This is a genomic window from Alistipes sp., assembly GCF_048465635.1.
In the GTDB taxonomy this organism is placed as follows: Bacteria; Bacteroidota; Bacteroidia; order Bacteroidales; family Rikenellaceae; genus Alistipes.
In genome coordinates, this window is record NZ_DBFWLF010000004.1 from 173,015 (window position 1) to 218,530 (window position 45,516).

Below are 45,516 nucleotides of genomic sequence, written 5' to 3' on the forward strand. Positions count from 1 at the left end.
GCCGCTACATCGGCCCGGTAGGCGAATGCACGATCTACGAAGAGGGCGCGCGGCGCTATTGGGGGGGGGTAAACCAGTAAAAACGAAACGAAATGGATTTGAATTCACAAAACAAAGTGCTGAAGGCCGGCTTCATGCTCATCCGAAAAGATGACCAGCCGACGCCCCGGATCAAGTACAAGCAGTTCGGATTTTCCGAATGGCGCACGTTCGAGAAATTCGACACAAAGGCGGCTCGGGATCGCCGATTCAAAGACCTGCTGCACGACAGTACCATAATCGAAGATTGACCTATGAATATCCAAAAAATCTACATCAGCGGCAAGATTACTGGCCTGCCGATCAGCGAGGTGATCGCCAAGTTCAGAGCCGCGGAAGCGAAAATCCGCCGCTTCGGGTTCTGTCCGGTCAGCCCGCTCGAGAATGGGCTGCCGTTCGAGGCCGAGTGGCCCGACCAGATGGGAAAGGATGTCGCCCTGCTGCTTCGCTGCGACGCGATCTACATGCTGCCGGACTGGCAGCAGAGCGAGGGGGCGATGATCGAATACCTTATCGCCCGCCAGCGGCGCATGCGCATCTTTCTGGCGGAAACTTTCGACGCCCACGCGGCGGTTGAATCCAATATCGAACAACGTCATGAAACGGAAGCGTAACTTCTCGCGGCTCTATGCCATTGCCCGGGCGAAGGGCATCGACCTCGAGGAGCACAAGGAGGTGCTGGTGTCGCAGTTCACCCACGGCCGCACCTCGTCGCTGCGCGAGATGACCCCGGCCGAGTACGAAGAGATGTGCGAGTGCCTGCAGACGGGCAAGCAGCTCGGCGAGAGCACCGCCGAATACAAGGAGCGCCTGCGCCGGGCACGCTCGGCGGCGCTGAACCGCATGCAGCGGCTGGGCGTCGATACGGCCGACCGCACGTTCGCCTCGGTGAACGAGTTCTGCCTCTCGCCGCGCATCGCCGGCAAGCCGTTCGGCCTTCTGACCGTCGAGGAGCTGCAAGCGCTCGTGCCGAAGCTGGAGGCCATCCTGCGCAAGCCTCGGCCCGTGAAGCCGAAGCGGGTCATTCAGATTCCACTCATCATTCGAGATAACCAACTGCCGAGCTGATATGGAAAAGCCGATTGTCAAAGTTGATTTGCAGGGGCCGGACGGCAATGTGTTCACCCTAATGCGTGCGGCACGGGCTGCGATGCTTGCGGCGGTTCCGCGCGGAGGGAATCCAACGGAACGTAGATGGAAAAGAGAGCATGCCGAAGGCGACGCGTCCGAAATGATGAAGGCGGTGATGCAATCGCACTCTTACGACGAAGCGCTCAAGATTATCGGACAGTATGTGACAATCAGACGAAAGGAGGTGGGCTATGAAGTAACCTGATACGGGCAGCGACAGGCAGACAGAATTTTGGGAAAGATTGGCTGTTTGAAAAGCAAACGAGGGGTTCGAGTCCCCGGCTGCCCGCAAACCCCTTTTAGAGATTGATCGAGCGCGAGTAGGGCGACGATGGCGCAAGGGTTTTCCGCCGAAAAGGTTGCGGCGGTGGCAAAGCGGAACAGGACGTTTGACTCCATCGGACAGATGACGCGAAAGACTCTGGCAGCCGGGAAAGACCGGCAAACGGGTCGGCAGGGCTTCCGGTTCCACCGGAGGCATAGCACAATGGCCAAAGCAATGAGGCTGTTATCCCGGTTCGAGTCCGGGCGACCTGCAGTCTTAACCAAAAAACGTATGATATGAGAAACGTAATTCATGTGAAAGACCTCGGATTTTCAGTTAAATCAGGATTGATTACTGTCGGTCATCATTTGGGATTGGGGAAGTGGGTTATCGAACTGCGCTGGCCTTGTCCGTTGGTTCATAGCTGGCTTTTCACGCTCTACAAGGGAAAAGATCGGCCTTCCAAGTCAATTATTCTCTTCTGCGCCACACTTGCTCCGCTAATGATGGTGTTTCATTGGCTATTCGTACTCCCTACTTTCGGGGTTGCTTTTGTAGTGGCTGTCGCCGGTCTTACTTTGACCTTATGCCTCGGCTGGTTGTTCAGTGGCCTCGGTGAATGGCTTCAAAAAATCGGTAAACTCGGTAATTTATGAAAAGGATAATTTTATGCCTATGCAGTATGTTGATAGTGATCGGCTGCTGCCCCTGCCGGAAAGCGACCGTCGTTGAACGGCGCATCTATATCGTACGCGATTCCGAAGCCAAACGTGTTCCCCGATGGATTCCTAAGACACATCGGGATTCGCTCCTCTGGGAAGCATCGCGGCAGGCCGTTCGATCTGCCAATGAATCCACGAGACACTTAAACCCTTTATATCGATAGCTGCTATGGAAAAGAAACAAGTAGGTGTGTGGCGACTGCCCGCCGATTTAACTGAATGCCGTCAAGGTGTGGAGATTGTATTGGTTTTCAACAACCGAGAACAGTATCAGGGTATCTTCCGAGGATTCAATATCGAGAAGGAGATTATATTGCAGGCGAATGGAAGCGGGTTGAAGATTGGACTTCCGTCCGCCAGCCTCTATGTATGGTGTATCGTCGATGAGGTGAAGCCTATCGACGCGAGGGTCTATCCGAGCGAAGAGCAGACGATCTCCGTTGTCGAGGACGAAACCTACGGCGGTGCGCATTGCTACATCATCCGGGAATGCCTCGGATTCGTCGACGGCAAAACGCAGTACACCGATACGGAACAGGTCGTGCAGTTCGTGCGGAAAAACGACGACGGTTCCATCGTACCGGGCCTTCAATCCGAGCAGCTCGTACTGGCGCTGCTCGACCGCCATGAGAAACTGAACGCGCGGTTTCCGTCGGAGCAGAACGCCAAGATGCTCGCCGGTTTGCGGATGTTCCTCGACGCGTGCGAGGAGCGGGTGAAGAACCGCATGGAGCGGGGTGTGATGGGTGAACTCAAAAAGTAGGGGCGATGGCAGAAGAATACAAATGGGGCGAACCGACATTGTCAATCGATGGGAAACCTCTCGGAACCGTCCGCACGGTCGATTACATCATCTGCGACGACCTTGTTGTTCCGAATCAAGCGTTTGAGCCTGCTCACGCGCATTGGAATAAACAAAATTCCAGAGTGACGGAAGCGCTCGAAGCGATGGTGAAAGCCGTAAGGGAAACCGAGCAAAGTTTCAGGTTTACATGGGGTGTGGTTGGCAACCTTGCAGCCATGATTCGACGTTTTCAACTACGGCTTCCGCCTATCAGATTTCAATCGACAGTACCGAGGAGACATTCGAGATCGCACCGGAAACAACGGTTGACCAGACTGCAACGACGAAAAAAACGACAAATCAAATAAAGCCATGAAAGTAAAAATCAAGGGAATCAGAGAACCGCAGGAGGCGACCTATGTTTTTAAAGCCGGTGAGCTCGTCGGAGTTATGCTGGCGGAAGATGCAGAGAACGGAGTGGCGAATGTCTTTCCGATGGAACTGGTCGAAGACATATGCGATGAATAGGGTTATGGACATTACCAAAATGACAGCAGCACAACGCGCCGAGTTGAAGGCGCAGCTTGAGGCCGAGGAGCGTGCCGAGAAACAGAAACGCGAAGAGGACATCGCAGCGTACAAGAACGGTGTCGATGAGTTTTGCCGGACGGGGTTCTCTCGGCTGGAGGAGTTGAGCCGTCAGATGCGTCAGGAGAAAGATCGCATTTTCGCCGAGGCTGAAGTATTGATCCAGATGAAGGACGATCTGTTCAAGACCAAAACAGACCGGCACAGCAACTCGTTCACTTCTTCGGACAGCAAGATCACCGTGACGCTCGGCAACCGCACGAACGACGGCTGGGACGACACGGTCAATGCCGGGGTCGACAAGGTCAAGACGTTCATCCGCTCGCTGGCACGGGATGCGGATTCCGCCGCGCTGACGGAGATGGTGATGAACCTGCTTTCGCGTGATAAGAAGGGGAACCTGAAGGCGAGCCGGGTGCTGCAGCTTCGGGAAATCGCCCGCAAGTCCGGCTACCCGGAGCTGATCGAGGCGACGGACATCATTCAGGCAGCCTACCGGCCCGTCGACACCTGCCAGTTCGTCTCGGTGCAATACAAGGACGAACAGGGCGTGAAACGGACGCTACCGCTCTCGCTGGCCGCAATGGAAAAGGAGGCGTAGCAATGTGCGATTGCATTAAGCGGATAGAGTCTCGTCTTAACGAGAATATGTCCAAGCTGGCAAATCTCCATCACGGCGAAATCATCGAGCCTGTCGAATTCGAGACCAAAGCCCTGATGATGGATAGCGGAAATTATGAGTTGTATGCTGAAGTTTCCGGCAAATACCTCGACCGAGGAAAGCGCCGTCGGTATGCACCTAATATGAGCTTCCGATATTGTCCGTTTTGCGGACAGCCGTTGCGGGATAAATAAACTCTCGGCAGCGCAAGAATGAGAATCCCGCTCATGATTGAGCGGGATTCTTGTTATCTGATCTTCTTTAGGGTGAGGTCTTGGTCGAATACACGGATGGAAAGCACATCGCCCTCTATACGCCCGGTGTAAGTGTTCGCGCCGGTTTCAATCGTGACGGTCGGGGCTTTGAACGAGTAACGGTACTCCTGCTTTACCGGGTCGAAATTGCCGATTTCCCATTCGTAGGTGCATTTATTATCGAGGGCAAAATAGAAGGTATCGGTGCGGTTCCCGTCGGTCTGACTCCAGACCGATCCGACCAGTTCATCGTGAGAGGGGGCGTCATCTTCGGAGCAAGAGACGGTGGTGAAGAGCAGGAGCACGGAAAGGATCGTCAGAAAGCGTTTCATATCGGGAAAGTTGATTTTCTGCAAATTTAGTATTCTTATCTTAAAAGTGTTAAGCAAATAAGGAGAAACCGCGTGTTTCTCCCTATTTTTGTGCTGAATCGTATCTGTTTCCCGCTTACATGCCGAAAGGAAGAAACAAACAACTCATAGCAAATCGCAACGAAGCGCTCTGCCGCCGGTGGTACTATTGGACGGAGATGGAGCGTCTGCGTTTCGACGATGCGCTGAAGATTCTTTCCGAGCGGGAATTCTTCATCTCCGAGCAGCGAGTGTTGGCCATCATCCGCGAGTACAGCCGGATGAATCCAGACAGCGACATCAAGCCCAAACCGAAAGTCAAGGTTCCACGGCTGACCTCCGCCCAGCTCCGTCTCTTCGCCGGGGAATGAGCGGGCTACTCCGTCATCATTTCGCTATACTGAAATGAGGTCATGTACACCTTCACGCCGCCGCCGAGGGGATATTCGGTGCTTTCGGTACGCGCCAGCGCGGAAGTTTCCCGGCGATGCTTGTAACCCTGCACGGCCCGGAACAGGTGGTCGTTCATCGCTTCCCGCTCCAGCACCTTCTCTTCCGTCGACGATCCGATATGCGTATCGTCGTAGCAGTCGATAGCCAGCTTCACGTTTAGCGTTGCCGTGCCGCGCTGGCGGATCGGGCGCACGGCGCTCTGCGTCGTCCACTCGGTCTTTGGGATGGAGACCAGCACGCAGGGAAAGACAACCGGGTACTGATCTTCGTCGGTTTCGAGCTGCCCGTAGTCTTCATCGACGAGGGCCAGTTCGGGCAGTTCTGCCCGGATGCGCTGCATCAGCGCGAGTTTCATGCTTTCCATTTAGGATTTAAGGATTTGTTCGAGTTGCCGTTCAATGTCTACTCGAAGGGCATCGTCCAGTTCGCGGCTTTGGCCAATGAACTGCCGCTGCGGAATCTTGATTGAGAGCCGTTTTTTCTTGGTAAGCGCCAACCCTCGCCACATCGCAGCTTCCGGGTCGACGCTTCCGCCCGGTTGCTCCTTTTTAGCCGATTTGCGGCCTTTTCCTGCCGCCTTCGACTTCCCGGATGCTTGGTAGTACATTGCCCACGCAAACCGCCTCATTTTGGGCGTTACGGTGGGTGTCAACGTTGCGCCCCAGTTGTGGACGGGGGCATAGGGAACCGGGTTGAACACCCTGACGCGATAGTCGCCGGTTTCGTAGCGCACCTCGCTGAAGAGGTGGTTGCGGGTGCTCAACAGCGGGCCGTGCTGACTGGCGGCCGATTTCCCGCCGCCTGTCTGCCGTTTAGTCTTCGGCCACGGCTTGAGTCCGTCGTTTACGAATCCTCCTTGACGAAAGTTCTCCTGATAATGCCGCTTTGCGAGGTTACCCACACGGATCGGCATCGCGCGTCGCATCAGGGTGTCGACCTCCTTACGTTTCGACCGGAGCAGGTCAGCGAATTGTTTAATGTCCATTCGAACGTTTTTTGAACGGGCTTCGGAGCCCTCGTTTGCCCGAAATTTGGTATATCGGAATAATTGTTGTATATTTGTCGTTGAGGACGGGCGAGGGGTTCGCTCCCCGCTTTTCAACGTCTTCACTCCCTTTCGTCCCGCAACGAGAGGGATTTTTTATGGGGTGAAGTCGATCACCTCGTCTTCAACGACGCACACCACCCGCTCGATCACTTGCTCGCGGCTGCGAAGGTCGCCCAGATAGAGCTGCCATCCTTCGCGCACCCGCTCTTTTGAATACATCGCCCGGTCGTGGAAATAGATCACGACGCACTTCGCCCGCTGGGCGCAGGCAGCGTCGAACTTGTTCTTGATCGTGTAACGCCCCGTGCCTTCCACGGCCTTGATGTCCATCACCACATCGTCCAGCAGCCCGTCCGGGCACTTCACACCGTCGGCGGCCTGCTCCGATGCAAGGACGACGCGGTGGCCTCCTTTTCGCAGCACCTCCACGGCAAGCCGTTCGTATTCTCCGCGGCGGATGCCGAACACCCCTTTCGTCGGATCGAAGCGGTGCTCCTTGTGAATGGCACTTATCCCGCCGCTTGGTTTGTCGTACTTCACCTCCCTGTAGTCGGGATCGGCTTTCAGACGCTTGTATTGCTCGATGACCGGGGCGGTCTTGGCTTGCAGGATCGTCCGCAGGATGTTGCGGCAACGGTAGCAATCCTTCGTCCGGTTGGTGAAGAGCGAGAGCTGCACGCCCTTGAACGGGCAGGTCTTGCAGTCCGAGGGAAAGTAGGGATGATCATCAGAGAAGACCTGCCCGGTGCGGGCCGGGTTCCCTCGCAGGCCGGGCGACGGCTCGATTCGCTCGCCGCCCAGACCGGAGTTGTCGGTAGGTTCCTCGGCCGTGGCTGCCCATCCGCACTGGCATCCCCACTCATCGCCGGGTTTGTGGTCTTCCCAGAAGGGATCGTCGACGGGCCAGATGCGGTGGTAGAACGGCATGTGCGACTCGCGGGGGTTTACCGCCGTCGAGGGCAGCCACTCGATGTTGGGCAGCACATCGGCTTCGGCCATGAACTGCCGCATTTCGGCAGCGCGGTGTGCCCGCTTGACCGCGGTGTCGTACTCCGTGCGGAGCCACGCATCGACATGGTGGCTGGCTATCGGCTCCACGTCGGCGCGGAACTTCTGGAACGGCTTCAGGTTCCCCTCGGCATCGAATAGCTGTGCCGCCATGTCCCGGCCCATGCGGTGGGTTTTGAATGCGGCGAACACCGCGTTGTTCGTCTTGATCTGTTGCAGGAAGTCCCCGTCCGCACCGCTCCCGGAGAAGGCGGCATCGGTCGCATCGTTCAGGACTTTGCCGATTTCCTCGAAGAGCCGGCCGTCTATCTCCGTGCGCGGGTCATAGCTGCGGCGGTAGATATTCTGCAGCGCTTCGGCCAGCACGTTGCTGTCGAAGGTGAATCCGTTCTCGGCCGACTCCGCCGCGTCGAGATAGAGCGCATCGACTACCAGTCTAAATCCGCCCCCGTGTCGCCGGGGGCGAGACCGAAAAAACCTCGCATCCGGTCAATCAGGTTGCCTTCCTTTCTTGCGGCTTTTCCGCCTTGCTGATCGGGTTTCTTCCCCGCGTCGTCCCTCGGTTCCGGCTCCGGCTCGACGGCGGGCCGTGCGGCCTGCTTTGCGGCTTTCAGCTCGTCGTAGTTGTCCGGCTTCGGGATGCCGAACTCTTCGTAGAGGTAGTCGTCGTCGATAGGCAGCCCGGCATCGCGTTTCAGGCGGCAGATGATGTCGATCTGTTTGGATGGGTCTTTCTTCTTCGGTGGGACGAAAGCGAACTTGCCACCTGTCGTGTCGATGCCCATCGATGCGAACACGTCAGATACCTCGTAATTCAGGATGTCGAGGATGCGGCGCTTGATGAAGAACGTGATGTCTACTTCACCCTCCTGCTGGACGGTTCCGAGAGCCTGCGTGCCCTTGTCCCCGGCTTCGGTAGTCAGCGTATTTCCGTTCACGGCCTTACTGATTTCGCTGTTGCAGACGGCATGCAGCCGGTCGTAGAGGTCGCTGCCGCCCGAGATGTTCGATGCCTGCAGCAGGTTGATCTTCGTGCCGTCCGGATGGACTATCACCCCCGCGCCTCCCATGTTGTAGATGTCTTCGATGAGTTTGTCTCGGGCCTGCGTATCCCATGCGTCGTATGTCCCTTCGCGGATGGGCCGACCGAAAATTTCTCCGAGTTCGGCCCAGTCGGCGACGTTGTTGCGCTTGAGGATGACCCAGAAGGCGGGAACGGCCAGCGAGCCGATTTGCCGAGGGTTGCCGATATAAAGCAGGTCGGAGAACTCATCCCAGCTCTCGCCGACAAGATCGGTCTGGTTGCGGAGGATGGTGCGGTTGATCGCGTCGACGTGCTTGCGCGGGATGAGTTCATAATTGATCCAGCCGTTCTTCTCCCGGTAGAACTGGAAGAGCGAACCGCCGACGCCCGCCCATTCGTCATCCACGAGGTCTTCGATGAAATGGCTGAACCACGGCGAGTCGATGTGCTCCTGCATGCGCTCGTCCACTTCGCCGTCCCGCATGAACTGGATCGGCGTCGATAGGATCGCGGCTTTCTGCTTGCGGCGTACCGAGAACAGGTGGCCGTCAATCATCACGTCTGCGTATAGGTCGATGAGCTTTGCGCGCCGCGGGTAGTCGATCAGTTCGGCCTTGCGGATGCTGTCCATGTAAACAGCCACATCGAGACCGCCCCGGCGCGATGGCTGGAGTACGATGGTCTGGGACGGCGTGCGTCCGATGTTGCCGCCGGCGGTTATGCGTTTGTTCTTTTTTCGTGCCATGTCAGAAATTGTTTGTGCGTTTGCGGTTGCTGCGAATTTGATACGGTGCGGCCGCCGCCTTCGCGTCCGGCTCGACCTCCGGCAGCCCGTCCACCGTGATGTCCCCCTTGCGTACACCCTTCAGCCATTCGACGGCGCGCTCGTAACGGTCGGTGCGGATCTGCGACATGTTGCGCGGGTTGTGGATGGAGAAGATGTGGTAGATGGCGATGTCGATGGCCATCATCAGCACGAGCTGGTTGCGGTCGTCGCCCTCGGCCGCGAAGACCCGGTCGCAGTCGTAGCGCGCCGAGAGGTATCCGCGCATCTCTGCGATAGCGCGGTCTTCGCAGATTTCGACGATCTGGCGGTCGGAGCGGATCAGCGCGTCGAGGATTTCCTGATGGATGGAGGCGTCATAGTCCTCCGGTTTGATGAACTTTGCCATATGTTACTGCCTGAATTTGTTTCGCCGGGCCATGACGCGCCGGGGAATTGTTACGGGCGGCTGCAGCTCGCCCATCTTGTCGTCGATAAAGCGGTTGCCGCCCTCGACGCAGTCCACGCCGTCGGCGTGGAACTTCAACGCCAGCGTGAAGAACTTGAACTCCTCATCCAGCGCTTTCATCTGCGGGTCGTCCCGCTCGTCTTCGTTGAGCACCAGCAGTCCCTCGCGGTGGAGCGGCTCGAGGTTGGCTTCGATACGCACGGCTTTATCGGTCTTCTTTTTCTCGTCCGGGAGGACCGAGAGGTTGATGCCCATTTCGCGGCTTTTCCGTGCGAATGCCGGCCGAAATACCTGTTGGAAAAAGGGGTCTTGTAGGGAGTTGTTTTCCTGCACGACAAAGATCGGAACCTGCGTCCGCATCCGTGCGTACAGGTAAAGTGTGAAGAAGTGGGTGGCATACTCGTCGGTGGTCATCTTTCCCAGAAAGCCCTTGATGACGTAGAGCGTGCGTTCGCTCTTGCCGAGCAGCCATACGGCTTTTAACGACCCTTTCTTATTCTTGGCCGTGCCCTTCGCCTCCGACTGTGTCGGGTCGGCATAGATACACAGAAACGGGAACTTGCGCCACGGAATCTTCCCCCACTTGCGGGGGCCGAAGGTCTTGCCTTCCACGATGGGGTTGTTGAAGTACTCGCCCTGCTGGGCTTTGGTGCTGACCTTTGCCAGCGCCCGGTCGATATGCTCCTCGGTATTCTTTTCCGGCCACGTACTGCGGCCGTTCCGATCTCGGATGTTTACGATGTCCCAATGGTCTGCGAACTTCCCGGCCCGGACGATGCAGCAGTCCTCGGCGATAATGTTGCCGCAGAAAATGATAAGCGTCGGTTCCGAGATGGAGCGCGTGGGATACAGGGCATGTTCCCACCAGTCCCACTTCTTGTCCAGCACATCGGGGTTCATGCACTCCTCGTCGGTGTCGAAGTCGTCAAGCAGCAGGATGTCCGGACGCACGGCTTCGTTGCGAGCCCCACGAGGCGCATCTCCAGCGCCCACGCCGAGAAACATTGCCCCCTGTTCGGTTTTGAACTCCAATTCGGCCCATTCGCCGACCGACATCTGCTCGCCGTAATACTGCTTGATGCGCCGGTTCGCTTCGAGGTTGGCCCGGTAAGGGGCGAGCAGGCGGGTAGCGGCTTTTTGCGTTGCGGCAGCCAGTATGACCGTGCTCTTCCTGCCCGTCAGGATAAGGTAGAGCACTACGAACATCACGAGGGTGCTTTTCGCCAACTCGCGGCTCCACGACAGCACCTCGAACCACTCCGGGTTGCGGATGAGCCGCTGGATAGCCTTGATATGGAACGGGGCGAACGACGCCTTTGCATACTTCGGAAAGAAGAACTGCATCCACTCGACGGGGTGCGCCTCCAGATACAGCCGGTGCTTCTCAATTTCGGCCGGAGACATCGACTCGTCAATGGGCGTATCGTTGTAGATGGACTCCTTAAGCTCCTCCCACTCCTTCAGGGCGTCGCGGTCGATCTGTTTCATCACATCAGGGATTTAATGAACTTGTCGAAGAGACGCGTGAAGGTCTTGGTCAGTTCCAGATCGACCGGACGCAGCCATGCAATGAAGCGCTGGGCCGTGCTGACGACTTCGTGGATGCCCAGTTCCGTCTCCAGCTTGTTGATGGCCGTCGTCAGTTTGGCGATGGTGTCGGCCTCTTTGGGCGTGGCGAACCGCTGGCCCTGCTCCCGGTCGAGGATGGTGTTGTTGATTTCGACGATCTGCCGCTGCAGGTTCTTGATCTGCTCCTCGCGGGTCATCGTCAGCGACGCCTTGTGTTCGTCCCAATGATCGGCTTTCGCCCAGCGAATGATGGTCTGCCGGGATACACCGCACGCCTCGGCGATTTCGGCCTGCGTGCGGGATTCGTTGAGGTACATCGAGAGCGCCCAGCGGCGCATCTGTTCGGAAGTCATTTTCGTCATTGCAGATGCATTCGTTATGCTGCAAAATTGACCTATAAAAGACTGATAGACAAATCAGAAAAACAGCATTAGACTTTATAATCACTTGCTGATATTATAAAGTTTTATGATAAAAAACCGATTTGCAGGAGGGGAAAATACCGTCCAAATTTGCGTCAAACAAGGAACGCAAATGAATCGCATTTTCAATATTATTCCCGGCCCGCAGGAGGACACCTGCTGCATCCTGCTTTATGGAGTGATCGGGGATGGCGAGTGGGCGGAAGTCAAGGCGCAAGACATCGTTGAACAGTTGCTCGCGGCCGAGCGTACCTACCGCAAGATCGACATCCGGATCAACTCCGTCGGCGGCGAGGTCAATACCGGTATCGCCATCTTTAACGTGCTGCACCAGTCCAAGGCCGACATCACCATCTATATCGACTGCATTGCAGCTTCGACGGCGTCGTTCATCGCCGGGTGCGGAAAACCGGTCAAGATGAGTCGCTACGCCCAGATGATGATTCACCAGCCGATGAGCTGCGTTTGCGGCAATGCAGCGGAATTGAAGAGTTGTATCGCCAAACTCGAATCAATCGAGAATACGCTGTGTCAGATTTACGCCGAGCGCACGGGAAAGAGCATCGAAGAGATACGCTCGACCTATATGGACGGCGCAGATCATTGGCTGGCGGCGGACGAAGCGTTAGCGCTCGGTTTCGTCGATGAGATATACGACGATCCGCACGCTGTCACCTTCAGCAACTCGCTGACACCACAGCAGCGCTGCGAGCGCTACACGGCCCGCTACCTCGAAACGACCAAAGATTCATTTAATACCGAAAATCAAATGATTGAAAAATTCAAGGCGATGCCGATCTTCTCCGACTGTGCGGACGAGGCGGCGATCATGGCCCGCATCACGGAGATCGAGGGCAAGGCTGCGGCGCACGACGCTGCGGTGAAAGAGCGCGACACCTACAAGGCCAAGGTGGAGCAGTACGAGACGCAGGCGCGGGAGGCCGCCGACGCCGCCATTGCCGACGAGGTGCAGGTTGCCGTCAACGACGGTCGCATCGGCGAGGATCAGCGCGAGCGTTACGTCGCCCTGCTCCACACGGAGAAAGCCGAGGATGCGCGGGCGATTCTCGCATCACTCAAGCCCAAGCGCCGTGCTACCTCCATCATAGGCAAGGCCGGAACGGACGGCAAGAACGACCCGTGGGCCGAACGTTTCGAGGAAATCCGCAACGACCTCAAGAAGTAATCACAACAAATCATTCAAAACATGGCAATCAACATTCAAACTGCTTACGCGGGCGAAGTCCTCGAGAAACTGCTCGTGAAAGCGACCACCGGCAACGAGCTGGTGCGACGGGGGCTGATCCACGTCGAGCCGAACGTGCAGAAGGCGTACTACATCCCCCGCCTGAAGACGGGCAAGTTCCTGCAGAAGCGCAAGGAGCAGCCCGAAGACAGCGACTCGAAGGGCGAATTCAACATCGATGAGCGCGTGCTGAAGCCGATGGATTTCATGGCCTTCACCACCTTCAACCCGCGTTCGTTCGAGAAGTTCTGGCGCAAGTGGCAACCGACGGGTAACCTCGTATTCGAGGAGCTGCCAGCAGAAGCGCAGGTGGCATTCCTCGAAGAGCTGGGCAAGGTCGTCGACTTCGAGCTGGGCTGGCACTTTATCAACGGTACGGCAGGCGACGGCGAAAACCAATTCTTCAACGGTATCCTGACGCGCATTCTGGCCGACGCGGATGTCGTCAAGGTCGATGTGTCGAAGGAGACCACGATGATCGGCCGCTTCCGCGCCACCTATCGGGCAATTCCCAAGGCGCTGCGCAACCATCCGGGACTGAAGTTCCTGTGCTCGACCGAGGATGCGGACACCTACGACAACGAGATGACCGATCTGCATCACAAGGGAGCTGATCCGACCACCACGAACGCGATGCGCTTCAAGAACATCACTATCGAGCCGCTGGCCGACTGGCCGCAGGGCGTAGTGGGCGCTACCATCGCTACGATGGACATCGACTCTAACCTCTGGGCCGCCGTCAACCTCTCGGATGACTTCGAGAGCGTGAAAATCGACCGACTGACCAACGCGGGCGAGAAGTACTTCTTCAAGATGCTCATGAAGGCCGACACGAACACGGCGTTCGGCGAGCACGTCGTCCTCGCGGACTGGCGCACGCCCGGCAGCGACGTTCCCATCGAAGGTTAAACCTTAAACCGACAGCACATGAAACTGAAAGTATTGGTTCCGTTCCGGGACAAAATCGACCACAAGACGTGGTACAAGGTCGGCGATACGCTCGTCACCGACGACATCGACCGTATCAACCAGAACATCAAGCGCGGTCTGTGCGAGGTGGTCTCGCCCGACAACGGCGAGACCGTATCCGAGGCCGAGGCCGAATCGGCGCAGGAGAAAGAGCAGCCGGCCGCAGAGATGGTCTCCTTCAAGGAGCAGGAGTATTCGCTGGCGGACGTCAAGGCAGCCCTTGCGGCCCTCGACATCCCGGTGGCGGCGAACGCACGGGTCAAAGGCGTGACCAAAGTGCTCGGCGTGCTTACCGAGGAGCAGGCCGCGGCGCTTCGGGAGGCGCTGACCAAAGAAGCAGCAGGTGATGACCCCTCGTGAGTTCAAGCAGCAGTTCTATCCGGCCATCGAGCGCGTCTGCGCCCAAACGGGGCTGAATCCGCTCTTCGTGGCGGCGCAGGCCGCGCTCGAGACCGGTTGGGGGAAGAGCGCCATCGGCAACAATCTCTTCGGGATCACCGCCGGCGACAAGTGGGCAGGCAAACGGCAGATCGTCCGCACGACCGAGTACTTCCGCGACGACCGGCAGGGCGGGCGCTTCGTGAAGGTTCACTCCATTACGGCGCTGGCCGACGGCCGCTACCGCTACGACGTGGATCGGGCCTTCCGGGACTACGACACGGTCGAAGACTGCATCCGCGACCATGCGAAGGTGCTCTCGGCCAAACGCTATGCTGCGGCGATGCCTTTCCGGGGCAACGTGTACCGCTTCGCCTACGAGGTCGCCCGGGCGGGCTACTGCACGGCGGCTCCCGAGACCTATGCCGACTCGATCCGGTCGATAGCACGGACGATTGAACGCGCGTAAAAAAACATTCAAATACCTTTTGAGCGATGGAAAGCATCTGGCTGCAGCTATTGACGTTCGCCCTGCCCAGCGGGTTCATCGGCTCGTTCGCCACGTGGCTCGTTACGCGCCGGCAGCGCCGCAACGACTTTCTCGCCGAGATGCAGAAATCCATCGACCTGTTGAGCGAGAAGTACAACGCCGTGCTGCAGGACAACATCACGCTGCGGCAGGAGAAAGCCGAGTGGAAGGTCTCACAGCGGGAGCTGCTGCTGAAAGTGGACAAGCTGACACGCGAGGTCGAGAGCCTTCGCAAACACATGAACAAACACCAAAAAGAGAATGACACGAACAATCCGGGGAAATCCCCTCGTGCTGCTGCTCGCCGTGCTGCTGATGACGACGGCCTGCGCGGCCACGCGGACGCAGTCGTCGCTGACCTCCGAGCGGGCGGCGGCGATGCGGACAAACCAAAGAAGCGAAAGCGAGCGCTTCGACAGTCTCGCAGCACAGCTTCGTCATCAGGCCGCGAGCCGGACGGAAGCGAGCCGGACGCTGTGGATGGCGGCGGAGGGAGTGCCGGGACAGACGGCACGCCTGACGATTCCGATGCAGAACCTCCGTGAACTACCCGAAGGGGCGAAGTTCTCGGCACAGAACGGCCGCGCCAGCGTCGAAGCGCAACGACATGGAGACAGCATCGTCCTTACCGGCAAGGCGGACAGCATCGCCCGGCGCTGCATCTACTTCGAAAATCAGGTATTCCGACAACGGCAGTCCATCGACTCGTTGAACCGACTGATCGCTACCTCGCAAGCTGCCAACCATGAGCTCGCGGAATTGGCTGCAGCCCGGTCGGGAACCGAGGCAACGGTCGAAAAGACCCGAAAGCCGCCCGCCACGTGGCATTGGTGGCTGCTTTCCGGCTTCCTCGCGGGTGGAGCCGCAGCCGCATGGCTGACCCGAACAAACCCGCTGAAAGCGATTATTTCACTCATCAAAAAACTGTTTTAACATGGCAAAAGAACATGACGGCGCGATTTACGGCCTGCACCAATTCTCGTTCGCGGGAGCGGTCTGGGGGCTTATTTCCGACGACTCCATCGAGTGGGGCGGCGACGAGCGCTCCACGAACAAAATCTGGGCGGCGCAGAAGCGCAACGCTCCGTGGAAAGAGATCACCGACAACCCCGGCACAGACGAGCTGGAGGGCGACCTGATCGAGCTGAAGCCCGCGAACCTGAAAGCAGCGATGGGCGGGACGGTCGATGCGACCGGCAAGAAGTGGTCGGCTCCGTCCGAGGTCATTACACAGGAAGGCCCTGTGGAAATTGTGACGGCCGACGGTGCGAAAATCATGATCCCGAAGGCATCGCTCGTGGCCAAGCCGAAGGGGAACTTCGGGTACACGGACGTATTCAAAATCCACTTCAAGCTCACGATCCTCATGCCGGACGAGGGTGCTGCGCCCTACACCATCGACTACGGTTCCTCTGAAGTAGCGGAAGGCTGATGAAACGTGCGGTCGAAATCGAGGCAGCGGAGGCCCTGCTGGACATCGGGGTTTCCCTGCCTTTTTTCCGGTTGCCGCTGATGAAGCGGCCGATCCGGCTGATGATGAGGCGGCCGTGTCTGGGCGGGCTGATCCGCATCTCGAAGCTCTACCTTCAGATGGGAATTACCTACAAGCAGATGGAGGAGTTCGACAAGGATGAGGAGCTGCAATTCATCGCTATGCACGGCGGTCGTATTTCCCGCATGGTTGCACTCACCGTCTGCCGGGGCGCTGTCTCGGGGACACTCTTCGCACGGCCTCTTGCGTGGCTGATCCGGTGGTTCGTGCCGAACGATTACCTGCAGGCGGCCAACCGTCAGTTCATCACACTGCTTGGCACGCGGTCTTTTATGTCTATTATCGACTCGGTGGAGACGGCAAACCCGATGAAGCCGAGAACGAGCCAAAGAAACGCAAAGGGGAGTTAAAGACCCGCTACGAGGGTTCCCATAGCCCCTTCGGGATCGTGTGGCAGATCGCTGCAGCCACGGGTTGGTCGGTGAAGTACATCCTGTGGAAAGTGAACTACCAAGCGCTGCGCATCATGCTGGCCGATGCCCCGCGATACGTGAAAGACCAGCCGGCCAAAGGCCAGAAATTGAAAGGATTTTTTCAGTCCAAATTAAAGAAAGATGAAACCTGTTGAAATTGAATTTTTGATGCGTGACAAACTTTCCGGCGGTATGGATGCTGCCGGGAAGTCTGCCGAGTCGCTGGGCGACCGCGTCGAACGGGTTTCACAAAGCATCACGGAGCGCATCGCCGCTCAGCGCGAGCAGGTGCGTTATGTCGAGCAATGTCTCAAAGACCTGAAGACACAGTACGACCGACTCGCTCCGGGCCGGGCGCAGACCGAGATGCGCGCGGAGATCAACGCCTGCACGCGGGCGCTCGAGGAGGACAAGGCTGTGCTGGCCGGGCTGCGAAGCGAGCACGAAAAGAACTCGGCCACGGCACGCGGGCTGACGATGGAGCTGCGTCAGTTGATCGGCAGCATGGCGAAGATGCGGCTGGAAGGGAAGCAGAACTCGCAGGAGTACCTGACAATGGCCAAACGTGCGGCCTTGCTGCAGGACACCCTCGGCGACCTGCGCACCCAGACGAAGATTCTCGCGCATGACAATGCCGGTCTGCAGGGGCTGATGAGCGGAGCCAACGGCGTGGCGGGAGCGTTTACGATGGCGACGGGCATCATGGGGGCGTTTGCTTCGGAAAACGAGAACCTCGTGAAGGTTCAAACGCGGGTACAGAGCGTGCTGGCCATCACGATGGGACTGCAGCAGGTGATGAACACGCTGAACAAGGACTCGGCGTTTCGACTGGTGACCGTGGTAAAGATGAAGAACCTGCTGACAGCCGCCAACCACCGGCTGGCTACGGCACTGGGCATATCCAACGTTGCGGCCACGGCACTCATGGCGACCCTCACGCTCGGCCTTTCGGCTGTTATTACGGGGCTGATTGTTCTTTGGGATCGGTATTCCGATTCGCAGGAGGCAGCCGCCAAAAAGGAAAAGGAGCGCGTCGAGATCGAGAAGGACGGCCGGGCGCAGATGATCAAGACCCGGTTCGAGATCGAGTCGACCATGAAGAGCCTGAAAGAGTTCATCGGGACGAAAGAGCAGGAGCAGGCGAAGGTGGAAGAACTCAATCGCAAGTACGGCGAAAGTTTCGGCTATTACGATACCATCGCGCAGTGGTACGACACCCTGCTTCAGAAAGGAGAAGCGTACATCCAGATGCTTTTCCTGCAGGCGAAAGCCCAGAGCCTAATCAACAAGGCAGTCGAGGCGGATGAACAGGTCAACACGCTCAAAGTGACGCCGGCCGACGACGTGAAGGGTGCGCACGGATGGTGGTATCGCACATTCGCTAAAGCCGGAGCAGCGCGTGCCGGCATTCTTCCCAGCGAGATAGACGCAGCGGTGGATGCTTCGAACGAGCAGATCAAAGATCGGCTTGTCAAGGCCGCAGAAGAGCAGCGCGACGCTTACTTGTCCGAAGCCGGGAAATTGCAGGATGAGATGGCCGATCTGGGAAAGACTTCCGGCCTCGGCGGATTCAACAAACCGAAGCGGCCCGATTCAGAGCAGCTCACGAACAACCTCGTCAATTACGAAGCCAAGGCGCAGAAACGTATCGAGGACACACGCGTCGCCCTCATGGAGGAGGGTTTCGCCAAAGAGCGGGCAGCCGCGGAAAATGCGTTTGAACAGGAAAAACGACGCATCAACGAGGAGGAGCGCCAGCGGCTCGAGCTGTACGAGAAGCTCCGTGCCGCCGGGGCAGACGTTACCCCGGAACAGAAAGCGACGATCACCGCGCAGGCCGCCGCCCAGCGTATTCAGGCCGCGCAGGTGTTCGATGTCGCGAAAGAGGATATTGCCAAGCGAGAACGGAAAGCCGCCGAGGGGCGACAGAAAGAGCAGGAGAAGGAACTGAACGAGCTCCTTGCCAAATACCGTGACTTCGAAGCGCAGAGGACCGCGATCAAGGAAAAGGGGAACGCCGACATAGCCAAGCTGTCTGCGCAGTTGAGTTCTGTCCGCATCGAATCGTTGGGGCAGCAGATGGCCGGGATGTTCAACGGCAACGTCGATCTGCTGGCTCGACCGATAATCGATGCCGCGAAGCTGGCTGAAAAGGGTTGGCAGGATGCCGGAGAGGGCATCGCTACGGTCTTCAGCTCGCAATTCGGTATCGACGATGCGAACGGTAAGGTGCATGAGATTCTCGTTACACCGATTCTCCCGGACGGCCGCGTGCTGTCCGAAGAGGAGTTGAACAGCTACATCGATCAGACGCTCAACGGAGCCGAAAATATCCTGCAAGCCGATACGCTGGGTATTGTGATCGGTGTCGATGTCGATCCGGACGGGTCGGCAGGCGAAACCCTTCATCTTCTGCAGGAGGAATTCTACGATCTGAAACAAAACGCAGAGGAGAATGCCATCGCCGACGACATCATCAACCGGGCGATACAGGTTGCCGAGAATACAAAGAATAGTGCGCTGGCCGAGGTCGACGCTGCCGAAGCCGAAAGCGTGGCCAAAGACAACGATTTCCTGAAGCGGCTCTTCGGGGACTACTCGTCGATGTCGTTCGATAAATTGCGCAACCTGATTGCGCAGGCCAAGCAGCTGCAGTCCTACCTGAACGGCAGCGGGTCGGCGGACGGCATCACGTTCATCTCGCCGGCGGAGCTGCAGCGCATCGAGAAAAGCCCTGCGGAGCTGGACAAACTCCGCAAGGCGCTCGATAAGCTGCTCAAGACGGGAAAAGGCGACGTCGGCAGCAAATGGGGGAACATCTTCAAGACCTTTGAATCGGGTCTTGCGGATCTGAAAGGCGCTAAAGGATTCAAAGATATTTCCGGTGCCATCGGAACCATTAGCGGCGCCGCGTCGGATGCAGCCGGGGAACTGGCCGCCATGTTCGACGAGATGGGAGATACCCAGACCGCCGACGCCATCAGCGGTGTGCAGCAGGTGATGAGCGCCGTCTCGAATATCGGTCAGGGTTTTGCCAAGGGCGGCATCATCGGCGGTATCGGGGCTGCTGTCGGTGAGGCGATGAACTTCATCGGACAGGCATTCGCCTCCGAAGCGCGTCACAAAGAAGCCCTGAAAGAGATCGAGCGGGCAAAACTCGATTTTCAGCGGCAGTACAACCTCGCATTGCTGGAGCAGAACCTCCTCTTGGAGGAAGCGTCGAACGTTTTCGGTGAGCGGCAGATCGCCAAGGCGGCCAACGCGGTGCAGAATTACCGGGATGCGCTCGCCTCGTTCAATCAGGAACTGGCCGGATCGGCCGCCAAGGGCAAGGGTTATGATAGGTGGGCCGGCACATGGCTCGACCGGATGTTCGGCGGGAAATATTCGGATGCTGCAGCGGCTTATCAGGCGGGGATGGGCGGTCTCTACGAAGCCCAGATCGTAACCGGGCACAAGAAGACCGGCCTATTCGGTTGGGGTAAAGGCAAAGACCTGTACAGCAGCATTCTCTCTGTTTATCCAGAACTGATCAAAAAGAACGGTGAACTGGATACCGTGATGCTGCAGTCGATTCTCGACACCCGGAAGATGTCGGATGAGACGCGCGCCTATCTGGAGAACCTTATCGACCTGAAGGATGCGATGGACGAAGCCGAAAAAGCTCTGGAAGACTATCTGCAGCAGACGTTCGGCTCGCTCGGTGACGGTATCCTCGACTCGATCACGACAGCTCTGGCCGGGGGTGATGCAGCACTGGATAATTTTGCCGACAACGTAGCTTCCGTCTTCGAAGATTTGGGCAAACAGATCGCCTATTCGCTGTTTTTCGCCGACAAGTTCGACGAACTGCAGAAGCAGCTGAAAGACGTGTACGGCAGCGGCAAAAGCGAAGAAGAGATTGCCAACGATGCAATGAACCTGATCGATTCTTTCTACAACAACATAGGTTCCAATATAGATGCCGCCCAGTCATGGATGGAGGAGTGGCAGCGCAAGGCCGAGCAGATGGGATACGACCTCTGGAAAGGAGACGGGACGACACAAAGCGGCCGGGCGGGGACTTTCACGACTCTCACGCAAGAGCAGGGCACGAAGCTCGAAGGGCTGATGACCTCTCTGCAAATGCACGGCGCGAGCCTCGACGAAAAGGCCGATAACATCACCGACGCGTTGGGCGGCTGCTTGGATGAGCTGCACAAGATCGTAGAAAATACGAACTATTTGCCGTCACTGTTTGCGATCTGGGTGGCCATCAAACGAGACGGAATAAAATTGAGATAACGATGATTCTGGAAGGACTTTTAAGTATCAACGGCATCGACCCGTGGACGGAATACGGTGCGTTTCTGGTCGAAGAGAAGCCGGGCGACATGAAGAACTACACCGCGCTGTTGAAACCGTCAGCTGTGAAACCGCAGAAGGAGGTGTCGTTCCGAGAGATGGACGGCGCAAAGGTTCCCCCGCGGATCGTGCAGCGCTGGGAGGCCCGCGATGTCACGCTCCAGTTCTGCATCTTCGCCGCCGACCGTAAGGAGTTCCATGCACGCTATTCGGGCTTCCTCGAAATGTTGCGCACGGGCGTGAACGGCTGGCTGGACATTCACCTTCCGGAGCTGGATCGGCACTTTAAGATGTTCTACAAGGAGTGCTCGGATTATAAACAACTGACCGACTTCGAGGGTGAAGTAGCCGGGCGTTTTTCGGTGAAATTCCGGGAACCAAATCCCACCTTCTGAAAAACCGTTCAAACGACGTTCAAACGCTATTCGGGATGAAAATCGGAAAGGATAAAATCAAGCATTTCGCAGTCTGCTTCGCGGTCGTCTTTGCGTTGGGTGCTCCCGGTGTATGGCTGGCTGCAGGGCTGGCGCTGGGCAAAGAGTACGGAGACAAGAACGTCTCTGGTAACCATTGGTGCTGGTGGGATTTGCTTTTCGACGTTGCCGGAATCGCTGCTGGATATGGGGTTTGCTATCTCATGGTGAAACTATGGAACTGAAAATCTATAACCAGAACCACGCGCTGAAGTTGACGGCGTCGCCGTCGGACAATTCCACGCGGCAGAAGCAGCTCATGGGCGACCACGTGCTGAATCTGTCGTTTACGGCCTTCGAGTGCATACCGCTTGCGGTGTACGACTATGTGGAGTTCGCCGGGGTGCGGTTCTGGGCTATGGAGGAGTACGTCCCCAAGCAGACCTCTACGGTCGAATGGGAGTACGACTGCAAGTTCTACGGCATCGAGAGCCTGCTGAAGCAGGCACTCATGCTGAAACTCGTCGATGGCGAGAACAGCCCCATCTTCTCGCTGACCGCTCCGGCACGGGAGCACGTGGCGCTGGTCGTGGCGAATATCAACCGACAGATGGGCATCACTGACTGGAAGGTAGGTGAGGTGATCGCTACCGAGAACCTGACCATCGACTACGCAGGAACCTACTGCAACGAAGCGCTGGCGAAAATCGCCGAAGCCGCCAAAACGGAGTTCTGGTTCGACGGATACACAGTCAACCTGTGCCGCTGCGAATACGGTGAGACCGTAACGCTCGGCTACAACTGCGGTCTGGTATCCCTCGAGCGGGAAGTTGCCAGCAACATCAAGTTCTTCACGCGGCTGTTCCCCATCGGCTCGACGCGCAACATCGATCCTGAGGAGTATGGCTACTCGCGGCTGCAGCTTCCGAGCCGCCGGGCCTATGTCGAGCGCAGCACGCAGCAGGGTATCGTCGAGCACTACGAGGAGGACGCCTTCGCTGGCATCTATCCGAAGCGGCTCGGGACGCTGACGGGCGTCCGCTCCGAGCAGCGGAAGGACAATGACGGCAAACCGTTCCTGATTTACTATTTCCGGGATTCGGCCCTTCCCTTCGATCCCAACGACTACGAAATCGCCGGTCTGGTAAAGCAGGTAACCTTCCAGAGCGGTGAACTGAACGGCCGGGATTTCGAGGTCAACTACGACACCCGCAAACAGGAGTTCGAGATCATCACTCAATGGCCCTACGATGACGACACGCAACTGCCGGGCGGGCTGCTCGTCCCCAAGGCGGGAGACTCGTACATCCTGTGGAACGTTCGCATGCCGAGGGAGTACTATGCGCTGGCCGAGCAGGAGTTCGCCGAGGCGGTGGACGCCTATTTCAACGAGCACGACAAGGATCGCCATGTGTATAAAGCTGCGACGGACTACGTCAATATCGAGGAGCGAACGCTGTCGTTGGATATAGGTCAGCGCGTCCGGCTGGAAAGCACGCAATATTTTCCGGGGGCGGGTTACCGCACCAGCCGGATCACGTCGCTCACGCAGAACTTGCAGCGACCGACGGAGATGGACATCGAGATGAGCGATGTCGTGGGCAAGAGTTCGCTGGAGAAGATCAACGATGAGTTGTCCGAGGTCAAACACTATGCGCAGACCGCTTCTGCCGGCTTACCGGACATTGTCCGAAGCTGGGAAAACACCCCAGCAAGCGACTTCAACCTCTTTTCGGCGAAGCGTAACCGGAAAGAGTTTCTGAACAAGCGCGAGAACGACACCGCGCAGGGACTGATCACTTTCGAGCAGGGCTTGCGAATCGGGGGCTTCAAGCGCGGTGCGACGGGCGGCGAAATCGATGCGGCAGGCAATGCCGAGCTGCTATCGGTCATTGTCCGGAGTCTCATGCGGTCGGGGACGTTCGTGGACGGCATGACGGGCGAAGGCTGGCAGTTATGGCAGGACGACAAGGGCCGCTCCAATCTGACCGTGGACAGTCTGACGGTGCGCCGGTCGATGAAGACGCTGGAAATGTTGATCGAGAAGGTGCGCTCGGTGGGCGGGCAGATGATCGTCTCGGCAGCGAGCGGCAAGGTGGCCAGCGTCGCAATGGATGCCACGAATACGAACTACCTCCTGACGTTCGATCCGGTCTGCCCGTTCATGGCTGGCGACCTCATTCGCTGCTCAACCTTCAACGGGGTGGAGCCGAAAACCTACTGGGTTGAGGTCGCCGCGGTCGACGGCGGCGTGGCCACCGTTGCCGCCTCGGAGTTCGGGGATGTGTATCCCGCCGAGGGCGACGAGTGCGTATTGATGGGCAACACGACGGATGCGCAGCGGCAGGGTGTGATTTCGATTTCCGCGACCGAGGACGGGCAGCCGCGCATCGACGTACTGGACGGAGTATCGGGCAAGACGCTCGCGGGCTGCCTGCGTTCCCGGCTGGGATCGCTGGATGGCATCCGCGATACGTGGTTTCCGGCCGATGTCCAGCCAACAGGGCACGGACTGTATTCGGACAACGCCTTCCTGCGGGGCCAGTTCCTGCTGGCGACCGGCGAGGATGTGGCTACGAAGTTCGAGATCGTGGAAGGCGCGATCCGCTCGGGCATCGCGTCGATGCGCAACGACTTCACCACGGGGCAGAGCTTTCTGAACAACCCCAACTTCGGGGACGGGATGCGCTGGTGGGACACCGACAACGACATCACCTTTTTCACGCTCGGAGGGAAATACCTCTGGGTAAACGGCGCGCCCTACTCGAATAAGGGAACCTACGCGGCGGTAGAGGAACATGACGGTCGCACGGTCATGTGCATCAACAACAAGTACATTCTCCAGCGCAACGCGGACTTCCGGACGCGCCCGGCCTACGAGCCGGGGCTGGACGGCCTGCTCAAGGCGAAGCCGGTATTCCTGACTTTCTTCTACAAGTGTCTCGAGCCGGGCACGCTCAAGATCGCCTTCGAGGGGGTCGATCAGGCGGGCTTCCAAAATTTCGAGGAGTTGTACATCGAGCAGGAAATCGCTGCCGGCGAAGGCTACCGCACCTTCGAGGGCAGCGGGCTGTGGAACGGTACAGGCGACTTTCGGCTGTCGTTCACGGGCAAGATATACCTCTACATGCTGATGCTGAACCTCGACCACATCGAGGACTTCGTCTACGCCCACAAGACGCTCTTCGAGCAGACCGACCGGCTGGTGAAGATCGCCACCGAGTCGTTCGACATCGACGGCAACCTCATCAACACCACGGGGCTGATCAGCCGCGAGGATATGGCCGGCATGTACGTCATCGACGGCGCGGGTAATCTGGCATCGTTCGTCGGAGCCACGACTGAGGGCGTGAAGATCAAGGCGTCGAACATCACGCTCGAGGGGCTGGTTACGGCCAACGAGAACTTTAAAATTCTGAAGGACGGAAGCGTTGAAGCCCAGAATGGCATATTCAAGGGGCGTATCGATGCGACGAGCGGCACTATCGGTGGGTTTGAAATTGGTCAAGGTCGCATCGGAGCGGTCGCAACGCAAAGCGGGGTCGGTGGTAATTTAGCAATATATGACAATTTCTTCCGGGTAGGTGGCGACGTTGCCTACGTAATGTTCGGTAATGATGTAATCCCAGCCAGTGCTGGTGGTGCATACAGCGCTGCCGGGCGTATCGTGAACCAGAAGCCGAATACCGGAGCGCAATGGGGATTCGATACGGCCAACTACGGGCTGTTTATCGACGTTACGGGAGGCACGAAAAACTACGGAATCGAATCGAATGCACCTCTTTCTGCGCCTGCGTTTATCAATACGAAACTTAAAACTATCACATTCGGTGCGGGCACGTACAAGATCGACTTCTCGCAGTCGCTCGTCTATGCGGCCTATGCGACGACCTACGTCTCGGTAGCTCTTCCACCGGAATCGAGCGTTGCAACGATGTTTTCCGTCCGGGAACTTCCGGATGACTTTGCAGCACTGGTACTGTTCAAGATAAGAACCGGTTCGCAGCGTGTGATATTCGAGGGAGTGTATAATCAGAACGAGTCGCTACAAAATATCGAAGTCGCAGCGGGCGATAGCATCCTCCTCCTCATTTCAAAGATCGATGGCTTCCGATATAACCTGATCAATTTAACTACCTGAATTATGAAACAAATCAACCTGAAGGAATTCGATGTTTTCACCGACATCACCAAACGACAGCGGGTGCGTTGCGACATGCGGCGCAGCGTTGCAAACCTGCTCTACAACCAGATGCACGGAATCGACGCGCTGAATCTGGCGCTGATGATCCACAACAGCGACGGGGTCGTTTCGGTTACGGACGACGAGCTGCGCGTCCTGCGAACGGCGGTCGAGCAGTTCGGAACACCAGCGCTGATCGATGCGCTGGCCGAGCATATCAAGGAGTACAACAACCCCGAAAAGAACGAATAGCTATGGCAATCACGGACGAAGAGAAACGGCAACTGAAAAAGGAGCTTCTCGACGAAATCAAGGCATCGTCGCAGGGCGTTACCGAGCTGGACGAGGCGACGTCGCTTGCGGGCATCAACTCGCTGCCGGCAATGCAGGGCACGAAGGTGGTGCGCGTCCCTGTGTCGTTGCTGGCCAAGCCCGCCACGGATGCCGCGGCGACGGCTGCCGCTGCGGCCAAGAAGGCCGAAGATGCGGCGAAAAACACGACGGACGTCGCAAATACCACCCGGGACATCGCCAAGGAAGCAGCGGAGCAGTCCGCGGCCGCCCGGGACGGCGCGGCCGCCGCAGCGAAGGTCGTCGGCGAGTTCTCCGAAATCGCATGGGGCAATCTCTCGATGTTCAACGTGAATGTCCGGTGTGCGGACACGACGTACACACTGGCGACGGCCCTCGCGGCGCTGGCCGCGTTGGAGACGGCCGATGCCGTCATCTACCGGAAGAAGGGACTGGTCATAACCTACCGCACGGACACCGGGCGGTGGGAAACGAAGCAGTTCACGGGGGCATCGCTCGATGAATGGGCAGACGAGCAGGCGTGGCGGAACTTCGGCAGCGGCGGTTCGGGCAGCGGCTTCTACAACCTCACGGTGGAGCAGCCGCTCGAGGGCTTCTACACGCTGGCCACGGCTATCGCGGCATTGGCCGATGCGGGCATCGAGGACGAGAGCAAGCCGGGGATGATCATCACGTTCGAAGAGAGCGCGGGTTGCTGGGTGGACTACCGCTTCGAAGGCACGAACCTCGACAGCTTCTCCACGCCCGCCGCGTGGAGCCGCCACGGGGGCGGCGATGCCGTAAAGAGCATCACGCTTAACGGCGTGAAGCTGGCTCCGGATGAGAGCGGTGCGGTTCCGATCAATTTCGAGCAGGTCGAGGTGGACGAGACGCTCGATGCCGCGAGCACCAACCCCGTGCAGAACGCAACGCTGACGCGCAAACTCGCCGAGGTCGAAGCCGCCACGGTCTTCGGCATGGCGGCCGAGGTGAGCGACGACGAGAGCACCGTGCGCCTCGCGCTGACCAACAAGAGCGGCGCCGAGATCGCTGCCGTCGATATTCCGGCCGGCAGCGGCGGCGGTAGCGGCGAGACCATCGCCACGAAGATCGTGCTGAATGCCGTCGTGGACAAGCCGATCATCAAGGAGGGCGACGCGGCGCTGCTGACCTACACCTACGACCACCAGTACACGGGCGGCGACGAGAGCGGTACATCCACCGGCCAGAAAGCGGATATCCGCGTTCAAGTGCAGCGCGGTTCGACTGCGATGTACGACACGATCCTTCAGGGCACGAGCAAAGGTATCTATACGCTCGATCTGACGCCCTACCTGCAGGTCGGAACTACGGACATCTATGTACGGGCCACGACCACCGATCCGACGACGGGCAAGACGCAAACCAAGCAGTCTTACGTCTCGGTGCGCGTGGTTTCGCTGTCGCTCTCGAGCAGCTACAACCTCGCCACCGGCATCGCGGCCGGGGGCTATGGGGCTTCGGACAACATCCTCGTCCCCTATGCCGTGAGCGGCTCGGGAACGAAGGTGGTCAGCCTGTACGTGGACGGCCGACAGATCGAAGCACAGACCGTGACCCGTTCCGGCACGACCAACGGCACGTTCACCCTCGCCGCTTCGGGGTTGAGCGCCGGACGGCATACCGTGCAGATCGTCGCCGAGATGGAGGCGAGTGACACGTTGACGCTTCGCTCGCAGAGCATCTATTTCGACGTGCTCAAGAGCGGCAGCCACGCCCCCTTCATCGGCACGATGATGACCTTTGCCGATGGGCGTATCTTCACGACCGACTACCTCACGCCGGTTCTTCGGGTGGGGCAGTACGAGCAGGTGTCGTTCGATTTTGTCGTCTATGATCCGGCCACGACCCCGGCCACGATGGCGGTTTACCGGGACGGATCACTCACGCAGTCGGTCAGCGTGCCTCGCTCGACGCAGATCTACACGAACCGCTTCACCGAGCAGGGCACGATGGCGATGCGGTTTGCGTGCGGTGCGACCGAATACCCGTTCTCCGTTGAGGTCATGGAAAGCGGCATCGACATTTCGGAGGTTGCCGCCGGCCTTCGGCTCAAGCTCTCGGCTGCAGGCCGCAGCAACAGCGAGGCCGACCCGGCCGAGTGGCGCTACGGCGAGATCGAAACACTTTTCGACGGATTCGACTGGTCGTCGAACGGCTGGACGGGCGATGCGCTGAAGCTCACCAACGGCGCGCGCATCGAGATCGGCGACAGGCCCTTCGCCGCCGATGCCACGACCGACGGTGCGACCTACGAAATGGAACTGGTGTGCCAGAACGTCACCGACCGCAACGGTATCGTCGTGGACTGCATGAGCGGCGGTGTAGGCTTTCAGCTCACCACACAGCAAGCCGTGATGCGCTCGAGCGGCGGCACGGAGGTCAGCACCCTTTTCGCCAGCGACATCACCCTGAAGATTGCTTTCGTCGTGGATAAGAAATCAGGCCACCGGCTGATGGAGCTATACGTGAATGGCATCCGCTGCGGTGCGAAGCAGTACGGTGCAACCGAGGGCCTGCTGCAGGCCGCTCCCGCACCGATACGGATCGGCAGCGACAGCGCCGACGTGCTGCTGCGCAACCTTCGGGTCTATGACCGGGCGCTGTCGGACGACGAACTGCTGGCCAACTACATCGTGGATCGCCAAACCTTGGACGAGATGGTCGTGCTGTTCGCCGAGAACGACGTGCTCGACGACGAGGGCGCAGCCGTGAGCATGGAGAAGTTGCGCGCCCGGGGCAAGGCCGTGATGCGCATCGTGGGCGATGTCGATCTGGTGAATCAGACGAACAACAAAAAGTTCGAGGTTCCGGTGGATATCTACTTCTACAGCCCTTACGGCAAGGAGTACGATTTCGTTATCCGGCAGGCCGGCCTGCGTATTCAGGGCACGTCGTCCACCACCTACCCGCGCAAGAACTATCGGCTCTATTTCAACCGCAGCGACAAGTACGGCACGACGCTCGAGGTGAACGGTAAACTGGTCGAGGACTTCCGCTACTCGTTCAAGCCGGGTGCGCGGCCCATAGACATCTTCTGCCTCAAGGCCGACTTCTCGGACTCATCCTCGACGCACAACACGGGCGCCGTGCGCATCGTGAACGACGTCTGGAAGCGCTGCGGGTGGCTGACGCCTCCGCAGGCGGCTTACAACGGCCCCTACGACGTGCGTATCGGCGTGGACGGGTTCCCGATGGACTTGTTCTACGACAACGACGGCTCGGGAGCGAACGTTTATCTGGGCAAATACAACTTCAACAACGAGAAATCGGGCAGCGCGGCAATCTACGGCTTCGAGGGCGTCGAAGGTTTCAATGATGAGGCGTCGCTGGCGGGCGAGCGCAACAGGTGCATCTGCGTGGAGTTCCTGAACAACTCCGAGTCGCTCTGTCTGTTCGGCACGGCCGATCTGGCGCGCTTCGACGAGGCGCTGGAGTTCCGCTTCAAGGCCGACACGACGTGGGCCGACGCCCATGCCGACGACCGGGCCGCCGTGGAGCGTTTGTGGGGATGGATCGACGCCTGCAAGGGCAACCCCGGAAAGTTCCTTGCAGAATATGCCGAGTACTTCCGCAACGACAGCCCCTTCGCGTGGTATCTCGTGACCGACTACTTCATGGCCGTGGACAACCGCGCCAAGAACATGATGCTGGCCACATGGGACGGTATGACGTGGGAGTTCCTGCCCTACGACATGGATACGCTGTTCGGCGTGCGAAATGACTCGGTGCTGAAGTACGGCTACGCCATCACCCACGAAACCATCGACGAGAGCATCGGCTCCTACGCCTTTGCCGGGCACGACTCGGTACTGTGGGAGCTGGTACGTGGCTGTCCGGATAAACTGCGCGAGGTGGCCGAGACGCTGCGCTCGAACATGAGTCTGGAGTACGTCTTGCAGGTCTTCAACGAGGAGCAGATGGGCAACTGGTCGGAGCGCATCTACAACAAGGACGGCGCTTTCAAGTACATCGAGCCGCTGACCGAGGGTGTGGCGACCTCGGAGGGCACGGGCTTCTACGACTACCTCTACGCGCTGCAGGGCAGCCGTTATGCGCATCGCACCTTCACGATCCGCAACCGCTTCGCCCTGCTTGACAGCCAGTACGTCGCTGGAACCTACCGCCGCGATAGCTTCCCGGTTTATTTCGGCTACAAGTTCAGCGGCGATCACCGAAAAATCCGGCTGACCGCCAGCGAGCGCTACTACTTCGGCTACGGCTACACGAGCGGCGCGCCCCACCAGAGCGCCGTGCTGGCCGAGGACGCGGGAAGCACCGTGGAGCTGACGCTCGACAGCGACCTGATCGTGAACGACCCGCAGTACATCTACGGAGCGAGCCGCATTCAGGGGCTCGACCTGACGAACGTGAGCCATGCGATCCTGCAGACGCTCAACCTGAACAACTGCACGGCCCTGCGGACGCTGGACGTGAGCTGCGCGGGTACGCAGTCGACGCTCAACGCGCTGCTGGTCGGGGGTTGCAAGAACCTCCGAAGCCTGAACATGACTGGCCTGCGCGCGGAAGCGTTCGCGGGTCTCGACCTCTCGGCCAATACGAAGCTGGAGACGCTGCGCGCCGGGTCGAGCGCTCTGACGGGTGTATCGTTCGCTGCGGGTGCGCCGTTGAAACTCCTCGTGCTGCCGGCGACGCTACAGACGTTGGAGCTGCGCTACCTGAACAAGCTGACGGATGCAGGGCTTGCGCTGGAAGGCACGGCCAACATCACGCGGCTGGTCGTGGACAACTGCCCCGGTGTGGACTGGCGGGCGCTGCTCGGACGTTGTGCGAATCTGCGCTACCTGCGTATCACGGGCGTCGAACTTATGAACGACGGCTCGCTGCTGCGAAGCCTTGCATCGATGGGCGGCGTGGACGAGCAGGGCGGCAATGTTCCCACCTGTCGCTTGGTAGGCCGCTGCCGGCTGAACCGCTACATGGACGACGCGGAGTTGGCGGCTGTGCGAGCGCACTTCCCGGAACTGAACATCTTTCAGCCGGAGTGGACGTGCATCGAGACGGACGACTCGGTGCTTGACGATGCTGTGATTTCCAACCTTGACAACCGGACGGGCTACCGCTTCGACAACGCCTATGTGCCGAGCGGTCATATCACGCGCATCCTTGCGCAGCGCCATCGGGCGCTGGGCAAAAAGACCGCCAACGGAGTGGTTACGACCTTCCCGCTGCACGACGCGAATCCGAATTACTACGCCGATGTCTCGGACGTCTCGCTGGCGACGCCGGCCGACCTGACAGGCAAGGAGGGCAACGTGTGGATGCACGAGCCGCATTATTGGTACAAGGGGGTGAATGACTTCCTGAATCAGAAGAAATACTCGTTCTTCAGTTCGCACGAGTCGTGCCCGGCCGTTGATGGCGAAAACGTAAAACTGGCCAAAGAGGAAATCGAGGTGGTAGCCGGAAAGGCAATCCGCATGGGTGCGGACTATTCAACCCTTGACGAAGCGATAACGGATGTTCCTGCCGATTCCTACTGCGTCGTCCCGTTGCCGGCGGGCTACCGGCAGGCGCGGTTCCCGTCGCTTCAATCTGCGGCCTACGGTGCGGTTTGGTTGAATGATGCAGGTACTATTCTCGGCCGGATGCGCGCCACGTCGAGCGCGGGTATCCTGAATGGTATGTATCTCTTCGGCGCAATTCCGGAGGGTGCGACCCGGCTGGCGTTCACCATCGTCAATGCCGCCGACTTCGACTACGTGCTGCTGACGACTTCCTTGGAGGTCGAAGCCATCGAGCCGGACTGGTGCGAGCATCAGGAATGCCTGTGCGGTGTTTACGAAGCACTTTTGGAAGACGACTTTGTGAAGTCGGTGTCGGGCAAAGTCAGCACGGGTATGGTGTCTCAGGGGGATTTCCGGGTCTATGCCGCGAACTCCGGGCCGGGCTTCCAGTTAGTCGATTACGAGATGCACAAGGATGTCGCCAACCTCTTTTACGCGAAATATGGCCGCCGCGATTCGCAGGGTCAATGCGGTTACGGCGAGAGTTCTTATGCCAAGCCCAGCGGTTTAACTAATTTGCTGGGTATGCGTGACACCATTAACCCCGAAAATAAAACCACGGGCGCATATTATTACGATGGCGACAAGCTGAAGGATGCCCGGTCGACAAACGTCTTGGGCTATGAGTGCTGGCAGGGCGACAAATGCGAATGGGTGGATAAGGTCGTGATAAACCCGCAAAAAGCCGATTACAAATGGCATATCGAGATGCCGGACGGCGCCACGCGCGTAGTGCAGGGTGTTGCTGCTGGCGGTGAATATTGGCCTGCGAATATGGTTCACGGCCGCTACATGGACATCATCGTCGCCCGCAACGGAGGCTCGCAGACGTCCGGTTATTTCGACTATCAAAACCTTTCCGGAGCTATTGCCCGTGTGGTCTATCGGTCGTACTACAATGCGTACGCGAATGGCGGCGTGTCGTACGCGTACAGCGGTAGCGATTCGTCGTACGCGAACGCGAGCATCGGCTCTCGGCTCGCCTTCCGCGGCCAAATCGTCAAAGCGACGAGCGTTAGCGAGTATAAAGCGTTACCCGGCGTCGAATGACGCCGGGTGTGAAAGTGGCGTAAGCCACTCGAAATTATTTTTGAATAGCAAAAACGGCCTGTAAGATGAAGATTTTTATATTTTTGTATTCCAAAAGGTGGAATCCCCCGTAAGCCCGTGTGGTCTATCGGTCGAACAACAATGCGAACGCGAATGGCGGCGTGTCGTACGCGAACAGCGGTAACGATTCGTCGAACGCGAACGCGAACATCGGCTCTCGGCTCGCAAACAATGAAAGAAACGCAATTACGGATGTCGGCCTACTACACCGGGGACGTGTCCCTGCCGTAGTGCCGAGGGGGAAGAACCTCGCCAGCAGCGACTCGTGGTCGGAAAGGCGGAACATACAGCGTTGGGTGGAGTTTGGTAGGTTCCCGAAAGGGTTCTCGAAGAGGTCAGGCCCGCAGAATTGAAGGAATGCGCAGAGATGGACACATCATCGAAGAGGTTGTCGCTACGGACAACATGAAGGCGTCGTTCCGATCCGTGTTGCGCGGCAAAGACCGCAAATGCAGCCGTGTCGGACGATACCTGCTCGCGCATGAGGACGAGGTGATCGCAGAGTTGCAGCGGCGAATCGCCGACGGTTCCTACCGTGTGAGCGGTTATCGGGAGATGAACATCGTCGAAGCCGGTAAACTACGGAAGATACAGGTGATCCCGCTCAAGGATAGGATAGCCGTAAATGCGATCATGCGAGTCGTCGACGAGCACCTGCACCGCCGGTTCATCCGTACCTCTTCCGCATCGATCCGTAACCGGGGGATGCATGATCTGATGGAGTACATCCGGCGCGACCTTGCTCAAGACCGCGAAGGAACCCGTTACTGCTATACCTTCGACATTCGTAAATTCTACGAAAGTGTCGATCAGCAGGTTGCCGTTGCTGCCGTTCGACGGGTGTTCAAGGACGAAAAACTCATAGCGATGCTGGAGGGATTTGTTCACATGATGCCTCAAGGGTTGAGCATGGGACTGCGATCTTCGCAAGGGCTTGCCAATCTGATTCTCTCGATCCATCTCGACCATGAACTTAAAGACCGCCTCGGCTTAAAGTATTACTACCGTTATTGCGATGACGGCCGGGTGCTTGCCGGAACGAAGGCCGAGCTATGGAAGGTGCGCGATGCGGTGCATCGATGCGTTGAGGCCATCGGGCTGGAGGTGAAATCCAACGAACGTATCACCCCGATAGAGGAGGGTATCGACTTCCTCGGCTACGTCATTTACCCCGACCATGTGCGGCTACGCAAGCGCAACAAGCAGAACTTCGCTCGAAAGATGGCGTCTATCCAGAGCAAGCGACGAAAGCGTGAACTGACGGCTTCCTTTTACGGGATGACCAAGCACGCCGATTGTAGAAGGCTTTTCAACCAACTAACAGGTATAAACATGAAAAACTTTAAGGATTTAGGCGTTGCCTACACACCCGCCGATGGTAAGAAACGGTTCAAGGGAACCGTGATTTCCATCCGCGAGCTGGTCAATCTTCCCGTCATCGTCCACGATTTCGAGACCGGAATCACTACCGAACACGGTGATGACCGTTGTATCGTTCAGATTGAAATGAACGGCGAGATGCGGAAATTCTTCACAGATTCTGAAGAGATGAAGAGCATCCTTCAGCAGATACGCGAAATGCCCGACGGCTTCCCCTTCGAGACTATCATCAAGTCGGAGCAGTTCGGGAAAAACAAAACAAAGTATATTTTCACATGAGAATACAAGGTTCTGCGGGGGTCGTGCCTATCGAGTGCGTCAACCCGCGAAAGGATACATGGCGAGTCCGTTGGGATATTCAGGAAACTGACGGAACCGCCACCTACGAGGAGGCGGAGTTCGACCACAGGCCGACCGTCGAGGAGGTGCGTGCTACGATTATCGCGTGGCATAACGCCCGGATCGAAGCGCAGATCACGGATGGTTTCCGCTGGGAAGACGTTCCGGTTTGGCTGTCGAGCGAAAATCAGTTCAACTACAAGGCCGCATTCGATTTGGCCGTCCAGACGGAGGGTGCGAACCTTCCGGTGGTGTTCAAGCTCGGAACCGATGAAAAGCCGGTTTATCGAGAGTTCGCCACGCTGGATGAGCTGAAAGCCTTCTACTCGGCTGCGATGGCTCATGTACAGCATACGCTGGCCGCCGGCTGGGAAGCGAAGGATGGAATCGATTACGGTCGATACGTCGTCTGATGGATGATGCCCTTCGGGGGAGGGCAAAAAAATCCCCCGGCCTGTTAGCAGTCATCTCACCTACATACCAACAATGCACGATTACTCGCGGCGACCGGGGGATAAGTCCTCCCAGCCGCGAGTAATCTTTTTTCATGCCGTTCCCCTGCGCAGGAAACGGCTGGCATGTAGGTGAGATGCGCAAAGATACCTATTTAAAGTTGAAAAGCAAGCAATGAAAACCCCAATTTCCTATTACGGCGGCAAGCAGACCATGCTCAAGCATATCCTGCCTCTGATCCCGCCGCATAAAATCTACACCGAGGCGTTCTGCGGCGGCGCGGCCGTCCTTTTTGCCAAACGGCCGGCCGACGCCGAAATAATCAACGACATCAACATGGAGTTAACGAACTTCTACTGGTGCGCGCAAGTTTATTATTCCGATCTGAAGCGCGAAATCGACAAGACCCTCCACAGCCGGGACGTTCACGCCCACGCTGCCCACATCAACAATTACCCGCAGTTTTTCACGCCGGTCGAGCGGGCGTGGGCTGTCTGGGCTCTCTGTAAGATGTCCTTCGCATCGATGATGGACGGAACATTCGGATACGATTTCAGCGGTGCAATGCCGAAGAAGTTGCGTAATGCCAAAGATGAGTTCACCGAACGACTGTGCGCTCGGTTGGAGAACGTCACGCTGGAGAACCGCAATGCGCTGGAGGTGATCGCCTGCTACGACGCGCCCGAGGCATTCCACTTCGTCGATCCGCCCTATGTCGGCAGCGACTGCGGCCACTACGAGGATACGTTCAACGAGCAGAACATGGCCGAGCTGCTGCGATTGCTCGAAAGGGTGAAGGGGCGGTTCATGCTCACCATGTTCCCGATGGAGATGATCGAAGAATGCGCTAACCGGAACGGCTGGATTATCCATCGTGTCGAGCGCACGATCAGCGCGTCGAAAACAAACCGACGCAAGCAGGAAGAATGGATGGTCTGCAACTACGAGGAGCGTGCGCAGGCGTCCTTATTTGGCGACGGTATTTAGCTTCGAGAGGCACTCTCTCCGTGACATCTGGCGGAAACGAAAGCACCGTTCGAATGGTGTTCGATTACCATTTGAACGGTGCTTTTTTTTTGCGTGCGCGAAATTTTCGTCGCTTTTCGTTCTGGCGGACTTCAACCCTCGAAAAGTCGCATCTGGTTCTGAACTTCGTCACATCTCGTTTTGCCGATTATACGTTCGCGCCGTATCGGCGGCCCCGGACCACCCCCCCCCTTGCTTCCGCTTCGGGAGGAGGTTTCGCCAGCTCCCGCACCTGCTCATCGCTTCTGCGCATACCCCGTCATCTTTTCAAAAATCCGCTGAAGAGCTGCATCGATCGCATCGCGGAACAGCTGCATCGCACCCCCGATCTGGAGGGTGCACATCGCAAGCAGGGCAACGAAGCAGAGCGTGAAGAGCGAGAGTTCGCCCCGGACCAGCAGGTAGGCGATGCCTGCCCACCAGACCATGCACAGGGAGCAGTCGAAAGGCTTCAGGCGGTTTATCCGTACGCCCCGCCAGCGGGTCAGACCCGCCCGGATGCTCTGCGTCAGGCCGCTGATATCTACCGCGAAGACCACGATCACGGCGAGCGCCAGTAATTCTAAATAGATCATAAGTGGATGTGTTTCAACAATTTTTCGCGTATTTCACAAACCCGGTTGTGGGCGGTCGACTTGCTCACGCCCAGCACCTCGGACAAGCGGCGGACGCTTCCCAGTTCGGCGTAGAGGACGAACACCCTGCGGTCCGCCTCGGGAAGCGCCCGAAGAGCCGCCCGGCAACAGCCGATGAGCGGATCGTCCTCGTCGAACACCCCCGCCGACCGGGCATACTCAGCCTCCAGACGCCGGTACGATTGCCAATCTGTCTTCGTCGGTCTACTCCTCATACTCCCTGCTTGCGTGCTGGAATTTCCGTATCTGCCGGTGGTACGGGCTCGTTTTCGAGAAATATAGATTGGCGATAATCCGTACAAGGAAGAAGTTCAGCGCGCCCTGCCCGTACATGCGCAGCAGCTTGCGTTCGTCGTAACCCAGCAGCGCCTCGTACACCATCTGCGCAAGGTCGGGAATCGCCGTGTGGTGGCGGTGGCAGACGTTCGAAACCAGCCGCTCCACCAGACCCTCCTGCGCAAGGCGCTCAACCAATTCGCGGCGCGTCGAAATGCCTTCCGCTTTCAATACTTTCGTTCGATGAACTGTCATGGTGCAATCTTCTGTTTTTGTGGATGGTTTCTGCCATTTCGCGTGCATGATTCGCCTGCTGCGCCGCAAACGGAGCGCCGCTCGGTCCGGCCCGCTTCCCTCGGTTCGGGATTGCTTCCTCCGGTTCGGACCGACCACCCCTCCCGGGACCGCCTCCCCGGTTCAGGGTTGCTTCTTCGGTTCGGAGCCGCTCTTCGGCTCGGGTCATTTCCCCGGCTTGGGGCCGCCTCCCGTTCGGGATTGCCTCCCCGTCCCGGGCCGCTTCCCGGGCCGCTTCCCGGACCGCCTCCCTCGGTTCGGAGCCGCTTTCCCGTCCCGTGTCGCTCCCCCGGTTCGGAACCGCTTCCCCGTCCCGGGGCATTTCCCCGGCTTGGGGCCGCCTCCTGTCCCGGTTTGCTCCCTCGGTTCGGAGCCGCACCCTCGTCACGGTTCGGGGTCGCTCCGGCGGCTTGGGGCCGCCTCCCCGTCCCGGGCCGCCTCCCCGGTTCAGGGTTGCTTCTTCGGTTCGGGGCTACCTCCGGCGGTTATGGCCGGGGGTTGGGCGGCGGGAGGGGAGCCGGTTTCGGGACGCGGTAATGCAGCTGTTTGCCTGCGCCGAAGTGGCGGTCGATGATTGGCCGGACCACCTCCAGACACGCCGGGCGCTCCATCAGCTCCACCAGCCGTTTGTCGCAGACCGTCACGTGGATCGCCGCGCCCTCCGAGAACACCCCGCGGAACAGGTAGAGCATCGGCGTGTAGTCGGTCTGCGGGTCGGCGGCGGTGGCCGTTTCGTAGACCTCGCGCCAGATCGCCGCCACGCGGGCCGAGCAGCGCTCCGCCTCTTTGGCCGGGTTCCACGCCTTGAGGGCCGCCAGCCGGTTTCGGATCGGGTTGCCGTTGGCATCCACCCAGCCGCTCTTCGCGTAGTGGGTGCAGAAACGGTCGAGCTCCGCGAGCGGGTCGAGGATTCTCTTATCGAAAAGAAGAATTTTCAACGAATGCTCTCTCTCTTCCGCAGAGAAAGAGATTAGATCAGAATCAGAATAAGGATAAGAATAAAGATAAGAGTCAATAGGGTTTTCACCCTTCCCCTGCGGTTTTCCCGCAAACCCGTCCGCCTTACCCGGTTTCCCCGAAACTTCGTCCGCTTTACCCGGTTTTCCCGAAACTCCGTCCGCTTTACCCGGTTTCCCGGCAAATCGGCCTGCATCGTCCGGTTCCTGCGGAATCCCGCTTGCGTCGTCCGGTTTCGCTGCTAATCTGTCTCCGTCACTCGGTTCCCGTGAAATCCCGCCCCCGTTACTCGGTTTACCGACAATCCGGTCTGCATCGTCCGGTTCCTGTGGAATCTCGTTCCCGTCACTCGGTTTCCGCGGAATCCCGTCTTCATCGTCCGGTTCTGCCGGAATCCCGTCCTCATCGTCCGGTTCTGCCGGAATCCCGTCTTCATCATCCGGTTCCCGCGAAAACCCGCCCGCTTTAGCCGGTTTCTCCGCAATCCGTTCGGTTCGGGCGCAAACCGAACGGTTCTCTTCGGCGGCGTTCGCATTGCGGACGGGCCGCCCGCCCCGGCTGCCGTTTTCGCGGTTCGTCTGGCAGCGCTGCCGGTAACGCTCCGTGTTGGCGTCCATCGACGCGCGGATGAAGCCGAAGCAAAGCTCCGTAACCTGATCCATCTCGGGCAGCTGCTCGCCCGTGGCGTGGGCGAAAACGGCCGTGAGCAGGTCGCCGCGCTGCTCGCGGGTCAGCATCCTGATCTGCGGAAAGAAATCGTTGCGCAGAATGAAAGTGTCTATCGCTTGTCTGGCCATGTTCGGTGTTGTTTCTGGTGGCACGCGGCACACAGGGTAATGAGTTTGTCGAGGTGTTCGGCCTCGCGGCCCACGATCGAGCGACCCTGCTCGTCGCGGTAGGTCAGGTGGTGGACCTCCAGCGTGTAGTCCCTGCCGCAGAGGCGGCAGCGGTGGCCGTCGCGCAAACGCACCCGGCGGCACACCTCCTGCCACGCTGCGCTCTGCAGCCCGCGGACGTAGTTACTCCTCCGCCCCGGACGGTGTTGCAATCGGCTCATCGGATTCATTCAGGTCGATGCCCAGTACGTCGTGAAATGCCTGCCGGTTGGTCTCCAGATTGGCGAAGAGGCTTTGTGCGTCCTCCGCCGGAATCGGCTCCGTGCGGCAGAGCCGGAACTTGCCGTCGACCCAGGCGTAGTAGAGGTAGTGGCCGCAGAGGGCCATCCTGACGGTCGCCTCGCCCGGCAGGTCGATCTCCGTCTCGCCGCGCTTGACCTGATAGACCAGATCGCGGATCCGGGTGGTGACGGCCTGCAGCCGCTCGCGGGCCTCCCGGACAGCCGTCTTGCACGAAGCCTCCACCTCGCGGAGCCTCTCCTCCAGCTTGGGCTGCACCTCTTCGAGCAGCTCCGCATAGTTGGCGCGGATCGACTTCTGCTCGTGTTCGTCGAGCAGGCGGAGCGCCCTGACGCCCTTCGTGCTCTCGGTGACAAACCGGCCCGCGAGCTGTCGGCGAATCTCCTCGATGTCTTCGGCCCCCTCGAAGAGCACCTGCGGGAACGGGGTGTTTTGCGGCAGTTTGAACTCCGGCGATTGCGGAGCGTAATCTTTCAGATCGATCATAGTTTTGGGATTTTGTGGTTGAAAAAAAAGGTTTGTTATCGGTTGTGCCGCCCGGTGGCGGCTTTCGCTCCTTGGTCGGGAAGGTAGCGGGGCAGCACCTCCGAGCGGATGTAGGCGGGCAGTTTGCCGCGGAGGATTCCGTGCGCGTCCGCCGCGGCCTGCGCATCGAAGCCGGGCCAGTGGTCGGCCTCCCGGCACGCGCGGACAATGTCGAGCGCCTGCGCGTATTTGCACTGGCCGATCTCCAGGTCCTCGGCGTCCCAGTAGAAGAGGGCGACCTGATAGGGGAGAACCGTCTGCACCATCACCGTCACGGCGGCCGAAAACCGCCTGCCGGTGATCCGGGAGGCGACCCGCAGGGCCATGCCCTCCGCCAGTTCGCGGCGGAACTTCGCGCAGTCGCGCAGGAACGCTTCGACGCAAGGGGCGCTGGTGGTCCTCACCGACAGAACGGCGTTCAGCCCCCAGTTCTCGGCCAGCAGCAGCCCGTCGGGCCGGATTTTGACCTTCAGCCCCGTCGCGGGGTCTTTGCCGTAGAGCGAGGTCTGCGTCTTGACGTACTGCATCAGGCGGGGCAGGATGCCCCCGCCGTAGGTGCGGAAGGAGGCGCGCATGGCGCGGATCGCGTCGTGAAACGCCCGGTCGATCACCGTGCAGCCGCTCCGTGCGCACTGCGCTTCGAGGTCGGCGACCATCCCCTGCAAGGTCCCGATCTTCCACGTCGGCGCGACCTCCTGCCGGGGGATGCCCAGCAGGTCGCAGTAGCAGGCGATCAGCGCCGCGCAGCCGCTGCGCTGGCTCCGGTTGGCGCTGGGCCGGACGACCACCCGGTCGAACCGCGCCGGATCGAGGATCGCCTGACGCGCGAACGCCCCCAGTTCGAAATGGCGCGTCTTGCGGGGTTTGACCTCTTCGTTGCGGGCCATCAGGTAGTGGCGGGGCGATTTGAGCGCCTCGCGCAGCAGCGACGGGCTTTCACCCGGCGCCGCGAGGTAGGTGGCCATCCGGTCGTTGGCGACGCGCCCCTGCACCGCGAGGGCGTAGTTGTGCACCCGCTTGGGCTTGGCGGGAAGCTGCTCGAGGCGTCGCAGGAACTCCTCGAAAGGGGTGTAGTGCGTGCGGTCGAACCGCAGCGGGGGAACCCCCGCATCCGTCAGGATCGTTGCGCCGGTGGGGCAGGACGGCTCCGAATTTCTCTCCATGATTGGCTCGGTTTGGTTTACAGATAGGTTTTCAGCGTCGGAAACGCAAAGTCGTTCGGGCAGTCGCGCCCCTCCTTCCGGGTGTGGAACTCCCACCAGACCGGGACCAGGTCGCTGATCTGCACCCGCATGCCGTCGGGGCAGGAGATCCGTTGCCGGTAGACGATTACGGAGGCGGTCAGGCGACATTCGAGGCGGCCGAACGCAAAGGCGACCGATCCGCTGAAATAGTTCTGACCGCCGATCGCCTCGACAAGCCGCCGGAAGGTCTCTTCGTAGAGCCGGTCCCCGATGCGGATCGTGCCGGGGGCGAAGGGCAGGGGCGATGCCTCTGGGGTGTCGGCCGGTCCCGTCGGTTCGTTCGGTTGCCGGTGGCGGTGGGCTGCGCGGGATGCCTCTGCGGCGTCGGCAGGTCCCGCCGGTTCGTTCTGTTGCTGCTGGTGGTGTGCTGCGCGGGATGCCTCTTTGGTGTCGGCCGGTCCCGTCGGTTCGTTCGGTTGCTGGTGGCTATGGGCTGCGCGGGATGCCTCTCCGGCGTCGGCCGCTCCTGCCAGTTCGTTCGGTTGCTGGTGGCGGTGGGCTGCGCGGGATGCCTCTGCGGCGTCGGCGGGCCCTGCCAGTTCGTTCGGTTGCGGCTGGCGGCGTGCTGCGCGGGATGCCCGGAGCGCCCGGGCGCGGGCTGCCTTGCGGCGCAGCCGGTAGAAAAACCGCCAGCAGACCCCTTTGGCCCGCAGGCAGAGGCTATGCGCCTCGATCTCGATAAATTCATTCATGATGTTGAAATTGTTTGGTGTTGACTGCTTTCAAGCCCGCTCCCGGGCGCTTCCCCCGGGCGCTTCCTGCCCGCTTCCTGTGCTGTTTGCTGGTTTTTGTGCTGTCGGCTCGCTTCCTCGCACCGCCTCCCCGTTTCCCGGCCGCCTCCCCGCCTCCCCGTTTCCCCGAGCCGCCTGCCGGCTTTCGTGCTGGCGGTCGGCTTCTGTGTTGTCTGCCCGCTTCCCGCGCGCCGCCTGCCCGCTTCCTGTGCTTCCTGCTGTCGGCCCGCTCCTTGCGCCGACTGCCCGCTTCCCGGCCGCCTCCCCGCCTCCCCGTTTCCCCGGGCCGCCTGCCGGCTTTCGTGCTGGCGGTCGGCTTCTGTGTTGTCTGCCCGCTTCCCGCGCGCCGCCTCCCCGTTTCCCCGCCGCCTCCCCGCCTCCCCGCCTCCCCGGACTGCCTGCGGATCGGGGGAGGGCCTCACGACAGCCGCGTGATGGTCATCCGGTTGGTCGTGGTGTCCACCTCGACGGTCCACCTTCCCACACTGCTCTTTTCGAGGCGGCGGCGGGCCGCGCCCAGCGCATTGTACGTCGTCCCTAACATCTTGAATACGAGTGTCTCTCCTTTGCGCATCCGGCGCAGCGCCCCCGAGTAGTCGGGACGGCGCGGAACTTCCATTGCTTTCATGCTCTCTGTCTGTGATTTGAGATTCCGTTCGTGCGGGCCGTCGGAACCGCCGCCGGGCGATCCGGTTCGGGCCGCTTTACCGCCGCCTCAGTCCCCGTAATAGCGGTTCGCCGCTCCGTAGTAGTCGGCGGGAACCGTCAGCAGCTCCGGGCGGTAGCAGCTGCCGCCGTCCGTCGCCCGCCGACGGTCGATCCGGGCGTGGATCACCGCCAGCCTCTCGTTGCGCCACGCTTTGCGCAGGCAGGCGGCGAAGGTCGTCGCGGGGCGTATCCGTTTCAGATACCACGCATTACGCATGATCTTCGCCGGGGAGTAGGTTGCATCCATATTTTTGTTATATTTGTGTGTTCGTCGTGTGTTTACGATGCAAATATAAGCAATAAATATTAGCAATGCAACTGTTAGGCTAATATTTTTTTCGGAAAAAAGCTAATAAAATTATATATGTCTGATTTAAAGGAGTTTAGAAAGGCAAACGGTGTAACACAGGTGGAAGCGGCGCGTTATCTCGGTTGCACGCAAGGGTTTATCTCCCAGATCGAGCAGGGAATGAGGCCCGTGCCCGAGGAGTTCGTGAAGAAAATATTAGCAAATCCGGAGTGGGACGGCTCCATGCTGACCGGCAGCAAGCCCGCGACCGCACACTCCCCGAAGGAAGAGCAGAGCGTCATCAGCACGGGCCGGGTGATCCCCTATTACGACGCCGAAGTGGCGGCGGGAACGACCTACGGCATGGAGATGATCCAGACGGCCCCGTCGGGGATGATCGAGATAGGGGGGCTGATGAAGGACAGCGAATTTGCCATGCGGGTTTACGGCAACAGCATGGTCCCCAACTATCCGGCGGGGTGCGTGATCGGCCTGAGGCAGTACAACGAGCACTTCATCGAGCCGGGAACCGTCTATGTGGTCGAGACCCTGGAAAACCGCTTCCTCAAACGGTTGTACTACAACCGCGACAAGTCGGCTTTCCGCTGCCTGAGCGACAACCACATGCGCCACGAGAACGGTCCGATGGAGGGGGAGTACTACTACCCGGAATTCGAAATCCCTTTCCAGGACGTCAAGCGCCTGCTGCGCGTGACGGGGGTCATCAAGCGGAACATACTCTAAACCAATACGCAGCCCTATGAAAAAACTTTTACTCGCACTCTGTGCTTTGCTGGCATCGGCGACGACTTTGCGCGTTCAGGCGCAAAGCAGCGGGGAGAAATCCCAACCCGAAATAATCCACGAGTTCCAGGGCGCGGGAAGCAGCTATTGGCTTGCCAAAGCGGATGTCAACGGAGAAATCGTTTACTTCCTGATCATCGATTCGGGCAAGCGCCACATTCAGAATCTATCCGTCGCGGTAGGCGGCTATAAGCAGCTGGTGGATTTCGGCCAATACATTTCCGACATTATCGATGCCCGGGACGACACGAAAAGCCATTCGTATCACGATTTGCTCAACCAAAATCTGACCATCATCTCCAGTACGCGCGGCGTTTCGAAATGGGTGACGATCTCCGACGGACATACCCGGGAGGGGGCGCTTACGAACGCCGCCCTGAAAAATCTGCTGAAATTTTTGGCTGACCACTCCCAACTCGCCGACGAAGACGCAGACGACGCAACCGCCGATCTTCCGGCCTCGCCTTCATCCGCGGAAACAAATCCCGCGGGCCATCTGAAATTCGCCGGAGTGGAGATCGACGGAACGCTGGAGCAGTTCCGCAGCCGGCTCGCGGAGAAAGGATTCAAGGCTACGAATCAATCGCATTTGATGTCGGGGCGTTTCGCGGGACGCGAATCCCAGGTGGTTATCTATTGCGTGGAGGGGAAAGACCTGGTGAGGATGGTGGTGGCCGTGCGTCCGCCGGACGAAAACTGGACCTCCCTGTATGCGAACTACAAACAGCTCGTCGAGTTGTATCGGGCCAAGTATGGCAAGCCATCCAACTCGATCTATAAATTCGAATATCCGTTCGACGGCTCCGAAATGCAGATGACCGCCCTGAAAACGGACAAAGCGAGCATCCTGACTGCCTGGAAGGTTCCGAACGGAATGATTCTGATCTCCATTTCCAACGAGGCGCGTATCATGATATACTATACGGATAAGCTAAACAACGACGTGCACGCAGCCAACGAGCAGGAGCGGATCATCGACGAGATTTGAGCCGTGCCGCTTCCTGGCGTTTTTAGCCGGGGGAAGCACCCTTTGACGACCCTGCCTGGGCGGCCGGCGCCCCGAGAACAGTCCGATGGGGGGGGGCGACGACCCGTCAAGCGCCTGCTGCGCGTAACGGGGGGCATCAAGCGAACATACTCTAACCCGAAACCAAACGATACCATGCAAACGTTCAACATCATCGTGATCATATTCGCGGTTTTGCAAATCATTCTCTTTTTCAAGTTATGGAGGATGACCAATGATGTGCACCGGATTCTGAACTATCTGAAACGCCGGGATTACAAGCCTAAACCGATCGTTGCTGCCGAGGACCGGCATCAGGCTCCGGAGTGGGGAATCGGTTGTCAGGTGGTAAAAAGAGGAACCGAAGAGGTGTTCACGATTTACACGCTGTACGGAGACGGCTCCATCGGATGCAGAAACGAGATGGGATGCAGCAAATTCCGTAAGGAGGAGTTGGATTTATTGTCGGATTATCTGAAAAACAGGTAGCGGGGGAGCCGAAATCTTGCGCGTCAGCCTGAAATCACCGGACCGGATTTGATCGGGTTCCCGGCGCGGCCTGGACCCGAAACGCCTTCACCGCTATTCGCGCAGGCTGACGGGCTGGGCCGACGCGGTCGTTCGCACGGGACTTTTGAAGCGGGTGAAGCTGCTCTGTTATCGCGCCACCGCCGGATACGGTTTCCCGTCGTCTGGGGGCGTGCAGCGTGGAATAACCGGATCATCTTCGGGTTTACCGACAGGAACCGCCCGTGGCGGCTGCCGTGATGCCCGAGAGGCGGTAGTGGAGTAGTTCAGAAAGCGCATTGGTCGGTGTGCCCCCAACGACCGCCGCGCAGCCGGGAAGCGGGCGATTGAGACGGCGGATCAGCGCGGGAACGCCATCCAGACGCAAGTTCCACGGCCCGGGCAGGTTCAAACAAAGACGAAGGACGATCCCCGGGGATCGTCCTTCGTTGGTTGCGGTTACCGCTTTTTGCGGCGGGTTTCGTTCGGATGCCTGCCCGGGGCGTCTTTCCCCTGGTTCTGCCCGTTGCGCTTCTCCGGCTCGGTCCGCTCGTTGCAGCTATCCGGCTCGTTCTGCTTGTCGCGCTTCCCCGCCACGATCCGTTCGCCGCGGTTTATCCGCTCGTTCTGCCCATTGCGGTTCTCCGACAGGGGCGGCTCG

The 45,516-nt window shown here is 59.0% G+C and carries 52 protein-coding genes (1 of these 52 running past the window's edge); 33 read left to right on the plus strand and 19 right to left on the minus strand.

All coding sequences use genetic code 11. The annotated features are described in order from the left end of the window. From ACMO9O_RS00700 to ACMO9O_RS00750, 11 genes are all read left to right on the plus strand, one after another. A protein-coding gene (locus ACMO9O_RS00700; protein ID WP_418981700.1) for a hypothetical protein crosses the window boundary here: on the plus strand, positions 1 to 80 show its 3' portion. It extends 544 nt beyond the left edge of the window; only the last 80 of its 624 coding nucleotides appear in the window; the start codon falls outside the window, past its left edge; the stop codon is at positions 78 to 80. Positions 81 to 92: 12 nt separating this feature from the next. Then, on the plus strand, positions 93 to 290 hold the full coding sequence (locus ACMO9O_RS00705) for a hypothetical protein (protein WP_418981701.1): 198 nt from the start codon (positions 93 to 95) through the stop codon (positions 288 to 290). 3 nt (positions 291 to 293) lie between these two features. Further along, entirely contained in the window at positions 294 to 653 is a 360-nt protein-coding gene (locus tag ACMO9O_RS00710; protein ID WP_418981702.1) for a DUF4406 domain-containing protein, read from the plus strand. Further along, complete coding sequence (locus ACMO9O_RS00715; protein ID WP_418981703.1) at positions 637 to 1,107, plus strand: hypothetical protein; 471 nt, start codon at positions 637 to 639, stop codon at positions 1,105 to 1,107. Before ACMO9O_RS00710 ends, ACMO9O_RS00715 begins: the two co-directional genes overlap by 17 nt. 1 nt (position 1,108) lies before the next feature. Further along, a complete protein-coding gene (locus ACMO9O_RS00720; RefSeq protein ID WP_418981704.1) occupies positions 1,109 to 1,375 on the plus strand; it encodes a hypothetical protein in 267 nt (88 codons plus the stop codon). 356 nt (positions 1,376 to 1,731) lie between these two features. Further along, on the plus strand, positions 1,732 to 2,091 hold the full coding sequence (locus tag ACMO9O_RS00725; protein ID WP_418981705.1) for a hypothetical protein: 360 nt from the start codon (positions 1,732 to 1,734) through the stop codon (positions 2,089 to 2,091). 235 nt (positions 2,092 to 2,326) lie between these two features. After that, a complete protein-coding gene (locus ACMO9O_RS00730; RefSeq protein ID WP_418981706.1) occupies positions 2,327 to 2,920 on the plus strand; it encodes a hypothetical protein in 594 nt (197 codons plus the stop codon). Positions 2,921 to 2,925: 5 nt separating this feature from the next. Next, a complete protein-coding gene (locus ACMO9O_RS00735; RefSeq protein ID WP_418981707.1) occupies positions 2,926 to 3,309 on the plus strand; it encodes a hypothetical protein in 384 nt (127 codons plus the stop codon). Positions 3,310 to 3,313: 4 nt separating this feature from the next. Further along, positions 3,314 to 3,469 (plus strand): hypothetical protein, encoded by a 156-nt coding sequence (locus tag ACMO9O_RS00740; protein WP_418981708.1) that lies wholly within the window; start codon positions 3,314 to 3,316, stop codon positions 3,467 to 3,469. Between the two features lie 4 nt (positions 3,470 to 3,473). Continuing rightward, positions 3,474 to 4,130, plus strand: a complete 657-nt coding sequence (locus ACMO9O_RS00745; RefSeq protein ID WP_418981709.1) for a DUF3164 family protein — start codon at positions 3,474 to 3,476, stop codon at positions 4,128 to 4,130. A gap of 47 nt (positions 4,131 to 4,177) precedes the next feature. Beyond that, on the plus strand, positions 4,178 to 4,384 hold the full coding sequence (locus ACMO9O_RS00750) for a hypothetical protein (RefSeq protein WP_418981710.1): 207 nt from the start codon (positions 4,178 to 4,180) through the stop codon (positions 4,382 to 4,384). Positions 4,385 to 4,437: 53 nt separating this feature from the next. On the opposite strand, the gene ACMO9O_RS00755 is transcribed toward ACMO9O_RS00750, so the two are convergent. Continuing rightward, positions 4,438 to 4,776 (minus strand): hypothetical protein, encoded by a 339-nt coding sequence (locus tag ACMO9O_RS00755; protein WP_418981711.1) that lies wholly within the window; start codon positions 4,774 to 4,776, stop codon positions 4,438 to 4,440. Positions 4,777 to 4,895: 119 nt separating this feature from the next. On the opposite strand from ACMO9O_RS00755, the gene ACMO9O_RS00760 reads away from it, so the two are divergent. After that, on the plus strand, positions 4,896 to 5,165 hold the full coding sequence (locus ACMO9O_RS00760) for a transposase (protein WP_418981712.1): 270 nt from the start codon (positions 4,896 to 4,898) through the stop codon (positions 5,163 to 5,165). A gap of 5 nt (positions 5,166 to 5,170) precedes the next feature. Here the strand turns inward: ACMO9O_RS00760 and ACMO9O_RS00765 are convergent, their stop codons facing one another. The 7 genes from ACMO9O_RS00765 to ACMO9O_RS00795 form a co-directional block, all read right to left on the minus strand. Then, positions 5,171 to 5,611, minus strand: a complete 441-nt coding sequence (locus ACMO9O_RS00765; RefSeq protein ID WP_418981713.1) for a hypothetical protein — start codon at positions 5,609 to 5,611, stop codon at positions 5,171 to 5,173. After that, the gene (locus ACMO9O_RS00770; protein ID WP_418981714.1) at positions 5,612 to 6,232 is read right to left on the minus strand and encodes a hypothetical protein; all 621 of its coding nucleotides are present in this window, start codon (positions 6,230 to 6,232) and stop codon (positions 5,612 to 5,614) included. It abuts the gene before it with no gap. 156 nt (positions 6,233 to 6,388) lie between these two features. Then, the gene (locus ACMO9O_RS00775; RefSeq protein ID WP_418981715.1) at positions 6,389 to 7,669 is read right to left on the minus strand and encodes a hypothetical protein; all 1,281 of its coding nucleotides are present in this window, start codon (positions 7,667 to 7,669) and stop codon (positions 6,389 to 6,391) included. A 62-nt stretch (positions 7,670 to 7,731) separates the two neighbouring features. Next, positions 7,732 to 9,072, minus strand: coding sequence for a phage portal protein family protein (locus ACMO9O_RS00780; protein ID WP_418981716.1), 1,341 nt, complete (start codon positions 9,070 to 9,072; stop codon positions 7,732 to 7,734). 1 nt (position 9,073) lies between these two features. Then, a complete protein-coding gene (locus ACMO9O_RS00785) occupies positions 9,074 to 9,499 on the minus strand; it encodes a phage protein Gp36 family protein (RefSeq protein WP_418981717.1) in 426 nt (141 codons plus the stop codon). 3 nt (positions 9,500 to 9,502) lie between these two features. Beyond that, on the minus strand, positions 9,503 to 11,047 hold the full coding sequence (locus ACMO9O_RS00790) for a hypothetical protein (protein WP_418981718.1): 1,545 nt from the start codon (positions 11,045 to 11,047) through the stop codon (positions 9,503 to 9,505). Then, positions 11,047 to 11,490 (minus strand): terminase gpP N-terminus-related DNA-binding protein, encoded by a 444-nt coding sequence (locus ACMO9O_RS00795; protein ID WP_418981719.1) that lies wholly within the window; start codon positions 11,488 to 11,490, stop codon positions 11,047 to 11,049. Before ACMO9O_RS00795 ends, ACMO9O_RS00790 begins: the two co-directional genes overlap by 1 nt. 172 nt (positions 11,491 to 11,662) lie before the next feature. Here ACMO9O_RS00795 and ACMO9O_RS00800 point away from each other — a divergent pair, with 172 nt between their 5' ends. From ACMO9O_RS00800 to ACMO9O_RS00885, 18 genes are all read left to right on the plus strand, one after another. After that, positions 11,663 to 12,736 carry a head maturation protease, ClpP-related gene (locus ACMO9O_RS00800; RefSeq protein WP_418981720.1) on the plus strand — a complete coding sequence of 358 codons (1,074 nt, stop codon included), beginning with the start codon at positions 11,663 to 11,665 and terminating at the stop codon, positions 12,734 to 12,736. Between the two features lie 21 nt (positions 12,737 to 12,757). Then, on the plus strand, positions 12,758 to 13,705 hold the full coding sequence (locus ACMO9O_RS00805) for a hypothetical protein (protein WP_418981721.1): 948 nt from the start codon (positions 12,758 to 12,760) through the stop codon (positions 13,703 to 13,705). A gap of 18 nt (positions 13,706 to 13,723) precedes the next feature. Beyond that, positions 13,724 to 14,125 (plus strand): hypothetical protein, encoded by a 402-nt coding sequence (locus tag ACMO9O_RS00810; RefSeq protein WP_418981722.1) that lies wholly within the window; start codon positions 13,724 to 13,726, stop codon positions 14,123 to 14,125. Further along, entirely contained in the window at positions 14,112 to 14,612 is a 501-nt protein-coding gene (locus tag ACMO9O_RS00815; protein ID WP_418981752.1) for a glycoside hydrolase family 73 protein, read from the plus strand. Before ACMO9O_RS00810 ends, ACMO9O_RS00815 begins: the two co-directional genes overlap by 14 nt. Positions 14,613 to 14,638: 26 nt before the next feature. Next, positions 14,639 to 15,217 carry a hypothetical protein gene (locus ACMO9O_RS00820; protein ID WP_418981723.1) on the plus strand — a complete coding sequence of 193 codons (579 nt, stop codon included), beginning with the start codon at positions 14,639 to 14,641 and terminating at the stop codon, positions 15,215 to 15,217. Beyond that, a complete protein-coding gene (locus tag ACMO9O_RS00825; protein ID WP_418981724.1) occupies positions 15,201 to 15,605 on the plus strand; it encodes a hypothetical protein in 405 nt (134 codons plus the stop codon). Before ACMO9O_RS00820 ends, ACMO9O_RS00825 begins: the two co-directional genes overlap by 17 nt. Before the next feature lies 1 nt (position 15,606). Beyond that, a complete protein-coding gene (locus tag ACMO9O_RS00830) occupies positions 15,607 to 16,104 on the plus strand; it encodes a hypothetical protein (RefSeq protein WP_418981725.1) in 498 nt (165 codons plus the stop codon). Next, positions 16,104 to 16,574: a hypothetical protein gene (locus ACMO9O_RS00835; protein WP_418981726.1), complete on the plus strand. Its 471-nt coding sequence runs from the start codon at positions 16,104 to 16,106 to the stop codon at positions 16,572 to 16,574. The genes ACMO9O_RS00830 and ACMO9O_RS00835 overlap by 1 nt, the downstream gene beginning before the upstream one ends. A gap of 38 nt (positions 16,575 to 16,612) precedes the next feature. Further along, positions 16,613 to 16,792: a hypothetical protein gene (locus ACMO9O_RS00840; protein WP_418981727.1), complete on the plus strand. Its 180-nt coding sequence runs from the start codon at positions 16,613 to 16,615 to the stop codon at positions 16,790 to 16,792. Next, complete coding sequence (locus tag ACMO9O_RS00845) at positions 16,779 to 20,921, plus strand: hypothetical protein (protein WP_418981728.1); 4,143 nt, start codon at positions 16,779 to 16,781, stop codon at positions 20,919 to 20,921. The genes ACMO9O_RS00840 and ACMO9O_RS00845 overlap by 14 nt, the downstream gene beginning before the upstream one ends. A gap of 2 nt (positions 20,922 to 20,923) precedes the next feature. Further along, positions 20,924 to 21,376, plus strand: coding sequence for a hypothetical protein (locus tag ACMO9O_RS00850; protein WP_418981729.1), 453 nt, complete (start codon positions 20,924 to 20,926; stop codon positions 21,374 to 21,376). 35 nt (positions 21,377 to 21,411) lie between these two features. Continuing rightward, on the plus strand, positions 21,412 to 21,639 hold the full coding sequence (locus tag ACMO9O_RS00855; RefSeq protein WP_418981730.1) for a hypothetical protein: 228 nt from the start codon (positions 21,412 to 21,414) through the stop codon (positions 21,637 to 21,639). Then, positions 21,630 to 25,535: a hypothetical protein gene (locus ACMO9O_RS00860; RefSeq protein ID WP_418981731.1), complete on the plus strand. Its 3,906-nt coding sequence runs from the start codon at positions 21,630 to 21,632 to the stop codon at positions 25,533 to 25,535. Before ACMO9O_RS00855 ends, ACMO9O_RS00860 begins: the two co-directional genes overlap by 10 nt. Before the next feature lie 3 nt (positions 25,536 to 25,538). Beyond that, positions 25,539 to 25,829, plus strand: a complete 291-nt coding sequence (locus tag ACMO9O_RS00865; RefSeq protein WP_418981732.1) for a hypothetical protein — start codon at positions 25,539 to 25,541, stop codon at positions 25,827 to 25,829. A gap of 2 nt (positions 25,830 to 25,831) precedes the next feature. Continuing rightward, positions 25,832 to 32,485, plus strand: coding sequence for a LamG-like jellyroll fold domain-containing protein (locus tag ACMO9O_RS00870; RefSeq protein WP_418981733.1), 6,654 nt, complete (start codon positions 25,832 to 25,834; stop codon positions 32,483 to 32,485). Between the two features lie 417 nt (positions 32,486 to 32,902). Further along, positions 32,903 to 34,204 (plus strand): reverse transcriptase domain-containing protein, encoded by a 1,302-nt coding sequence (locus ACMO9O_RS00875; RefSeq protein ID WP_418981734.1) that lies wholly within the window; start codon positions 32,903 to 32,905, stop codon positions 34,202 to 34,204. After that, entirely contained in the window at positions 34,201 to 34,677 is a 477-nt protein-coding gene (locus ACMO9O_RS00880; RefSeq protein WP_418981735.1) for a hypothetical protein, read from the plus strand. Before ACMO9O_RS00875 ends, ACMO9O_RS00880 begins: the two co-directional genes overlap by 4 nt. Positions 34,678 to 34,891: 214 nt before the next feature. After that, entirely contained in the window at positions 34,892 to 35,704 is an 813-nt protein-coding gene (locus tag ACMO9O_RS00885; protein WP_418981736.1) for a DNA adenine methylase, read from the plus strand. Positions 35,705 to 35,979: 275 nt separating this feature from the next. On the opposite strand, the gene ACMO9O_RS00890 is transcribed toward ACMO9O_RS00885, so the two are convergent. The 10 genes from ACMO9O_RS00890 to ACMO9O_RS00935 all read right to left on the minus strand — a co-directional run bounded on the left by ACMO9O_RS00890 (position 35,980) and on the right by ACMO9O_RS00935 (position 42,496). Next, entirely contained in the window at positions 35,980 to 36,318 is a 339-nt protein-coding gene (locus ACMO9O_RS00890) for a hypothetical protein (protein ID WP_418981737.1), read from the minus strand. Continuing rightward, entirely contained in the window at positions 36,315 to 36,593 is a 279-nt protein-coding gene (locus ACMO9O_RS00895; protein ID WP_418981738.1) for a sigma factor-like helix-turn-helix DNA-binding protein, read from the minus strand. Before ACMO9O_RS00895 ends, ACMO9O_RS00890 begins: the two co-directional genes overlap by 4 nt. Continuing rightward, positions 36,583 to 36,909, minus strand: coding sequence for a hypothetical protein (locus ACMO9O_RS00900; protein WP_418981739.1), 327 nt, complete (start codon positions 36,907 to 36,909; stop codon positions 36,583 to 36,585). The genes ACMO9O_RS00895 and ACMO9O_RS00900 overlap by 11 nt, the downstream gene beginning before the upstream one ends. A 524-nt stretch (positions 36,910 to 37,433) precedes the next feature. Continuing rightward, positions 37,434 to 38,735 (minus strand): DUF6291 domain-containing protein, encoded by a 1,302-nt coding sequence (locus tag ACMO9O_RS00905; protein ID WP_418981740.1) that lies wholly within the window; start codon positions 38,733 to 38,735, stop codon positions 37,434 to 37,436. After that, on the minus strand, positions 38,684 to 38,962 hold the full coding sequence (locus tag ACMO9O_RS00910; RefSeq protein ID WP_418981741.1) for an HNH endonuclease: 279 nt from the start codon (positions 38,960 to 38,962) through the stop codon (positions 38,684 to 38,686). The genes ACMO9O_RS00905 and ACMO9O_RS00910 overlap by 52 nt, the downstream gene beginning before the upstream one ends. Then, positions 38,925 to 39,527, minus strand: coding sequence for a hypothetical protein (locus ACMO9O_RS00915; protein WP_418981742.1), 603 nt, complete (start codon positions 39,525 to 39,527; stop codon positions 38,925 to 38,927). The genes ACMO9O_RS00910 and ACMO9O_RS00915 overlap by 38 nt, the downstream gene beginning before the upstream one ends. 35 nt (positions 39,528 to 39,562) lie before the next feature. Further along, positions 39,563 to 40,729 (minus strand): hypothetical protein, encoded by a 1,167-nt coding sequence (locus tag ACMO9O_RS00920; protein WP_418981743.1) that lies wholly within the window; start codon positions 40,727 to 40,729, stop codon positions 39,563 to 39,565. 17 nt (positions 40,730 to 40,746) lie between these two features. Continuing rightward, positions 40,747 to 41,502 (minus strand): hypothetical protein, encoded by a 756-nt coding sequence (locus ACMO9O_RS00925; protein ID WP_418981744.1) that lies wholly within the window; start codon positions 41,500 to 41,502, stop codon positions 40,747 to 40,749. Positions 41,503 to 41,959: 457 nt separating this feature from the next. Beyond that, the gene (locus ACMO9O_RS00930) at positions 41,960 to 42,169 is read right to left on the minus strand and encodes a hypothetical protein (protein WP_418981745.1); all 210 of its coding nucleotides are present in this window, start codon (positions 42,167 to 42,169) and stop codon (positions 41,960 to 41,962) included. 87 nt (positions 42,170 to 42,256) lie between these two features. Further along, complete coding sequence (locus ACMO9O_RS00935; protein WP_418981746.1) at positions 42,257 to 42,496, minus strand: hypothetical protein; 240 nt, start codon at positions 42,494 to 42,496, stop codon at positions 42,257 to 42,259. Positions 42,497 to 42,613: 117 nt separating this feature from the next. Here ACMO9O_RS00935 and ACMO9O_RS00940 point away from each other — a divergent pair, with 117 nt between their 5' ends. The 3 genes from ACMO9O_RS00940 (at position 42,614) to ACMO9O_RS00950 (ending at position 44,837) form a co-directional block, all read left to right on the plus strand. Further along, positions 42,614 to 43,282 carry a LexA family transcriptional regulator gene (locus ACMO9O_RS00940; RefSeq protein ID WP_418981747.1) on the plus strand — a complete coding sequence of 223 codons (669 nt, stop codon included), beginning with the start codon at positions 42,614 to 42,616 and terminating at the stop codon, positions 43,280 to 43,282. Positions 43,283 to 43,298: 16 nt separating this feature from the next. Then, entirely contained in the window at positions 43,299 to 44,330 is a 1,032-nt protein-coding gene (locus ACMO9O_RS00945) for a hypothetical protein (RefSeq protein ID WP_418981748.1), read from the plus strand. A gap of 174 nt (positions 44,331 to 44,504) precedes the next feature. Further along, the gene (locus tag ACMO9O_RS00950) at positions 44,505 to 44,837 is read left to right on the plus strand and encodes a hypothetical protein (RefSeq protein WP_418981749.1); all 333 of its coding nucleotides are present in this window, start codon (positions 44,505 to 44,507) and stop codon (positions 44,835 to 44,837) included. 477 nt (positions 44,838 to 45,314) lie between these two features. On the opposite strand, the gene ACMO9O_RS00955 is transcribed toward ACMO9O_RS00950, so the two are convergent. After that, positions 45,315 to 45,516: hypothetical protein (locus tag ACMO9O_RS00955; RefSeq protein ID WP_418981750.1), on the minus strand; the 202-nt coding region annotated here is incomplete at its 5' end.

What these genes read in the sequence shown, in the direction of transcription:
- ACMO9O_RS00705 (WP_418981701.1), top strand. Translation starts at nt 93, where the DNA reads ATGGATTTGAATTCACAAAACAAAGTGCTGAAGGCCGGCTTCATGCTC.
- ACMO9O_RS00710 (WP_418981702.1), top strand. Translation starts at nt 294, where the DNA reads ATGAATATCCAAAAAATCTACATCAGCGGCAAGATTACTGGCCTGCCG.
- ACMO9O_RS00715 (WP_418981703.1), top strand. Translation starts at nt 637, where the DNA reads ATGAAACGGAAGCGTAACTTCTCGCGGCTCTATGCCATTGCCCGGGCG.
- ACMO9O_RS00720 (WP_418981704.1), top strand. Translation starts at nt 1,109, where the DNA reads ATGGAAAAGCCGATTGTCAAAGTTGATTTGCAGGGGCCGGACGGCAAT.
- ACMO9O_RS00725 (WP_418981705.1), top strand. Translation starts at nt 1,732, where the DNA reads ATGAGAAACGTAATTCATGTGAAAGACCTCGGATTTTCAGTTAAATCA.
- ACMO9O_RS00730 (WP_418981706.1), top strand. Translation starts at nt 2,327, where the DNA reads ATGGAAAAGAAACAAGTAGGTGTGTGGCGACTGCCCGCCGATTTAACT.
- ACMO9O_RS00735 (WP_418981707.1), top strand. Translation starts at nt 2,926, where the DNA reads ATGGCAGAAGAATACAAATGGGGCGAACCGACATTGTCAATCGATGGG.
- ACMO9O_RS00740 (WP_418981708.1), top strand. Translation starts at nt 3,314, where the DNA reads ATGAAAGTAAAAATCAAGGGAATCAGAGAACCGCAGGAGGCGACCTAT.
- ACMO9O_RS00745 (WP_418981709.1), top strand. Translation starts at nt 3,474, where the DNA reads ATGGACATTACCAAAATGACAGCAGCACAACGCGCCGAGTTGAAGGCG.
- ACMO9O_RS00750 (WP_418981710.1), top strand. Translation starts at nt 4,178, where the DNA reads ATGTCCAAGCTGGCAAATCTCCATCACGGCGAAATCATCGAGCCTGTC.
- ACMO9O_RS00755 (WP_418981711.1), bottom strand. Translation starts at nt 4,776, where the DNA reads ATGAAACGCTTTCTGACGATCCTTTCCGTGCTCCTGCTCTTCACCACC.
- ACMO9O_RS00760 (WP_418981712.1), top strand. Translation starts at nt 4,896, where the DNA reads ATGCCGAAAGGAAGAAACAAACAACTCATAGCAAATCGCAACGAAGCG.
- ACMO9O_RS00765 (WP_418981713.1), bottom strand. Translation starts at nt 5,611, where the DNA reads ATGGAAAGCATGAAACTCGCGCTGATGCAGCGCATCCGGGCAGAACTG.
- ACMO9O_RS00770 (WP_418981714.1), bottom strand. Translation starts at nt 6,232, where the DNA reads ATGGACATTAAACAATTCGCTGACCTGCTCCGGTCGAAACGTAAGGAG.
- ACMO9O_RS00780 (WP_418981716.1), bottom strand. Translation starts at nt 9,072, where the DNA reads ATGGCACGAAAAAAGAACAAACGCATAACCGCCGGCGGCAACATCGGA.
- ACMO9O_RS00785 (WP_418981717.1), bottom strand. Translation starts at nt 9,499, where the DNA reads ATGGCAAAGTTCATCAAACCGGAGGACTATGACGCCTCCATCCATCAG.
- ACMO9O_RS00790 (WP_418981718.1), bottom strand. Translation starts at nt 11,047, where the DNA reads ATGAAACAGATCGACCGCGACGCCCTGAAGGAGTGGGAGGAGCTTAAG.
- ACMO9O_RS00795 (WP_418981719.1), bottom strand. Translation starts at nt 11,490, where the DNA reads ATGACGAAAATGACTTCCGAACAGATGCGCCGCTGGGCGCTCTCGATG.
- ACMO9O_RS00800 (WP_418981720.1), top strand. Translation starts at nt 11,663, where the DNA reads ATGAATCGCATTTTCAATATTATTCCCGGCCCGCAGGAGGACACCTGC.
- ACMO9O_RS00805 (WP_418981721.1), top strand. Translation starts at nt 12,758, where the DNA reads ATGGCAATCAACATTCAAACTGCTTACGCGGGCGAAGTCCTCGAGAAA.
- ACMO9O_RS00810 (WP_418981722.1), top strand. Translation starts at nt 13,724, where the DNA reads ATGAAACTGAAAGTATTGGTTCCGTTCCGGGACAAAATCGACCACAAG.
- ACMO9O_RS00815 (WP_418981752.1), top strand. Translation starts at nt 14,112, where the DNA reads ATGACCCCTCGTGAGTTCAAGCAGCAGTTCTATCCGGCCATCGAGCGC.
- ACMO9O_RS00820 (WP_418981723.1), top strand. Translation starts at nt 14,639, where the DNA reads ATGGAAAGCATCTGGCTGCAGCTATTGACGTTCGCCCTGCCCAGCGGG.
- ACMO9O_RS00825 (WP_418981724.1), top strand. Translation starts at nt 15,201, where the DNA reads ATGCAGAACCTCCGTGAACTACCCGAAGGGGCGAAGTTCTCGGCACAG.
- ACMO9O_RS00830 (WP_418981725.1), top strand. Translation starts at nt 15,607, where the DNA reads ATGGCAAAAGAACATGACGGCGCGATTTACGGCCTGCACCAATTCTCG.
- ACMO9O_RS00835 (WP_418981726.1), top strand. Translation starts at nt 16,104, where the DNA reads ATGAAACGTGCGGTCGAAATCGAGGCAGCGGAGGCCCTGCTGGACATC.
- ACMO9O_RS00845 (WP_418981728.1), top strand. Translation starts at nt 16,779, where the DNA reads ATGAAACCTGTTGAAATTGAATTTTTGATGCGTGACAAACTTTCCGGC.
- ACMO9O_RS00850 (WP_418981729.1), top strand. Translation starts at nt 20,924, where the DNA reads ATGATTCTGGAAGGACTTTTAAGTATCAACGGCATCGACCCGTGGACG.
- ACMO9O_RS00855 (WP_418981730.1), top strand. Translation starts at nt 21,412, where the DNA reads ATGAAAATCGGAAAGGATAAAATCAAGCATTTCGCAGTCTGCTTCGCG.
- ACMO9O_RS00860 (WP_418981731.1), top strand. Translation starts at nt 21,630, where the DNA reads ATGGAACTGAAAATCTATAACCAGAACCACGCGCTGAAGTTGACGGCG.
- ACMO9O_RS00865 (WP_418981732.1), top strand. Translation starts at nt 25,539, where the DNA reads ATGAAACAAATCAACCTGAAGGAATTCGATGTTTTCACCGACATCACC.
- ACMO9O_RS00870 (WP_418981733.1), top strand. Translation starts at nt 25,832, where the DNA reads ATGGCAATCACGGACGAAGAGAAACGGCAACTGAAAAAGGAGCTTCTC.
- ACMO9O_RS00875 (WP_418981734.1), top strand. Translation starts at nt 32,903, where the DNA reads ATGCGCAGAGATGGACACATCATCGAAGAGGTTGTCGCTACGGACAAC.
- ACMO9O_RS00880 (WP_418981735.1), top strand. Translation starts at nt 34,201, where the DNA reads ATGAGAATACAAGGTTCTGCGGGGGTCGTGCCTATCGAGTGCGTCAAC.
- ACMO9O_RS00885 (WP_418981736.1), top strand. Translation starts at nt 34,892, where the DNA reads ATGAAAACCCCAATTTCCTATTACGGCGGCAAGCAGACCATGCTCAAG.
- ACMO9O_RS00890 (WP_418981737.1), bottom strand. Translation starts at nt 36,318, where the DNA reads ATGATCTATTTAGAATTACTGGCGCTCGCCGTGATCGTGGTCTTCGCG.
- ACMO9O_RS00895 (WP_418981738.1), bottom strand. Translation starts at nt 36,593, where the DNA reads ATGAGGAGTAGACCGACGAAGACAGATTGGCAATCGTACCGGCGTCTG.
- ACMO9O_RS00900 (WP_418981739.1), bottom strand. Translation starts at nt 36,909, where the DNA reads ATGACAGTTCATCGAACGAAAGTATTGAAAGCGGAAGGCATTTCGACG.
- ACMO9O_RS00910 (WP_418981741.1), bottom strand. Translation starts at nt 38,962, where the DNA reads ATGAGCCGATTGCAACACCGTCCGGGGCGGAGGAGTAACTACGTCCGC.
- ACMO9O_RS00915 (WP_418981742.1), bottom strand. Translation starts at nt 39,527, where the DNA reads ATGATCGATCTGAAAGATTACGCTCCGCAATCGCCGGAGTTCAAACTG.
- ACMO9O_RS00920 (WP_418981743.1), bottom strand. Translation starts at nt 40,729, where the DNA reads ATGGAGAGAAATTCGGAGCCGTCCTGCCCCACCGGCGCAACGATCCTG.
- ACMO9O_RS00925 (WP_418981744.1), bottom strand. Translation starts at nt 41,502, where the DNA reads ATGAATGAATTTATCGAGATCGAGGCGCATAGCCTCTGCCTGCGGGCC.
- ACMO9O_RS00930 (WP_418981745.1), bottom strand. Translation starts at nt 42,169, where the DNA reads ATGAAAGCAATGGAAGTTCCGCGCCGTCCCGACTACTCGGGGGCGCTG.
- ACMO9O_RS00935 (WP_418981746.1), bottom strand. Translation starts at nt 42,496, where the DNA reads ATGGATGCAACCTACTCCCCGGCGAAGATCATGCGTAATGCGTGGTAT.
- ACMO9O_RS00940 (WP_418981747.1), top strand. Translation starts at nt 42,614, where the DNA reads ATGTCTGATTTAAAGGAGTTTAGAAAGGCAAACGGTGTAACACAGGTG.
- ACMO9O_RS00945 (WP_418981748.1), top strand. Translation starts at nt 43,299, where the DNA reads ATGAAAAAACTTTTACTCGCACTCTGTGCTTTGCTGGCATCGGCGACG.
- ACMO9O_RS00950 (WP_418981749.1), top strand. Translation starts at nt 44,505, where the DNA reads ATGCAAACGTTCAACATCATCGTGATCATATTCGCGGTTTTGCAAATC.